Source organism: Sporosarcina trichiuri (assembly GCF_030406775.1).
Taxonomy (GTDB): domain Bacteria; phylum Bacillota; class Bacilli; order Bacillales_A; family Planococcaceae; genus Sporosarcina; species Sporosarcina trichiuri.
This window is the reverse complement of record NZ_CP129119.1, coordinates 1,191,206-1,247,839: the sequence shown is the minus strand read 5'-3', so window position 1 is coordinate 1,247,839 and position 56,634 is coordinate 1,191,206. Positions and strand designations below refer to the sequence as shown.

Genomic DNA, 56,634 nt, shown 5'->3' with positions numbered 1-56,634 from the left:
CCCCCATGATCTCCAGCATGAAAAGGTTGTCCTCTGAAGTACCGAACGAGTCGGGAATCGGGAAATATTCTTCAATGTTCTCGATTGCGGTGATCGGCAGTCCTGCCGTGACCTTTCCCACAAGAGGGACATGTACGACACCTGTCTTGAGTTCGTCGGCATCTTCCTGGCCGAGAACTTCGATCGCACGGGGCTTTGTAGGATCCCGTCGGATAAGACCCTTGCTCTCTAGCCGGGCAAGATGGCCGTGGACGGTCGAACTCGAGGCCAGACCGACCGCTTCACCGATTTCACGGACGGAAGGCGGATAGCCCTTCTTCTGGACTTCGTCTTTAATGAATGACAGGATGTCTTCCTGCCTTTTTGAGATCTTCTTCAAACGTGTTCACCTCTTCGCTGATTTCGCAGTCATTGGCAGCGCTGCGGCCTGTTTCTATAAAAATAGTATAACAGGTGTTCGTACATATAGCAAACACAGGTTCTAATTTCAAGGTTGACTTCCAAACCTCTGTTCGCATATAATAAAAACAACGAAGCGAACGTACATTCTGAAAGGGGTTTTTTTCATGGCTGCCATCTTGAATAGGAATAAAAATATCATCGGGGCTTTTGCGGTTTTGACAGTCCTAACATTCGTCCTTATACTGAAATTCTCAGTTCCCAATGAATTCGTCGAGGTGACGGTCATCCAGGGGGATACATTATCAGCGCTTGCAGAACGGTACTCGGGAGAGATGCCCGCAGACCGGTGGATCAGGGAAGTTGCAGCATTGAATGATCTGGACGGAGCGGCGATCATGGCAGGAGAAGATCTCAAGCTTCCTTTACAATCGTATCAGGGGGCCGATGATGTTCGGCTTGTCTTCGCAGAGGAGGAGTGAACTATGGGCAAGGCAGGGCGCTGCGTCATCTATTGCCGTGTAAGCACAGATAAGGATACTCAGGAAATGTCGCTCTCCCGGCAGCAGGAAGAGCTTGAAAAGCTGGCGGACGAGCTTGGCTTCACCACTGCGGCTAGTTTCGTCGACAGGCACAGCGGCTATGAACTCGATCGTGAAGGTCTGCTCGATCTGCTCGATTTCATACGTGACGATTGTATCGGAGCCGTCCTGGTGCAGGATGAGACGAGGCTCGGGAGAGGGAATGCCCGTGTCGCAGTCCTTCATCTGCTGGCCAAGACAGGTACTTCGGTATTTACGAATCATGACAGCGGACCGCTGGAACTGAATGAGATGGACACGATGCTGCTCGAAATATTGGCGATCGTGGAAGAGTACCAGCGCAAATTACATAATGCAAAGATCAGAAGAGGGATGAGACGGGCTGTGGAAGCGGGATACCGCCCTGAACGCAACTTGAGGAACCAGGGGAACGCGGAAGGCAGGGAACGGATCGATACGCCTGTGCAGGAGATCGTCTCACTGCGGGAAAAGGGACTGACGTTCGAAGAGATCACGTCTGTCCTGAAGGGGCTCGGCCACCAGGTCAGCAAGGCCACTGTGCATCGCCGTTACCAGGAATATACATCTGAGCATGGAGACTGATTGGTTGCACTTCCGCCTGTAATTGTATACGTTAAAATGACGGAAACGAACAGGAGGGATTCAATTGCTGGAAGACAAGAAAATCAAGCGGATCAACGAACTTGCAAAAAAAGCGAAAACGACCGGATTATCGGTCGAAGAGGCGAAGGAGCAGTCACAGCTGCGGAGTGAATATCTGAAGACATTCCGCTCGACGATGAGGGATACGATCGAAAATGTGAAGGTGATCGACCCCGATGGGAACGATGTCACGCCTGACAAGGTGAAAGACGCAAAAAACAGGAAATTCCTGAATTGAGCCGGAAATGCTCATGACCACCGCAGTTTGTATTCCTGCGGTTTTTTCATTACAATGAAAGAGGAAACTAGTTTCATGAAGATAACTTGAAAGGGTGTTCTAATCGATGACCAAACCTGTTGATCAATTGGCGATCAATACGATCCGCACATTGTCGATCGATGCAATCGAAAAAGCAAACTCCGGCCATCCGGGCCTTCCTATGGGAGCTGCACCTATGGCGTATGTACTGTGGACACAGCATATGCATCACAATCCATCGAATCCTTCCTGGTTCAACCGTGACCGTTTCGTCCTGTCAGCCGGACACGGGTCTGCGCTGCTGTACAGCATGCTCCATCTGAGCGGGTACGATCTTCCACTCGATGAGCTGAAGAATTTCCGCCAATGGGGCTCCAAGACACCCGGGCATCCTGAATATGGCCACACAGCCGGTGTGGAAGCGACGACAGGTCCTCTTGGGCAGGGAATCGGCATGGCGGTCGGCATGGCGATGGCAGAAAAGCACTTGGCTGCCACTTATAACAAACCGGGGTACGACATTGTCGATCACTACACATACGCACTTTGCGGTGACGGCGACCTGATGGAAGGTGTTGCCGGGGAAGCGATCTCCCTTGCCGGCCATCTTGAGCTTGATAAGCTGATCGTCCTGTATGACAGCAATGATATTTCACTCGACGGAGAACTGGACATGTCCTTCACTGAAAAGATCCAGAAGCGTTTCGAGTCTTACGGCTGGAATTATATCCGCGTGGAAGACGGCAATGATACGGACAGACTCTCTGACGCGATCGGACAGGCAAAACAGAACACCGGCGGCCCGACGCTCATCGAAGTGAAGACGATCATCGGCTACGGCTCTCCGAACAAATCCGGTAAATCGGATGTCCACGGCGCGCCGCTTGGTGAAGATGAAATGAAATTGACGAAAGAATACTATAAATGGACGTTCGATCAGGATTTCCATGTACCTGAGGAAGTCTATGAAACGTTCAAGACGTCCATCCAGGAAAACGGCATGGACAGTGAATCCGAATGGAACAAATTGTTCGGCGCCTATGAAGCTGAACATGCCGGACTTGCAAAACAGCTGAAGGCTGCAATCGACGGTATTGACACCGAGTCGGTCGGCGCTGCGCTGCCTGTATATGAAACAGGCAAGTCGATTGCGACCCGCTCAGCTTCCGGCGATGCCATCAATGCGATTGCAAAAGCACTCCCTTCGTTCTTCGGCGGAAGTGCGGACCTCGCAGGTTCCAACAAAACGGCAATCAAAGGGGCAGGGGACTTCCTGCCGGGCACTATGGAAGGACGCAATATCTGGTTCGGTGTTCGTGAATTCGCAATGGGCACTGCATTGAATGGAATGGCGCTCCACGGGGGATTGAATGTCTTCGGCGGGACGTTCTTTGTCTTCAGCGACTATGTGCGTCCTGCAGTCCGTCTCTCGGCGCTTATGGGACTTCCTGTCACATACGTATTCACCCACGACAGCATCGCAGTAGGGGAAGACGGTCCGACTCACGAGCCGATCGAACACCTGGCATCCCTTCGTGCAATGCCCGGGTTGTCCGTAATCCGTCCTGCGGATGCCAACGAGACATCGGCGGCTTGGAAGCTTGCTGTCACGTCGGCGGACAAACCGACCGTGCTTGTGCTGTCCCGCCAGAACCTGCCAGTCCTTGAAAAATCGAAGGAATTGGCAGACGAAGGTGTCCGGAAAGGGGCGTACATCGTTTCGCCGAGCGAAGCGGACCAGCCGGAAGCCATCCTGATTGCCACCGGCTCCGAAGTCAGTCTCGCTGTGGACGCACAGAAAGAGCTCCGCAGCAAAGGGATCGACGTTTCCGTTGTCTCCATGCCTTCCTGGGATCGTTTCGAGGAACAGGACGCCGGCTACAAGGAACAAGTACTGCCGAAAGCTGTCACCGCGCGTCTCTCCCTTGAAATGGGATCTTCCCTCGGCTGGCACAAGTACGTCGGCACTGAGGGGGACGTACTGGCGATTGATACATTCGGCGCCAGCGCACCTGGAGATATCGTCATGAAAGAATACGGCTTCCATACAGGGAACGTCATGGAGAAAGTGACCGGACTGCTCGGCAAGTAATTGCCTGTCCGGCGGTTTCCATCCCTCTTATACACTGCCTGCAGAGCCATCTCCGGATGGCGCCTGCAGGCAGTGTTTTTTTTTTTTTGACAGCGCCGACGATGTGATTCGACAGAACTAGTCGACTTCCGTTCCGTGAATTGACAGTCTTTTTGAAATCGTTGTTATACGATGTAGGAAAGGAGTGGTCATCCATGCGAACTTATGGCATCTATAAAATCAAAGAAACTTATCAGGACTTCGTACTTGGCAGAGAACGGCTGCTGTATGATTTACTTAGTGCGGACGGAAGCGACACCCATCTGAATGAAGTAAGATACTTGTGCGATCGTCTGGAAATCGGCGCGATTGAAAATGCGATCATGAAACAGCTTGGCAAGAACTTTCATACAATCGACAGAGGCGATATGAAGTATACACTGACCCATCCGCTGAAAGGAACGATTGACGTCGGCTTCTCGAGCCATGCCCTTCATGCGACCTGCCACGGATCCCGTATGCTCGACCTGGACTTGTTCGTTGCCCTCTCCAGTGCGGAAGACCGATATTTCGCAGTGATGGATGAATCGTGCGAGTGGGGCTGGCTGAAACCGATTCGCACATCTGATCACGTCCTGTCCGCAGGATGCCTTCTGGCCCAGTGAAATCGCTGCAGCGCGTTCGAGTGAATGCCGTAATTCCTGAAAGTCGTGATTGAGACGTTGCGAAGATGGACTGCGATGCTGTATAATCCTACTTGGTGGAAACACTTGGACTATTGCAGCAGGGGAGGTAGTACGTATGACTGTTTGGTGGATTGTTGGAATCATTGTTGCACTTGCAGCCGGGGTGGCTCTTGGCTTCTTCTTGGCTCGTCAATACATGATGAAATATCTGAAAGAAAACCCGCCGATTAATGAAGATATGCTCCGCATGATGATGATGCAGATGGGGCAAAAACCTTCTCAAAAGAAAATCAATCAAATGATGGCTCAAATGAATAAGATGTCTGACAAAGAAGCGAAAAAGAAGAAGTAATTCATTGATATACGAAGTGTTCCTGTACATAGGTGATCACTTGCTGGAATAGGGCGCTTGCGGAAGATCATAACGTGATCTTCCGCAAGCGCCCTTTGCCAATTTAGAACCATTCATGAGTTCAGCAGCCCGTATTTCCTCAGGAAGCGCCGGACGGTCATTTCATATTCTTCCGGGTTCTCATTGAAGGAGCGTGCATGCGCCCCTTTCGGAAACAGTTTGATGGCTTTCGGTCCTTGTTTCCGTTCATACAGATCTTCCGTCATCGCGGGGAGTATGAAATCATCTTCGAGGCTGTGGATGAACAGCATCGGTTTTTTGACTTGATCGACGGCCTCTTTTGGTGAAACGAGCGTTGTTGTGTAGCCATCCCGGATCTTCAAGAAAAGATTGGCAATCCGTATCACTTTCGGACTTCTGAGAGGCGTCGTCGTCCTTAGTATGTGGAACACCTGCTCCGTGAAATCGGAGAACGGGCAGTCCGCCACATAGAAGTCCGCCTCCTCCTCGTACGTTCCGGCCGTCAGGATCATCGTGGCGGCGCCCATCGACTCTCCGTGGATCCCGAGCAGTGCACGCTTGCCGATCCGGCTGCGCACAGCACCGATGATCGCATGCAGATCCATTTTTTCGTAAAACCCGAAACTCGTCGTCTTCCCTCCGGACTCTCCGTGTCGCCGGTGGTCATACACCACCGAATTGAAACCGAGACGCTCGAACATACGGGCGAATTTCATGGAGTTGATCTTATTCTCGGTGACACCATGCGTGATGATGACCGTCCTTGTCGTATCGAGCGGTTTCAAATAGACAGCATGCAGCAGATAGCCGTTCGGCGACTGGATCTTCATGACAGCCTTCGGAACCGTTTCATACCAATGGCCATCGAACCGTCTCGCGATCGTCTCGCGTTTCAGCACCAGCTCGGCATCCTTGACTTTCAAGAACATGAGCCGGTTCGTCGCAATTATGCCGAACGCCGTCACGGTACCCGCTGCCAGTGCTGTCAGTCCGCCCGTGATCGCAAGAAATCGTTTCTTCACATCCTTCCAGCCCCTCTCAGCATGTTCCTTTTTCGAAAAGACGGTACATTCCGGTGTCGATTGGCCGGGAGACGTAAGGGGCGATAGCGGATATCGCTTCGCACATCTTCCCAACGTCGATTCCCGTTTCGATTCCAAGGGAATCGAACATATTGACAACGTCTTCCGTCGCCACATTACCGGTCGCCCCTTCTGCAAACGGACAGCCGCCAAGTCCGCCTGCCGACGTATCGAACCGATCCACACCCGCCTGGAGTGCAGCAAAAATGTTCGCCAATGCCATTTTACGGGTGTCGTGGAAATGAGCAGTCAGCAGGACTGACGGGAACGCCTGGCGGAGACGGGAGAACAGTTCGAAGCTCTCTGCAGGGTTCGCCATACCGATCGTATCGGCGACACTCAGTTCGTCGACTCCGAGAGCGACGAACCGCCGGCATAGTTCGATGACGTCCTCGATATCCGTCTTGCCTTCATATGGACAATAGAATGCAGTGGAGATGCATGCGCGGACAAAGATTCCATCCTCTTTCAATTGTTCGATGACCGGTGTCAGCGCCTCCACACTTTCATCAGTCGACCGGTTGATATTCTTTTGATTGAATGTATCACTTACTCCGACAAAGACGGCAACGGCTTCTGCCCCTGCGTCCCGGGCGAGACTGACTCCTTTTGAATTCGGTGTCAGAACGATGGCGCGCTCGAACGGTACGGCATTCCTGGCAATATCCCCGGCATCCTTCATCTGCGGAACCCATTTGGGCGATACGAATGATGTCAGCTCGATCTCCCGGACGCCCGAGGTTTTCAGAAGGCGGATGAATTCGAGTTTGGCGTCTGTCGGCACCTGGTTCTTCTCATTCTGGAGTCCGTCACGCGGTCCCACCTCGATTATTGTTGCACGATTTGGTAAACTGAACATAGTATCCCTCCTGCAGTCTATTCTACCGGACACTTGCAGATGCAGGCAATCCATATGTGGGAATGTTCAGAGAACCGGACGGGAGGGCATGTTCCATTACATAAGGGGGGAATTGTTCATGACAGAAGAGATCATTATTGCAAGTGCTGTACGTACGCCTATCGGTTCGTTCCTGGGCGCCCTGAAAACAGTCAGCGCGGCGGAGCTTGGCGCAATCGCCATCAAGGAAGCGGTGCAGCGTGCCGGCATCGTGCCGGAAGAAATCGATGAAGTCATCATGGGGAATGTGCTTCAGGCGGGCTCAGGACAGAATCCTGCACGGCAGGCCTCCATTAAAGCCGGTTTGTCCGAACAGGTGCCTGCAACAACTATCAACAAAGTCTGCGGGTCCGGTCTCAAAGCAGTCCAGCTGGCCAGGCAGGCGATCCTCGCAGGGGATGCTGACGTAATTGTCGCAGGCGGAATGGAGAGCATGAGCCAGGCGCCTTATGTGCTGAAAAATGCACGCGAAGGGTTCAAGATGGGGGACCAGCAGCTCGTCGACACGATGATTTCCGATGGGCTCTGGTGTGCATTCAACGATTACCATATGGGTATCACCGCAGAAAATCTGTGTGACCGTTATGAGCTGACCCGCGAAGAGCAGGATGAGTTCGCTGCAGATTCTCAGAAGAAAGCGGCGGCTGCGCGTGCTGCCGGCAGGTTCAAAGAAGAGATTGTTCCGGTGGAGATCCCGGTCCGCAAAGGGGACCCCGTCCTGTTTTCAGAAGACGAATATATCAAAGAAGGCACAACAGCGGAAAAACTGGGGAAACTGCGTCCGGCCTTCAAGAAGGAAGGCAGTGTGACGGCAGGGAACGCATCCGGCTTGAATGACGGTGCTGCAGCACTGGTCATCATGTCGAAGACGAAAGCGGATGCGCTTGGCGTCGAACCGCTCGCGGTGATCCGGGCGAATGCCACCGCAGGCGTCGATCCCGCTGTCATGGGAATCGGACCTGTCCAGGCGGTTGCGAATGTGCTGAAACGTGCTGACCTGACGCTTGACGACATCGACCTGATCGAGGCGAACGAAGCGTTTGCCGCCCAGTCGCTTGCAGTCGGCCGTGAATTGAAATTCGATAACGCTAAGCTGAACGTCAACGGCGGGGCAATCGCACTCGGTCATCCGATCGGCGCAAGCGGTGCCAGGATCCTCGTCACCCTGCTGCATGAGATGAAGCGCAGGGATGCGAAGCGCGGTCTGGCAGCTCTTTGTGTCGGCGGCGGCCAGGGTGTCGCTGCTGTTGTCGAACGCACTGATGTGTAAAAGGAGACGATGGAATGAGTAAGAAACGGACAAGCAGCCAAAAGCCCGCTGGTAAACAAGATGACGGGAATCTGACACTTGCGGACGCCCTCGGAGACAGCGTACTATCCAAGCTGAAACAAGCGAAAACAGAGCTGTCCCAGAAAGCCGCACAAGAAGAGGAAGAAAAGAAACAGCGTGCAATCCGCGAACGGCAGGAACGGGAAGCGAACAAGTCGTTTGCTGAGCTGCTGGACGAATACGATGGACCGGCACGCAAATATTGAACAGGGGACCGCACAGTATTTTGTGCGGTCTTCTTTTGAAGGAGCTGGCAGGCTGGATGAAAATCGAGAGGATCATTATTAGAGAACTGGAAATGATGATGAAGAATCCGTTCACGACAAGTTTCGGCACGATGCAGAAACGGCGGTTCTCTGTCGTCGAAGTGCAGGACGAACTCGGAAACTGCGGGTTCGGGGAAGGAGTCGCATTCACCGAACCATCCTATACGGAAGAAACAGCCGGGACGGCTCTCCATATGATGCAGGACTTCCTCATTCCCCTCCTTGCAGGGAAAACAATCGAACACCCGGACGATGTATCAGTGATCTTCCGGCCGATCCGCAAAAATAATATGGCGAAGGCGGCAATCGAATGCGCTGTCTGGGATTGCTGGGCAAAACGCATTGGAGTTTCTTTGTCCGCTGCACTCGGCGGAACGAAATCCCTCATCGAAACAGGGATCAGCATCGGCCTCCAGCCGTCACCTGCTGCTCTGCAGGACCGCATTCGGCAGAGTCTGTCAGCGGGATACAAACGGATCAAAGTGAAAATTAAACCCGGCAATGATCTCGAGTTGCTCGCAGGCATACGGGAGGTGTTTCCCGATATCCCGCTCATGGCTGACGCCAATTCCGCTTACTCCCTCGCGGATATCAGCCTGCTGAAAAAGCTCGACCGGTTCGATCTCATGATGATCGAGCAGCCGCTTGCGGAAGATGACATCGTGGATCATGCAGCCCTGCAGAAGGAATTGCGGACGCCGGTCTGCCTGGACGAAAGCATCCTGTCGGCGGAAGACGCCCGTAAAGCGCTCCAGCTCGGGAGCTGCAGAATCATTAATATAAAGATTGGCCGTGTCGGGGGACTGACGGAAGCAAAAAAAATCCATGACATCTGTCAGGCAGCAGGTGTTCCGGTCTGGTGCGGAGGAATGCTTGAAGCCGGCATTGGCCGTGCCCATAACATAGCGTTGACGTCGCTGCCTGGATTCAGTCTGCCAGGCGATACGGCAGGCTCCTCGAATTATTGGGAACGTGACATCGTGATGCCTGAAATACAGGCGGAAGACGGACACATCCCCGTACCTGAAGGACCGGGGATCGGATTCGATATCGACTGGGAAGAGCTTGAGCAACACACAGTCAATCGGCTGACATTCGATTTGCTCCGATGAATACATAGTTTCTTTCTCTTCGTCCATACTGTCAGTAAACAGGATGGAGGAGAAATGATTATGAAGAAACTGATGATGCTTCTTGCTGCCTGCCTGCTGATGGCTTCGCTTGCTGCCTGCGGAAAGAAAGACAATGCCAATAATGGGACTGCAGACAACAATACGGATACCACCGGGCAGATGGACAAAACGGACGAAACGGATGACATGGCCGATGATGATACAACTGCAGGTACAGACACGGATGCAGATATGGATACTGAGAACGGTGACAGCGCAGCGGATGATCAGAACAATGTGGAGACGAGTGATGACATTGCAGAAGCGGTTAAATCGATCGACGGCGTCGACCATGCCAATGTCCTGAAGATGAATGATACCCTCTATGTAGGTGCAACACTGAAAGAAGGAACTAATTCCACAACGGAACTCGATGGTCAGATTGCAGACAAAGCGAGAGAAGCCTCCGATGATGCCGACAAAGTGTATGTGTCCACGAATCCTGATTTTGCGAAAGAAATCGACGAGTATAGTGACAAGATCCGGAACGGGGAACCGGTCCAAGGATTGTTCGAAGAAATCGGCGATGCCATGTCCCGAATGTTCCCCGATGCACACTGACTCAAAAAACCCGGCTTCCCAAATGGGGGAGCCGGGTTTTTGTCAGCTGATTTTCTCCAGGGAAGAAGGAACCTCCGTGACCCAGCCGAGAGGATCGCTTTCCTCGCCCGTCTGGATTTGAGTGAGCGTTTCGTAAAGTTTTTTGGAGACGGGTCCGGTTTCACCTTCGTTCACTACCATGACCGTATCATTCCAATTCAGTTCACCGACCGGGGAGATGACCGCGGCAGTACCGGTACCGAACACTTCCTCGAGTTTACCGGCGGCATGGGCATCTGCGACTTCATCGATTGAAATTTTCCTTTCAGTCACCGGAGTTCCCCAGTGGGCTAGCAATTCGATGATCGATTTGCGTGTGATCCCTTCCAGGATGCTTCCATTGATGGCAGGTGTGATGATCTCTCCGTCAATCTTGAAGAAGATATTCATGCTGCCGACTTCTTCCACGTACTTTTTCTCGACACCATCGAGCCACATGACCTGGGAGTACCCTCTCGAGCTGGCGGTCTCCTGCGCTTTCAGGGCAGAAGCATAGTTTCCTGCAGTCTTGGCGCCGCCTGTCCCGCCTTTGACAGCACGGACATATTCGTTCTCCACCAATATCTTGACTGGATGGATCCCCTCTTCGTAATAGGAGCCGACCGGCGACAGGATGATGTAGAATTGATAACTGGCTGCAGGCGCCACGCCGAGGAATGCTTCAGTCGCAATGACGAACGGACGGATGTACAAAGACGTTCCTTCAAGATGAGGGACCCATCCCTCTTCGACACGCAGCAGTTCCAGAAGCCCCGCCAGTGCATCTTCTGTATCAATTTCCGGCATGCAGAGACGGTCCAGTGAACGATTCAGCCGTCTGAAGTTTTCCTCGGGACGGAACAGCCGGATGGAATCGTCTTCGGCCCGGTAGGCTTTCAGGCCCTCGAAAACAGTCTGCCCGTAATGGAATACGATGGCAGCCGGGTCAAGGGAAATTGGTGCATACGGTACAATTCTGTGATTCTGCCAGCCTGAGCCTTTGACATAATCCGCGATGAACATATGGTCTGTGAAGCTTCTGCCGAATACAAGAGTTTTGTCATCCGGCTTTGTTTTCCGGGATTCGGTTAAGTTATAAGTGATCTTAGATGTTGTCATCAGGCATATCCCCTTTGCGGTTCATTACATCGATATATCGAATACAGCCATTATACGCCTTCTGTCAAGAAATGAAAGAATAGTCCGTATTTTATTTTTATTACAATTTTGAAATCGTTTTCAGTAATATCGTTTGTTGAATATCTGTTTAGCATGTACACTTGGGAACTGAAAAGGAGTGGGATGCTATGCTTCGAACAATTGTCATCGGGGGCGGCATTGCGGGCTGCGCCGCTGCCTATGAACTGGCCAAACGGGGATGCCGCGTGACGGTGATCGACAGAGACGACAAAGGAAGGGCTACAGATGCGGCAGCAGGCATCATCTGTCCCTGGCTGTCGCAGCGGCGCAACCAGGATTGGTACCGGCTTGTGCGGGAGGGGGCGAGGCATTACCGCGTTCTGATTCCCGAGCTGGAGCAGCTCGGCGAGACAGAAACAGGTTACCGGCAAGTCGGAGCCCTCAGCCTGTTCACTGACCAGAAGAAGCTGGAAAAAGCATACGAGCGTGCGCTTTCAAGACGGGAAGACGCCCCCGAAATCGGTGAAGTGCATATGCTCGATGAAACGGAAGTGAAAGACGCTTACCCGCCTGCTGCTGAAGGGTACAGGGCACTGTACGTTTCGGGGGCTGCCCGGGTGGATGGCAGACAGCTGCGGCTTGCACTCAAGCGTGCGGCAGAACGGCTCGGAGCGCGGTTCATTGCAGGGAATGCTGTGCTGGACAGTTATGCTGTTGGCTGTCTGTCATTGCGTGCAGGTTCAGAGAGCTTTACTGCCGACCGGCTGATCTTTGCGACGGGGGCATGGCCTCCTGCCCTGGAAGCTGCAGGCATCCAGCTCGATATACGCGGACAGAAAGCGCAGATTGTCCACCTGGATCCGCATGACAGCGGGGCATCGGATTGGCCGGTCGTCATACCGCCCGGCGACCAGTATCTGCTGTCCTTCGATGACGGACGGGTGGCTGCCGGGGCCACCCACGAAGACGAGGATGTGTTCAATACGGCGGCAACGGCCGGCGGTCTGCATGAAGTGCTGGACAAGGCCTTGCGGGTCGCGCCGGGATTGGCGGCATCCGAATGGATCGGGGCGCGTGCGGGTGTTCGTCCCTTCACACCGGGGTTTCTGCCGGTTGCGGGGGAGATACCGACACATCCGGGTCTTTACGTTGTCAACGGACTCGGCGCTTCCGGCCTGACTGCGGGGCCATTCATCGGCAAGCTGATCGCTCAAATGTGCACGGGAGAGAAAACCGACCTTGAGATGGATGTGTATTCACCGGACCAAGCGATCCGCGCCTTGTAGAGGAAACCGTTTACATTCTTAAATCTTTGCGGACCCCTTGTTTTTTCAGTGCGGCATGCTATACTGATATCAAAATCGAATACATTCACTCATATAATAGCGGGGATATGGCCCGCAAGTTTCTACCGGTTTGCCGTAAACGAACCGACTATGAGAGCAGCGGATGTGAAACAACCTGCGGAAAGACTGCAGGTCACTGTTTTGCGTTTCATCTGGTGATTCTGAAGCCGTGATGACCCTTGCTCCACTCATAGATATGATTGGATGCGCGGGTCATGCGGCTTTTTTGTATGCCCGCCATATCATTGAGGAGGAAATCGAATGCAATTGCTGAAAAACAAGATTATGGAAGAGGGCAAAGTGCTGCCGGGCAACGTATTGAAAGTTGATTCATTCCTGAACCACCAGATCGATCCTGCACTCATGCAGGCGATCGGTGATGAATTCGCAGAGAAATTCGGACAGTCAGGACTCACAAAGATATTGACATTGGAATCATCCGGTATAGCCCCCTCGGTGATGGCCGGCCTCAAGCTCGGCATTCCGGTCGTGTTTGCAAGGAAGTGTAAATCGCTCACACAGAACAGTGCGCTGTACAGTGCTTCCGTCTACTCCTATACAAAGCAGGAGTCGAACGAAATCTCCGTTTCCCAGGCACATATCAGCGGTGATGACACACTTCTGATTATCGACGATTTCCTGGCAAATGGACAGGCGGTCCTCGGCCTGCTCGATATCGCGGAACAATCCGGTGCTTCTGTTGCGGGTGTCGGCATCGTCATCGAGAAAGGGTTCCAGCCGGGAGGGGACATGCTCCGTGAAAAGGGCTGCCGTGTCGAGTCGCTGGCCATCATCGAATCACTTGAAAACAGCCGGGTGACGTTCAAGGAGGCTGTCAACCAATGAAAACGGCCCTTCTCGGAATCCAGCACCTCCTCGCGATGTACGCCGGCGCAGTCCTGGTCCCTCTGATTGTCGGCGGGGCGATCGGCCTGTCATCCACGCAGCTGACATACCTTGTGTCGGTTGATATCCTGATGTGCGGTATTGCAACGTTGCTGCAGATCATGACCAATAAATTCTTCGGCATCGGTCTTCCTGTCGTCCTTGGATGCACCTTCACCGCGGTCGGCCCGATGATTGCCATCGGCAGTTCGTTCGGCCTGTCTGCGATTTACGGCGCTGTCATCGCTTCAGGCGTCATTATCGTGCTCATCAGCGGATTCTTCGGGAAACTCGTCAAATTCTTTCCCCCTGTCGTGACAGGTTCAGTCGTGACGATCATCGGGATCACTCTGATACCCGTCGCCATCAATAACATGGGCGGCGGACAGGGGGCCGCTGACTTCGGCTCCCTGCATAATATTCTGCTGTCGTTCGGCACACTTGCATTTATCGTCCTCGTCTACCGGTTTTCCACAGGGTTCCTGCGTGCGATCGCCATCCTGATCGGAATGGCAGCAGGAACTGTAGGAGCGGTATTACTCGGGGTTGTCGATTTCTCGGCTGTCCACGAAGCGTCGTATTTCCACTTGGCAAAGCCATTTTTCATTGCCGTGCCTTCGTTCCATTGGCAGCCGATCCTGACGATGACCATCGTGGCGATGGTATCGCTTGTCGAATCGACAGGTGTCTACTTTGCCCTGGGAGATATTTGCGAGAAGGAAATCGACCATAAAGACTTGGAAAAGGGGTATCGGTCGGAAGGACTCGCTTCCGTCCTCGGCGGTCTGTTCAATGCATTCCCGTATACGACATTTTCACAGAACGTAGGACTCATTCAAATGTCCGGCGTCAAATCGAGGAAGGTGCTGGTCATTACAGCAGGCATGCTGATCGGCCTCGGCTTCCTGCCGAAAGTGGCAGCACTTGCAACAGTGATCCCGAATGCGGTCCTCGGCGGCGCCATGGTGGCGATGTTCGGTATGGTCGTCTCGCAGGGCATCAAGATGCTGAGTACGGTTGTCGTCCTTTCCCAGGACAACGCCATGATCATCGCATGCTCCGTCGGAATCGGCCTCGGCGTCTCCGTTGTGCCGGAACTGTTCGCAAAACTGCCGGCCGGCCTCCAGTTGCTGACGAGCAATGGCATTGTGGCAGGCAGCGTTACAGCCATCTCACTAAATATCATGTTCAATATGCTGCCGAAGCGGAAACGCAAGAAAGCAGTCGTGCTGACAGAACAGGAAGCATGAAAAGAGCAGGGGGACATCCAGTCCTCCTGCTCTTTTTTCAGATTCTGTGCTGGTCATACACGTGCTTCGGAAGGAGGGTGACGAGATTCCCGATTTCCTCATCGGACACTGCGCTCCGATACGCATTCAGTGTGTCTGTCAGCTGTTCCTCAGTGCGTGCGCCTGCCAAAGCGCATGCGACGGTGCTGTCCGACAGGCAGAACCGGATGGCGGCCGCATGCAGATCGGATGATTCTGCCGTCAGACGCCGGACGGTATCCGTCAATTCGGGCTGTCCGAATGCGGCGAACGCCCCCGCCCTCTCCGCCCGTCCCTGTCCTTCGGCAGTCAGCAGACCCTTGGCAAGCGGCCCTCTGGCGATGACGGATGCACCTTGATCGGATACTGCATTGAACCACTCTTCGGGACGCCGGTCGAGCATGCTGTACTGCATCATGACGGATATTGCACTGCTGTGCGATAGGAACCGCTCAATGACATTCGGCCGGATCGAAGAGATTCCATACTGGCGGATCAGGCCTTCCTTCCTCAGCTGCTCGAATGCTTCAATCGTCTCTTCATAGTCATCTTCCATAGTCCCACCGTGCAGCTGATACAAATCGATATAATCCGTGCCTAGGCGTTTCAGACTCGCCTTGGCGCCTTCGAGAATATGCTTCTTCGAAGGATTCCACGTCCAGCCCTTCCCGTCCGGGTCGATCTGGTTGCCGACCTTCGTCGCAAGGATGATATCCTGCCGGCGCCCTTTCAATGCTCTGCCGACAAGTTCCTCATTCGCACCGCCGTCATAGAGATCCGCTGTGTCGATCAGCGTGATCCCCGCGTCGATGGCTGCCGCAACGATACGGTCCGCATCTGATTGCCCGGATGGCAGCGACATGCAGCCGAGCCCGAGTTCCGAGACATACAGACCGCTGTTGCCGAGTTCCCGTTTGTCCATGTAAACACCTCCTGTAACCTCATGGTATACTGGTCGAAACGAGAAAGGAAGCGGGGAAGCTTATGGCCAAATTTGAAGAAAAGACAATTACGAGCGAAACAATCTATGAGGGGAAGATCATCGACCTGCGAGTGGAGGAAGTCGAACTGCCGAATGGCAAGCGGTCTTCCCGCGAACTCATCAAGCATCCCGGCGCGGTCGCTGTCATCGCACTGACGGATCAGGGGAAGATCGTGCTGGTGGAACAGTTCCGCAAAGCGCTTGAGCGGACGATCATCGAGATTCCCGCGGGAAAAATCGATCCGGGTGAGCAGCCCGAACTGACAGCTGCCCGGGAACTGGAAGAAGAGACGGGATATCGTGCAGGCAGTCTCGAGTACCTCCAGTCATTTGCGACATCACCGGGATTCGCGGACGAAATCATCCATCTCTATGTGGCACAGGACCTGGAACGTGTGGACAACCCTGCCGAAGGGGATGAGGATGAATTCCTGAATGTGCTGGAATGCACGCTCAAACAGGCGGAAACGATGGTGGAAGACGGGCGGATCTACGATGCCAAAACCGCTTTTGCAGTTTTGTATGTGAAGCAGCGGTTCCCGGGCTGATCTACTAATTGCCTCCGGACGAGCATAGGATGTACAAACTATGCGGAGGTGTGAGTTACATGATACGTTCACTGTCCTTTATCCAGCTGTTTGTCATCCTGACCGTAGGATATACCGGAGGAGTCCTGCTCTATCGAAGCATTCCCTCTGCGGATTTCACGCTGCTTGTGCAGCTGTATGATCAGCGCGCTGTCTCTGATGGCAGCCCGTCTCTCGTCTACCAGCTGCTCTCTGTCCTGTCTTTCTATATAGTGGCGGCCGCGCTGGCGCTTTCCGGCAGGACGAAGTGGCTGGTCATGATGTCCGGAGCACTGAAGAGCGTCCTGTTCGGGCTGTCATCCGCCTATTTGCTGGCAGACGGCCTGAAGATGACTGTATATGCAGGCTGGTGGTTCCCATTCCAGCTTGCGGCGACACTCCTTGTGTTTTTCTGCTGCTGGACCCTTTCCCCGCCATTCTATCTGAAACAGCCGAAAAAGAAGAAGTTCTCCTGGCGGGTGCCTGTCCTGTTCGCAGCGGCAGGCCTGATCGTCTTTTTTGCCGATAAGATAGTATACAAGTTAACAGGCGGCTGAACGTTCGGCGGGACGGTTTCCTTTCTATTGTCAACACGAATGACGATTTGCTATAATAGAATCATTCTTGAGGGGGGCGTCCTATGGAAAGCCGAATCGAACGCATAAAAAAACAACTGCATGGGGCCAGCTATAAATTGACGCCTCAGCGAGAAGCTACCGTAGCGGTACTCTTGGAAAATGAAGCAGACCATCTGAGTGCAGAAGATGTATTTCTTCTGGTAAAGGAAAAAGCCCCGGAGATCGGTCTTGCGACAGTCTACAGAACACTTGAATTATTAACTGAATTGAAAGTGGTCAACAAAATCAATTTCGGCGACGGCGTAGCGCGATACGATTTACGGCAGGAGGGGGCGGACCGCTTCCACCACCATCTGATCTGTATCGAATGCGGGACGGTCGATGAAATCCAGGAAGACCTTCTCGGTGAGGTGGAGAAAGTCGTTGAAAAGCGGTTTGGATTTACAGTCAAAGATCATTGGCTCACCTTCCATGGTATTTGCAAACGATGCAAATCAGAGGGGGATACAAAGGGAAAGTGAGAGAGGGTGGCTTCGTGCTGCCCTCTTTTACTGTTCCATCCGAAAAAGGAGGGAGGCAGTACGGCGATCCTTCGGGCAACAACTGCCGGACTGCCGTCATGTATGGCTGATTTGAAAGATCCGCTGCAGGATTATCTGCATTTCCTGAAAGTGGAGCGGCAGCTTGCGGAAAATACGATTTCATCCTACAGGCGGGACCTGGCTCCGTACGTCTCGTGGCTGGACAGCCAGCAAGTGGCGACGGATGCCGTCGATCACCAGAAAATACTGGAGTATCTGCATCTGCTGAAAGAACAGGGCAAGTCATCCAGGACGATCTCCAGGCACATTTCGTCCATCCGGTCATTCCATCAGTTCCTGCTTCGTGACCAGGTGCTGCCGACAGATCCGACAGTCCACCTGGAGCTCCCGAAACTCGAGAAGAAGCTCCCCCGTGTACTGTCCGTCAAAGAAGTGGACAGCATCATCCGGGCGGCCGGCGGCGAATCCCCGCAAAACAGGCGGGACACTGCCATATTGGAACTGCTCTACGGAACAGGGATGCGTGTCAGTGAACTGATAGGCATGAATACCGACGATCTGAATGGTATAATGGGCTTTGCAAGGGTGTTCGGCAAAGGCGGGAAAGAGAGGATCATCCCGCTCGGCAGTTCGGCTGTGAAAGCGTGTACAATATACATGGAGACAGTCCGGCCCGAGTTTGCTGCCGCCGCTTCCAAAGATGCACTGTTCCTCAATGCACGCGGCGGCCGGCTGACGCGGCAGAGCATCTGGAGCCTGCTGCAGGATGTCGCTGAAAAGGCCCAGCTGAGCAGAAAACTGACCCCCCACATGCTGCGGCATTCGTTTGCCACCCATCTGGTGGAAAACGGGGCGGATCTGCGCGCTGTCCAGGAAATGCTCGGACATGCCGACATCTCCACCACACAAATCTATACGCACGTAAGCAGGACACGCCTCAAAGATGTGTACAGCCAGTACCATCCGAGAGCATAAGGGAAACTGAAGGAGGAAAAGAATTATGACGAAAAGTTCATTTGAAAGAATCCATCTGATCGTACTCGATTCCGTCGGTATCGGAGAAGCACCGGATGCACACCTGTTCGGAGACGAAGGTGCCGATACACTCGGCCACATAGGGGACCATATGGAAAACGGTCTCCAGCTGCCGCACATGGCACGTATGGGCCTGTCCAACATCAAAAAGATCCCCGGCGTCCCTGAAGAGCAGGAGCCGATCGGGTTCTATGGAAAAATGCAGGAAGCATCCGTCGGCAAAGATACGATGACCGGCCACTGGGAGATCATGGGCCTCAATATCGATAAACCGTTCAAAGTATATCCGAACGGTTTCCCGGAGGAACTCGTCAGCCAGTTGGAAGAACGGACCGGCCGGAAAGTCATCTGCAATGCGCCGGCAAGCGGGACAGCTGTCATCGAGGAATACGGGGAAGAACATATGGAAACCGGTGCGCTCATCGTCTATACGTCGGCAGATCCCGTGCTCCAGATCGCAGCCCATGAAGAGATCATCCCGCTGGAGGAGCAGTACAGAATCTGTGAAATCGCCCGCGAGCTGACACTGCAGCCGGAATTCCTCGTCGGCCGTGTCATTGCCCGCCCGTTTATCGGGGAGCCGGGAAGTTTCACCCGGACGTCCAATCGACATGATTACGCATTGAAACCGTTCTCACCGACAGTCATGAACGCGCTCAAGGACGAAGGTCTGGATGTCGTCGCAGTCGGCAAGATTTCGGACATCTTCAATAACGAAGGTGTGACGAAGGCGGTCCGTACGAAAAGCAACATGGATGGTGTCGATAAGCTGCTGATTGAAATGGAGGAAGACTTCCATGGTCTCAGCTTCACGAATCTGGTGGATTTCGACGCCTTGTTCGGTCACCGGCGGGATCCGCAGGGATATGGGGATGCACTGCAGGAATTCGACGCGCGTCTGCCGGAGATCATGGAGCGCCTGCGTGGGGATGACCTGCTGATCATCACGGCAGATCACGGAAACGATCCGATCCATGCAGGAACGGACCATACACGTGAGTATGTACCGCTTCTCGTATACTCGCCATCGTTCGAGAGCGGAGGATCGCTGCCGCTCCGCAAGACGTTTGCGGATATCGGTGCAACCGTCGCCGAGAACTTCCATGTCACGGCGCCTGAATTCGGAGAGAGCTTCCTGCAAGTACTTATAGAAAAGGTTCGGTGATAGACATGAGGATGGTCGATGTAATTCAGAAGAAGAGAGACGGGGATACGCTGTCGGAAGCGGAGATCCGGTATTTCGTGAACGGTTATACGGATGGATCCATCCAAGATTACCAGGCAAGTGCATTTTTGATGGCAACCTATTTCTCGGGCATGGAGCCTGAAGAGCAGGGAGCATTGACAATGGCGATGGCGGACTCGGGAGACAGGATCGATCTGTCCGCCATCGAAGGCATCAAAGTGGACAAACATTCCACAGGAGGTGTCGGGGACACGACGACGCTCATCCTTGCCCCACTGGTGGCAGCATGCGGTGTGCCCGTTGCCAAGATGAGCGGGAGAGGTCTCGGCCACACAGGAGGCACTCTCGACAAGCTGGAAGCCATCGATGGGTTCCATGTCGAGATTACGGAAAAGGAATTTGTCCGTCAGGTGAATGACCTGAAAATCGCGGTCATCGGTCAAAGCGGGAATTTGACACCTGCCGATAAGAAACTGTATGCGCTGCGCGACGTTACAGCCACAGTGGACAGCATTCCGCTGATTGCGAGTTCGATCATGAGCAAGAAGATCGCTGCTGGAGCGGACGCAATCGTGCTGGATGTCAAAACGGGGGACGGCGCCTTCATGAAAACACCGGAGGATGCAGAGGTTCTGGCCGAGGCGATGGTCGACATCGGCAGCGAGGTCGGCCGCCATACGATTGCCGTCATATCGGATATGAGCCAGCCGCTCGGATATGCGATCGGCAATGCGCTGGAAGTGAAGGAAGCGATCGAAACGCTGAAAGGGCAGGGGCCGGATGATCTGACGGAACTCTGTCTCGTCCTCGGCAGCAAAATGCTCATTGCAGGCGGGAAAGCGAAGGATACGAAGGAGGCGCGTCAGCAGCTGCAGCGTGTCATCGATGATGGCTCCGCGCTTGAACTCTTCGCCAAGTTCCTCGAAGCCCAGGGAGGCAATCCTGAGATCGCCCGCAACCCCGAGCTCCTGCCGAAGGCATCTATCGTCAGAGAGGTCAAGTCGACATCAACAGGGTATATTTCGAAGATGGAAGCAGATGAAATCGGCGTCGCTGCAATGCTCCTTGGAGCGGGACGGGCGACGAAAGAAGACGAAATCGACTTGGCTGTCGGAATCGTCCTCAAGAAAAAGATCGGGGATGCCGTCCAGGCCGGCGAAACGATCGCCGTCATCCATGCCAACTCGGAACAGACCCAGCAGACAGAGAAAATGCTGGTACAGCATATTCACGTTTCACGGCATCCGCAGAAGCGGCCGGAACTGATTTACAAAGTCATCGACCGGATTGCAAAGTGACAATAGGACTTGCCATAGGAAACACCATCCGTATTCATTCCGGATGGTGTTTTTTTGGTTTCATGTCTAATCACGGCCGAATCTGTTCACACTGACCGGAGAAACAATTGTCGGAATAACAGTGCTTTCCACTAGTTTTGACTAGTTTTGTCACCGAGAAGGGTTCCGTCCGACCGCCGCAGAATAGAGGGCGGGAAGGAGGCGGTACACGTGACACAAATGTCAATTACACCTGATGGAATCATTGTCGTGACGCTGCAGGGAGAATTAGGGAATCATGAGGCGAACCGGATCCGGACACAAATCTCTTCGGAGATCTTCAGCGGGACGGCGCATGCGATCATTTGGGATCTTACACACTTGAGTTTCATGGACAGTTCGGGAATCGGGCTTGTTCTCGGGAGGATGCGCGATCTTGCCCCGCAGCAGGGGGAGACGCTGATTCTGAATCCGTCCCCGACTATGGAAAAGATCTTTCAGTTTTCGGGGCTCGGAGATGTATTGAGGCGCGGCACCGTAGAAAATGCGATAGGGGAAATCGGAGGGGTTTTACATGAACAATGAGATGACATTGTCATTTGTCGCACATGAAGAAAACGAAGCACTCGCCAGAATGACGATGACGTGCTTCATCACACCGCTGGACCCGACGCTCGAAGAACTGTCCGAGTTCAAGACGATCGTTTCCGAAGCAGTCACGAATGCGATCATCCATGGCTATGACTGTGACGGCATCCGGGAAGTGACCATCCACGCCAAAATCGAAGACAGCAAAGTGACGATGACAGTGAAGGACGAAGGCAATGGCATCTTCGACGTGGACCAGGCGATGGAGCCGATGTTCACAACAAAGCCGCTTCTCGAACGATCCGGGATGGGCTTTACGATCATGGAAAGCTTTGCGGATTCGCTGTCTGTCGAATCTGCCATCGGGCAGGGGACTGTCGTCCGTTTCGAAAAAACATTTTCTCCGGTCACGGAAAAAAGCAGAATGAGGTGACCGAAGAATATGTCTGTTGAAAAAACTGAAGCACTTCTATCCCAAGAGGAAATGAGAATGCTGATTCAACAGTCCCAAGCAGGCGACAAAGAATCGCGGCGCCGGATGATAGAAGGAAACACACGGCTCGTCTGGTCGATTGTCCAGCGATTCGCATCGCGCGGTGCAGACTTGGAAGATCTCTTTCAGATCGGCTGTATCGGTCTCATGAAATCCGTCGACAAATTCGATTTGTCGTACGATGTAAAATTTTCCACGTATGCAGTCCCCATGATCGTCGGAGAGATCCAGCGCTTCCTGAGGGATGACGGCATGGTGAAAGTGAGCAGATCCATCCGGGAACTGAGCTTTAAAATCCGGCATGCCACTGATAATTATGTGAAGAAATACGGGACGTCGCCTTCCATTTCGGAGCTGTCCGCCGAGCTGGACGTCTCAGTGGACGACATCATCCTGGCGTCGGACGCATTGCGGGATCCGGCTTCCCTCCACGAACAGCTCTATGACAGCGATGGAGACAGCCTGACCCTGATGGATCAGCTGAAAGATGACCGATCTGCAAGGCTGTTCGATCACATTCCGCTCCGCGATGTCGTCTCAAGGCTCAACAAACGGGATCAGACGATCATTTACATGCGCTATTATCTCGACTGCACACAGAGTGATATTGCAGAGCGGATCGGAATTTCGCAAGTGCAGGTATCCCGGCTGGAGAAGAAAATACTGGCACAGCTGAAGACCTGGATGGGCGCAGCAGCAGAGGAACCATTAGAAAAAGCGAGGGCTGATCAGTAGATGAATCCATTATTTGCAACAAAACGTGAAGCGGAAGCCTGGTTTGTCGACAAGTTCGGTACAGGTGAAACATACGACGCCGTCTCCAGGGAGCTGCATCTGTATGATCTGCCTGTCCTGATGCTGTACGTCAATGGCCTGGTAGATGGACAAACCGTCACGACGCTGCTGACGGAAATGCAGGATCAGTCCAAAGAAGTCACAACTTCTCACGATACAGGTGAGAAGTTGCTTTCCTTCTTTCCATATCATGCAGTGGAGCAGCCGAAGAGCCGAGACAATCTGCTGACGTCACTGCTAAGCGGACTTGCGGCTTTCATCACCGAGGATGGTTTCACGATTCTCATCGATGTGCGGAGCTATCCGGGCAGGCAGCCGGAAGAGCCGGACAACGAGAAAGTCATCCGCGGTTCACGGGACGGATTCACGGAAAACATCCTGCAGAACACGACACTGGTCCGCAGAAGGCTCCGGACGGACAATCTGCGTTTCGAGATGCACCAAGTGTCCGCAGTCGGCAAGACGGACGTGGCCATCGCCTATATGAAAGGCGCGGCGAATGAAAAAATGCTCGACGGCATCCGGAAACGGCTTGATGATATCAAGACGGACGGATTGACGATGACCGACAAGTCGCTGGAGGAGTTCCTCTTCAAGCAGCGATTCAATCCGATGCCGTTCGTGCGGTATACGGAGCGGCCGGATATTTGTGCGGCCCATCTCCTGGAAGGCCATATTGCATTGATTGTTGACACATCTCCTTCTGCTATCCTCGTGCCGACTACGATTTTCGACCATCTGCAGCACGCGGAGGAATACCGTCAGGCCCCTTTCATCGGGACATTCGTCCGGTGGGTCAGGCTGACCGGTGCGCTGTTCAGTCTGCTGCTGCTTCCTTTCTGGTATCTGCTCGCCACCAAGACACAGTATATCCCGCAGTTCCTGCATTATATCGGACCCGATGATCCGGGCGCCGTTCCGCTCTTCGTCCAGCTTTTGCTGGCTGATCTTGGGATCGAAGTCCTGAGGATGGCGGCCATCCATACGCCGACCCCGATGACGACCGCCATGGGGCTCGTGGCGGCTATCGTCATCGGCCAGGTGGCGATCGATGTCGGTCTCTTCACGGGCGAAGTCGTCCTATACGTAGCGGTAAGCGCAATTCTGACATTTGCAATCCCTTCTTACGAATTGAGCATCACGACCAAACTATTCAGGATCGCCCTGCTGATTGCGGCAGCCGCAGCCGGAGCTCCCGGGTTCTTCATCATGCTCGCTGTTCTGGTCTATTACCTGAGTTCCATGAAACCGCTCAACACGCCATACTTGTGGCCATTGCTGCCGTTCTTCCCGAAAGCCATGATGCGCATACTTCTGCGCATGCCGATGACTGAAGACATGCCGCGTCCGTTCATCACCCATTCGCCGAAACGGAGCCGGATGCCATAGGCCATTGCCTGCCCTCCTGACTTATGTTAGATTTGTCCATAGATACTGTTTTCCAATCGCCGGAAAACAGGTGACGAACTGCATATTGGAGAGGGAGGGACTGGCGTATGGAATTATACGGAACTCAGACAGTGAACGGACAGGGCCATCTTATGATTGGCGGAGTGGACTCAGTCGATCTTGCTCATATTTACGGAACACCGGTTGTCGTCTACGATACAGCACTTATCCGTGAACGGGCTGCCGGCTTCCAGGCAGCTTTCAGGAAGATGGGTGTGCAGGCACAGGTTGCGTATGCCAGCAAAGCGTTCTCTTCCGTCGCCATCTATCAGCTGGCCGCAGAGGAAGGCCTGTCCCTGGATGTCGTGTCAGGCGGAGAGCTCTTCACCGCCGTCCAGGCGGATTTCCCGCGTGAGCGCATCCATTTCCATGGCAACAACAAGAGTTACATGGAATTGAATTTTGCGTTTGACGAAAAAATAGGATGTATCGTGGCAGATAATTTCCTTGAACTTGGAATGATCAGCGAAATCGCCCAGTCCCGGAAGCAGACGATGAAAATCCTTCTCCGTGTGACACCGGGAATCGAAGCGCATACCCATGAATTCATCACGACGGGACAGGAAGATTCGAAGTTCGGTTTCGATCTGAAGAACGGTCAGGCGGATGAGGCGTTCAGACGGGCAGCGGACATGCCATACGTCGAGGTGCTTGGTCTCCATTGCCATATCGGGTCCCAGATCTTCGAAACGGAAGCGTTCACGCACGCTGCGCATTCCTTGATGGAGAAAATGAAAGCATGGCGTGACGAACATGGTTTCGTATGTTCCGTCCTCAATCTCGGCGGCGGGTTCGGCATCCGGTACACGGACGAAGACAGGCCGCTGGAACCGATGCAGTATGCCGAGGAGATGGCGGAAGTGGTATCCGGCCTGTCAGAGGAATGGGGATACCCGATGCCCGAGATATGGATAGAACCCGGCCGCTCGCTGGTCGGCGACGCCGGGACGACCCTCTACACTGCAGGCAGTGAAAAGCAGGTGCCCGGCATACGGACATACATCGCGGTCGACGGAGGCATGTCGGATAATATCCGTCCGGCATTGTATGATGCCAAATATACGGCGGCAGCTGCTCAGCAGATGCACAGTCCACATGATACGCGTGTGACCATCGCCGGAAAATGCTGCGAATCCGGAGACAAACTGATTACCGATGCCACGCTCCCGCGGCTTCAGGAAGGTGACTTGCTCGCCGTTTTCTGCACAGGTGCTTATACGTACTCAATGGCCGGTAATTATAACCGGCTGCCGCGGCCGGCGGTAGTATTTGCCGAGGAGGGACACCACCAGCTCGTGATCCGCCGTGAAACCTACGAGGATCTCACCCGGCTGGACCTTCCCCTGCAGCAGAAGGTGAGGAAAGGGCAGTAATGAAGAAAAAGAGGAATATCATTTTGTTTGTCAGCATCGCTGTTGTGGCGCTGATTTGGGGTGCGGTCTACTGGTACTATGTCATGCCTGTCATCGACCCCCGCTGAACCATCAGTTGAAAATTGTGCGGGTTTCCTGTAAAATCAACGGATAGGCAATGCTGAAAAAGAAGGGGTATCCATGAAACTTGTTCGCTACAAAAAAATGCACCAGAAAATAGCAATGGGATTTCTTTCTTACATCCCAGGTGAGTATTCTGTGAAGCAATTGCAGGAAATCCTTGCCCGTTATGAAACCGAAGAGGACCTTGAATTATTTCTTGTGAAACAGCAGGAAGATTTCATCGGCATAGTAGGGGCTGAGATTGAAGAGGACACGATGACGGTGCACCACCTGTCACTGAACCCTTCATTCCGCGGGGAAGGAATCGGCAAAGAAGTGATGGCGAAGCTGCAGGAGGAATATCCGGATAAGATCCCGTATGGGAACGATTATACAGATGCTTTCGTCAATAAATGCATGCTGGAAGAAGCAAGAGCGGATCGCTAGCGTCCGCTCTTCTTCTTTTCGTTCCGCAATTCCAGAATATCGGACCGGTCCCTGCGCATATGCTTATGGACAACATCTTCACTGCCGCGGGGCAGCAGCGTCATCGTCCGCCCGGCTTCTTCCGTCTTCTGCAAGAGGGTCTGCGAGAGGACGATGATCGGGAACGGTCTGAACGGCCGGCGCTGCTGCACCAGTCCGCGAGCCGACTCCAGATCCGCGAGCAGCCTGCCGATATCCAGCTCCTCCCTGTACTCGGGATACGAACGAGCGGCAGCTGCGAACCGCTCTGACGATTTGCCGAACGTCCGTGATGCGCCGCTGAAGTTTCCGCGCCGCCAATGGTACATACCAGTCGTCAGCAGGATGAAGGCCGTGAGAGGATGTTCTTTCGAAAAACCGGGCACCGATTTCCAATACTCTTCGAGCACTTCATGACCTTCGAAATAGTCTTGATTCCTATTAAAATAGACGAGAAACTCAACAAAAAGAGGATGATGGTAAGGTTGCATATTATTCTCCTTTACAAGGAATTCCGTCTGCCGAAAGCAGAGAAGGTGAAACCGTGTCATACAAAGTGAAACTGGAAGCATTCGAAGGACCGCTGGATCTTCTGCTCCATCTTATCAACCGGCTGGAGATCGATATCTATGATATCCCGATGGCTCAGCTGACGAACCAATACATAGAACATTTACATGCCATGCGAGTCCTGGAGCTGGATGAACTCAGTGAATATCTCGTACTTGCCGCAACATTGATAGAGATCAAGAGCAAAATGCTGCTGCCGGTCCATGAAGGTGACGTATTCGATGAAGACGGAACAGACTTCCAGATGGAAGATGATCCGCGCGAAGAACTGATCGCACGTCTGCTTGAGTATAAGAGATACAAAGAAGCGGCCGTCCAGCTGAAAGAGTCGGCAGAGGAACGGGCCGTCCACTTCACGAAACAGCCTGCCGACATGGGTGCATACGGAACGCTCCCGCAAAACGATACAGGGGAGGCCCTCAGCGTTTTCGATTTAGTCGGTGCATTCCAGAAGATGCTGCAGAGAAGGCGGCTGAAAGCGCCCCTGACAGCCAGTATAGCAAACAACGAACAGTCTGTCGGAGAAAAGATGGATGAGATCATGGGCAGCATCGTACAAAAAGGCGGCCGCTGTACGTTCGATGAACTTTTCGACGAGGGGGATGTCAGTTCACTGGTCGTCACATTCCTGTCGGTTCTTGAACTGATGAAACGCAGGGATGTCTATGTCGAACAGCAGGGGAACTTCGACCGCCTGTACATCATGCTGCCAACTGGAGGAACGAATGGATGACAAATACGAAACGGCTGGCAGCCTCAATTGAAAGCTTCCTGTTTGTTGCGGGGGAAGAAGGACTGCCATTGAAGCAGCTGGCTGCCCTGACCGTCTGTACGGAAGGGGAAGTGACCGCCGCACTGGAACACCTTCTCGGACAATATGAGGCGAGGGAAGACAGCGGCATCACACTCCGCCAATACAGCGGCGGCTATCAGCTGGTGACGAAAGCGGAATTCGCGGAGGACATCAAACGGCTGTTCGAGAACCCGCCTTCCAAAATGATGACCCAGGCCGCGCTTGAAGTCCTTGCCATCATCGCATATAAACAGCCTGTGACACGGGTGGAAGTCGATGAAATCCGGGGCGTCAAATCCGAACGGGCCATCCAGACACTGCTGTCCAAAGGATTCGTCATGGAAAAAGGCCGGCTCGAAGCGAGCGGGCGGCCTATCCTCTACGCAACGACCCCTTACTTCCTCGACCGGTTCGGGCTGAATACATTGGAAGACCTTCCCGAACTGCTGCAGGAAACGGACGACGAAGAAGATACCGATCTATTTTTGACCAAGTTCCAGGATATGCTTGAAACAGAAGAAGGTTAAGGAGGAAATCATGCTTGAAGAAAGCATTTGTATGCCTGCTGCTTGTGCTGTTCGTCAGTGTTCCATTCCAGCTGCCCGCGTCGGCGGCTGTGCATTCCTCGTGGGCCGTCATCGATGCGGACACAGGAAGGCTGCTGGACGGGTATCACCCCCATGACAGACTGCCGATTGCGAGCCTGACGAAGATGTGGACGGCTCTGACGTTCATCGAATCCGGCGTGACTGAAAAAGAGGTGGAAATCTCTCCGCGGGCCGCTTCGGCGGAAGGATCCTCCATCTATCTGACGCCGGGCGACTCGGTTTCATCGGAAGACCTCCTGTACGGTCTCATGCTGAGATCCGGCAACGATGCGGCTGCAGCTCTCGCTGAGCATGCAGGCGGCTCGCTTGAAGGATTCGTCACGATGATGAATGAGCAGGCGCGGCTCTACGGCCTGGAAAACACCCGTTTCACGAATCCGTCCGGCCTGCATGACGAGGAGCACTTATCCAGTGCATATGATACCGCCATGATGCTGCATTACGGCATGAAGAACAAGGAGTTCCGAAAAATCGCCTCCACCGAGAACTATACGTCCGGTATTGGTCAGGCAGCCGCCTGGCAGAACAAGCACCGGCTCGTGACATCCGATACGGATGCCGTCGCCGGAAAGACGGGATTCACGAAGGCAGCCGGCAGGACGCTCGCTACGTATTTCGAGCATGGCGGCAAACGGGTGATAGTGGTGACGCTGAATAACGGCAACGACTGGAACGTCCATAAGACACTTGCCGCTGAAGCTTTCAAAACCCATGATATCGTAAGGATCGCGAAGAAAGGCACATACTCGGTACTGCCGGGTGTCACAGCTGAACTGGACCATCCGATCGAACTTCTGCTTACCAAGGATGAACGGAAAAAGACAACATCCATCATGCGGCTGCCAAGAAGCAGTTCCAGCGGGGACACCGGCCAGTGGATCGTCACGCTCGGCCAGGAACCTCTGGTGACAGCTGCTGTGAAACTGACAAGGACCGATTGACCGTAAACATGATGAGAGACTGCACAGAACAATGAGGCGGCGTCCCATTGTACCGTGGAGTCTCTTTTTCATGTGAATCGGCTGTTTTGCAAAGTATCGAGGCGGGCGCCCGGCGATTTACAGTCGGTCTCCTTTTCATTTGCTGTGAAATGTGACATAATTTTTTAGACTGAAGAATGAGGTGACGGAATGGAAAGACTGCAAAAAGTATTAGCCCGTGCAGGCGTGGCATCCCGCAGGAAAGCGGAAGGTCTGATCACAGACGGGAAAGTGAAAGTGAACGGCACGGTCGTGACGGAGCTCGGTACGAAAGTGACGGCGTCAGACCGGATCGAAGTGGAAGGCATCCAGATCGTCAAAGAGACATTCGTCTATTATCTGCTCTACAAACCGAGAGGATACATCTCGACGGTCCACGATGAGAAAGGACGGAAAACGGTTCTCGATCTGCTGCCGGGCGTCGAACAGCGTATTTTCCCTGTAGGCCGTCTGGATTATGACACGTCCGGTGTGATCATACTGACGAATGATGGTGATTTCTCCTATACGATGACCCATCCGAAATACGGCATCAAGAAGCAATATATTGCAAAAGTGAAAGGTGTTCCCACGAGGGAAGCACTGAAGAAGCTGGAAAACGGCATCGAGCTTGAAGACGGAATGACAGGCCCGGCCCATGTCAAACTCCGTTCAATGGACAAGAAAGCGCAGACCGCTCTTGTGGAGATTACAATATCAGAAGGCAGGAACCGCCAAGTGCGCCGCATGTTCGATGCAATCGGCTGCCCCGTCGTCAAATTACGCAGGGAATCGTTTGCGAACCTGACCACACACGGTCTCAATGCAGGTGAAGCGAGGGAACTCACAACGCACGAAGTGAAACAGCTGCGGGTCCTTGCCGAAACCGGCACAATTGGCTGAACAATCGCCAAGTGTCACAAAACGCTCACGAAGCGACTCCATTCAAAAACACATCTTTGTTATAATAAAGGTTGCTGTGCAGGAGCTGAACGAATCACGTGAGGGGGGAAAGAAGTGGCGAAAATGGACAAGAAGAGAAAGCGGCTCATCATACGGGGTGTCATTCTCCTCCTTCTTGCAGCTGCCATTGTCTTTGCACTGACTTCTAAGAAGGAGACAAAAACTCTTGCAGCAGGAGACCGTGCACCTAATTTCGAACTCCTTGATATGGATGGCAGCAAAGTGAAGCTGTCCGATTACGAAGGCCAGGGTGTCTTTTTGAATTTCTGGGGAACATGGTGTCCTCCCTGTAAAAAAGAGATGCCATATATCGAAAAGCATTACAAGGAATTCAAAGATAAGGGAGTCCAGGTCCTTTCCGTCAACATCGGTGAGTCCGACTTCAAAGTCAGCACGTTCATCGACCAATATGGACTGACGTTTCCTGTAATGATCGACAAAAATAAGAGTGTCAGCCGCAACAGCTACAATGTTGTTCCTCTGCCGACCACAATGCTCATCGACAAAGACGGCGTCATTCAAAACATTATTACACGGGAAATGAGCGAGACTGAAATCGTCTCACTCATGCAAAGCGTACAGCCCGAGTAAGGAGCAGGGTACCAATGAGCAAAATCAAATGTCAATGCGGTCACGAGAATCCATACGGCACAGTACTCTGTGAAAAGTGCGGCCGGCCGCAAACGGATGAGGCAAAAGACAGTAAAATGGTGGACATGCGCTACGAAGGGTCCGCCAGGCGATCACAGACCTATAAAAAATCGATCATCGACAAAATCTGGAACTTCTTTTCGAGCGTCAAGATCGGAGTCAGCATCATCGTCGCTGTGCTGTCCGTGTCCGCTATCGGCACGATCCTGCCGCAGAAGTTCTATGTCCCTGTAGCCGGGAACGATCCATCCGAGTACTTGGATTACTATGAACGTCTGTATGGAACATTCGGCAAGATCTACTATCAGCTGGGCTTTTATAATATCTATGACAGCTGGTATTTCAAAGTCCTGATCGGCATGCTCGGCACGTCGATCATCATCGCCAGCCTGGACCGTGTCATCCCGCTGTACAAATCGCTGAAAAAGCAGCGGACGAAGCGCCATCTTTCCTTCATGAAACGTCAGCGGATCTACGGGGAAGGTCCTGTAACGGATGCTGACCATTCCATGACGGAAGCGGAAAAAACATTGAAAGAGCTTCACTACAATGTGAAAACCGAAGACGGAGCGATCCTCGCGGAAAAGAACCGCTTTTCGCGCTGGGGTCCATACGTCAATCATACAGGCCTTATCATATTCCTCCTCGGTGTGCTGTTGAGGGGCATCCCGGGCTTCTACGTTGACGAGACGATGTGGATCCGTGAAGGTGAAACAAGAGAGATTCCGGGCGCTCCCGGCTATCTCCTCGAGAACGTCGCATTCACGATGGAGACATATTCAGAGGAAAATGCTGATGCTGTATTCGATGAAGCCATCCAGAAGAACGGCGCCATCGTCAGCAACTATCAGTCCGATGTCAAGCTGTACAAAGAGAAAGAAGGCAGCCTGCCGGGTTCTGCTGATGTCGAATTCATCAAGGAATACCCGATCGTCGTCAACAAACCGCTGACATTCGACGGCTACAGCATCTTCCAGATGGATTTCAAGACCGGGGAATTGAAAAACATGACCTTCTCCCTTCAGAACAAGGAAACCGGTGAATCACTCGGTGATTTTACGGTCGACTTGAACAATCCGGCGAAGAAGTATGATGTAGGAGACGGTTCTGCAGTCGAACTGATGGAATACTATGCAGATTACGACGGCATCAAAGACGGGGAACCGACCTCCAAATCACCGATTCCGAACAATCCGGCCTTCATTTTCAATATGATCACGCCTGAGCATCCGGAAGGTGAAAAGAGTTTTGTCGCCATCCGCCAGACGCTCGAGGTGGAACCGAACGATTACGAAGTGAAGTTCCAGGATGCAGACACCCGCAATGCTTCAGGTCTGACCATCCGGAAAGACAAAACGCTGTACATCCTGCTTCTTGGCGGTATCGTCTTCATGATCGGTGTCATCCAGGGATCCTACTGGCAGCACCGCCGCATCTGGATCCAGAAGGGGGACAGCGCCGATATGGTGCTTGCCGCCCATACGAACAAGAACTGGTATGCGCTGAAAAAGGATCTGGATAAAGTGAAAGAAGCAGCAGCCCTTCCCGAGTATACGGATAAGCAGGACAAGGATGCAGCGGCTGATGCAGTGGAAGGAGAGACAGTTTAATGGATTACGCTTCGTTAAGTGCCAATTTACTGCTGATTTCGTTTGTCGCGTATTTGCTCGGGACATTCTTCTTCGGCGGAGCAGTGAAAAAATCGAAGTCCGAGAAAACGTACAAAGACAGTGTATGGGGGAAAATCGGCATTCTGATCACGATTGTCGGTTTCATCTCCCAGCTCGGCTACTTCATTACACGGTGGATGGCCTCCGGGCATGCACCTGTCAGTAACATGTTTGAATTCACGACAGCGTTCAGCATGATGCTTGTCGGTGCATTCATCCTGATCTTCTTCATCTACAAGACGCCTTCACTCGGATTGTTCGCTCTGCCGATCGCAATCGTGATCATCGCCTATGCGAGCATGTTCCCGCGGGAAATCACACCGCTGATCCCTGCACTGAAGAGTTACTGGCTGACTGTTCACGTCATCACAGCGGCAATCGGGGAATCGATCCTGGCAATCAGTGCGGTTGCCGGTCTGATCTATCTGGCGAAAAATGTGGATCTGACGAAGAAGTCGAAAGAGCGGTTCTGGCTGGAAGCCGTCATGTTCACGCTGGTGCTGGTGCTTGGCTTTGTTGTTTCGTCTTCTGCATTTACGCTTTCAGGCTATGAAGCGAAATTCAATTATGTCGACAAGAACAACCAGCCGGCAGAAATCACGTACAATTATCCGCCGCTCTTCGGCATGCATGACTATGAACAGGTAACGACTGACACGATGAAACCATGGGCGGAAATGCCGGCGATCGTCAATGCGAAGACGCTGACGACATTCGTCTGGTCGCTTGCATCCGGAATCGTGCTGTACGTGCTGCTGCGCCTGATCTTCAGGCGGCCGATCGCAGCCGTGCTGCAGCCGTTCGCGAAGAAAGCGAACTCCCAGCTGATGGATGAAATCGGTTATCGGTCTGTCTTGATCGGGTTCCCGGTGTTCACCCTCGGGGCACTCATCTTCGCGATGATCTGGGCTCACGAAGCCTGGTCGCGTTTCTGGGGCTGGGACCCGAAAGAGGTCTGGGCGCTCATCACATGGCTGTTCTATGCGGCATTCCTCCATCTCCGCCTGTCGCAGGGCTGGGAAGGGAAGAAATCCGCCTGGCTCGCGGTCGTCGGGTTCGTCATCATCATGTTCAACCTGGTGGCTGTCAACCTGATCATTGCAGGTCTCCATTCATACGCATAACCAACAGACCGCACAGCCTATCCGCTGTGCGGTGTTTTTATGGACCCTTGCGATACAGGAAAGAATGGCGGCCGCCATCGTGCAGCTCTGCCGAAGCACACCAGCCGGGCACGGTGCATATTACACAGCAAAGTATTGTAGTTTCTTTTTCGGAAGAGGACAAGTACAATGAAGACAGCAGTTCTGAAAGGGGCAATCGTCAATGGATGAAAACGTCAAATTGCTCGTCGTAGACGACGAAGACCGGATACGCCGCCTTCTAACGATGTATCTTTCACGTGAAGGCTATGAAATGGATGAAGCACAAAACGGAATGGAAGCATTGGAGAAAATCCAGGAAACACAATATGACTGCATCCTGCTGGATGTCATGATGCCTGAGAAAGACGGTATCGAAGTTCTGCATGAACTCCGCGCTGAAGAGGACCAGACGCCGATCATCCTCCTTACGGCTAAAGGAGAAGAATCGGACCGGGTCACCGGTTTCGAGACAGGAGCGGACGACTATATCGTGAAACCGTTCAGTCCGCGGGAGGTCGTCCTGCGCGTGAAAGCGCTTCTGCGCCGTGCCGGTGCTGTCAATGGGACGCAGGCGACTGCATCTTCGAAAGACCTTGTCGTGTTCCCGCAGCTGACGATCGATCATGATGCACACCGGGTCACCGCGGAGGGCAAGGAAGTGAGCCTGACGCCGAAGGAATACGAACTCCTCTATTTCCTGGCAAAAGCACCTGACAAAGTATTCGACCGTGAGCAGCTGCTGAAGGAAGTCTGGCACTATGAATTTTTCGGCGATCTGCGTACTGTTGATACACACGTCAAGCGGCTCCGTGAAAAGCTCAACAGAGTATCCGAACGTGCTGCCAAAATGATCGTTACAGTGTGGGGAGTCGGCTACAAGTTCGAGGTGCCGGCTGAATGAACCGAATATGGAATTCAATCGTCGGGAAGCTATGGGCAACCATATTGCTTCTCGTTTCATTTGTCCTGTTCATCGTAACGGCTCTGCTGCTGGAGTTCTTTGATAATTTCCATACGCGTCAGGCGGAAGAGACGCTTCTGCGTGAAGCCAATACGATTGGAAGCATCATTCAGGACCATGATAACGAACAGGCGATGCAGCTGGTCGTCCATGACATCCTGAATAACGGAACGAGCGCAATCATCGTGGATAATACAGGGGGCATCGCCTATTCGTTCCACGATAAGGATCTGGACGCAAAGCCGATTGAAAGTAAAATCCTGCAGGACGAAGAACTCAGCAGCCGAAGCGGAAAGGACAGCCTTTCCAAGCAGATGATCCTCCCGTCGATGACGGAAAAGGACGTATCCGAACGGTATATCGTGAGTTCCGCACCGGTCCCGAACGACCGGGCGAGCCATGTCATCGTCTATCAAAGCTTCGAAGCCATCCATGATACGACGAAATGGACGACGCATATCGTCCTGCTGTCGGCGTTCATCGCATTCCTGCTGACGACCTTCTTTGCGTTCTTCCTGTCCACGCAGATCACACGGCCGCTCCGGCAGCTGAAAGAAGCGGCATTCCAGCTGTCGAAAGGGAATTTCAATGCAAGGATCCCCGTGAAGCAAAATGATGAAATCGGTCAGCTGTCGACAGCATTCAATCAGATGGGCCGGCAGCTGAAATACAATATGGAACTCATCAAGCAGGACAAGGAACAGCTTTCCAGCATCCTGACGTCCATGACAGATGCCGTCATCACATTCAATCGCGACCACACGATACTGCTGAGCAATCCGCAGGCGGAGAAGCTGCTGCAAAAATGGTCGTTCCTCAACCAGGAAACCGACGAACTTCTCCCCCCGGAGATCAACCACATGCTCGAGCATGCGATCACCTTCGCGGAGGAAGTGGATGCCGAACTTGAAATCGGCGGACTCTACTTCGTCGTAGCGATCAGTCCGCTGTACAGCCGGAACAGCATCCGCGGGGCGGTCGCGGTCCTCCGCGACATGACGGAGCAGCATCAGCTCGACAAGCTGCGGTCGGATTTCATCGCGAATGTATCCCACGAACTGCGCACGCCGATTTCCATGCTGCAAGGGTACAGTGAAGCGATTCTCGACGGAGTCCCGGAGACAATGGAAGAGAATCATGAAATGGTGAAGATCATCCATGACGAATCCCAGCGTATGGGGCGGCTCGTCACCGACCTGCTGGACCTGGCAAGGATGGAGTCGGGCCATATGCGTCTGTATAAGTCGGAAATGGCAGTCGTGCCGTTCCTTCTGCGCGTGCAGAACAAGTTCACACAAGTGGCGAAAGACAGTGAAGTGTCACTGTCGGTACAGCCGAACGGCCAGGAATCCCTTCATATCCAGGCGGACGAAGACAGGATCGAGCAGGTGTTCACGAATCTGATTGACAATGCAATCCGGCATACGCCGAATGGCGGCAGTGTGACGCTGTCGGTCGAGAAGTACCCGAAGAATGTCGCCATTTCCGTGACCGACACTGGCAGCGGGATACCGGAAGAGGATCTGCCGTACGTGTTCGAACGTTTTTACAAAGCGGACAAAGCGCGGACACGCGGGAAAAGCGGTACAGGGCTCGGACTTGCCATTGCAAAGAATATCGTTGAATCCCATGGCGGCACGATCAGTGCGAGACGGGGTGACGGCGCAGGCACAATCTTCACCGCTGTCCTTCCTCTGGAATAATATGTGTAACATTCCGGCCTGAAAGCCGTCAAATCGAGTGAACGAGGGGGATTGCTGTGGACGAAGCCGTATTTCATCATCTCTATGAAACGTATCATCGGGATGTGTTCAACTTTTTGACATACTTGACGAAAGACCGGCAGCTGGCGGAAGACTTGTCGCATGAAGTATATGTGAAGGCGATCCGCGCATACTCCTCGTTCGAGCGCAGAAGCAGTGAGAAGACGTGGCTGTTTTCCATCGCAAAAAACGTGGCGGTCGATCACTTCAGGAAAACAACTGTCCGGAAACGTCATGCCGACCGGTTTTTCGACTGGGACACCATGGAAATCGAGTCCGACAAGAAAACGCCGGAACAATGGGCGGTCGAGAGCGAAGAAATACGGACGGTGCTGCGGTTGCTGGATGACTGCACAACCGATCAGCGTCTGGTGCTCATCATGAGGTATATGAATGATTTGACGATTGCTGAGACGGCAGCATCTCTTGAATGGTCGGAAGGAAAAGTGAAAACGACACAGCACCGGGCCCTGAAAAGGCTGAGAAACCAGATGGCTGCTGCGGACAGGGAGGAGGACCGATGAATGGGGAAAAAACGGGATGATGAGATGCTTGAAAAACTGCTCCGCTCCCTGCCTGAGCAGAAGGATACCCGCTCCCGCGAGGAAATCCTGAAAAGGCTGCAGGACGACGGCAGGTTATCCGGTAAACCGTCGATTCCGTCGCGCAGACGCAAGAAATGGCGGATACCGGCAGCCGCAGCAGCCGCCGCGGTTCTCCTGGCGGCCGCTCTTTTGGTCCCTGCCTTCCTTGACCGGCAGAACGGCAGCAGGGAGTCGGCCGATGCCGTCCTGGAAGACAGGGACGACAAAGCCGCCGATCAGAAACTGGGGAATACGCAGGATGAATCGGAGAAATCCATGCCAGCTGAGTCGCGGATGATGATGGAGACCGATGAATTTGCTTCGAAGCAGGCGGTCTATGCGGATGAATTGGACGGGAGGCGCATCCTCCATATCGGCCTGCAGGACAGCCAGGCCGTAAGTTTGCCGGTCTCACTGACGCTGACGGGAGAGCAGCTCAGCGAAAAAGGTCTCGCCGGTGATTCGACTGACCTTGAAATATACAGGGTGTTTGCAGGTGAGCTGGATGAAGAGGCGCTCGGTTTTGAGGACTACCATCCTTACCAAGCGGAGTTGAAGGAAGAAGGGGCCCGGCTCGATGTGCTCCTCGATGATGACCATGGATATGACCGGTCTGCCGCCGCCATCGAAGTTTTCTTCCACTCTTTGCAGCAGACTTTCCCTTCCTATGAAGAGATCAGGATCCTGGATTCTTCAGGGAACCCTGCAGAATTCGATGAGATGGGAACAGTGCCGCCAATCCATCCGTCCAAATTACCGAAAACACCGTATTTTGTATATACGAAATACGATAAGAGCCAGCTTCTTGCACCGAGCTTCATGCAGAGGGCGGATTCGTTTGCAGAAGCGGTCAGCGCGATGCAGACCGAACCGAATGACCTGTTCACCTCGCCGATCCCCGCAGGGACACATCTGGAAGTCGAACAATCCGGACAGCTGGCGACTGTTACATTTGACCCTGCCCTGTCATTGGGGGAGTTGGGAAAAGAGCAGGCAGACCTGCTCATGGACAGTCTGGCATTGACAGCCGCGAGCTTCGGTCTTGAACTCCAACTGCGTCAAGTGGAGCCGTCCGAGTGGAACGGGATCGATCTCCGGCACGCCCTTCCGGCAGCCGCCGGGGCAAATCCCCGGGCAATGACAATCGGGAATGACTAACCTGTAAACAGACGAGTTTACAGGCTGGTCTTTTTTTTGTATACTGGGAGTGTAATAAAATATTGATTCATCTTCGGGGCAGGGTGCAATTCCCGACCGGCGGAAATGGAAGCGAAAGCTTTTTAGCCCGCGAGCCTAACAGCTGATTCCGGTGTGATTCCGGAGCCGACAGTATAGTCTGGATGGGAGAAGGTGAAGGCGAAGCCGTCTTTTTTGTCTGTTTGACAGCGGCTTATTTAAGTGCGCCTATCCGGGTTTACCGGGTTTGGCGGTGCTTATGTAACCACGTCTGAACTCTCCCTTCAGTGATTCGACTGGAGGGATTTTTTTTGAAGGCGGACAGTGAAAGCGGCAGAACCTTTCCTATTTGTGAAGAGAATCGCAAAAGGAGAGAGTATGATGAACAGCAAGAAACTGCGGGCGATGATCTTGATCGCCATCCTCGGCAGCATCTCAACGGTGCTCATGCAATTCAATTTTCCGCTGCCGGCTTTACCCGGATTCCTGAAGATCGATTTCAGTGAAATTCCGGCAGTCCTGGCAGTGATGACCCTCGGCCCGGTTGGAGGGATTTCTGTTGAACTGCTGAAGGTTGTCCTGTATTGGTTCCTTCAAGGCAGTCCGACCGGCGTACCCGTCGGCGAGATCGCGAACTTCGTGACCGGCGTATTATTCATCATGCCGATCTATTTCATCTTCAACAAGTTCCGCAATTCCCGCGGACTGACAGCGGGACTCGTGACCGGAACGGTTTCCATGGCAGTCGGTATGAGCCTGCTGAACTACCTCGTGTTCCTGCCGGCGTACACATTCTTCCTGAATGCACCGCCAGTCACAGGGGATGGGCTGTATACGATGATCGTGCTCGGAATTCTGCCGTTCAACCTCATCAAGGGAGCCATCCTGATGGTCATCACACTGCTTCTGTTCAGGAGCATGCAGAGCTGGATCAGCCAGCAGCATCGGAAACTATCCGTATAAAGAAGAAAAAACAGGCTTGTCCGCGTAACGCGGCAGCCTGTTTTTAGTCTTCATATTTAAGCGGATCCCCATCAAATGGATCGTCTGCGATTTTGATGGAGTCTGTCGGACAGCCGTCGAAAGCATCTTCCAGGTCCTCCAGCAGTTCTTCTGGAACTTCGGTATTTCCCGTGTTATCATCTAGGATAACGTACGCAATACCCTCATCATCGTAGTCGTATATATCAGGCGCTGCAGCTCCGCATGCTCCGCAGGCGATACATGTGTCCTGATCTACAATAGTGAACTTACGAGTAGACATGATCGTTCTCTCCTCTTTTCTTCGCACTTGCAACTTGTTACTTCATCCATTCTAAAACGGTTTTCAGCAGTTTTCAACCTTTACACTCCAGAAAGTAGGGATTCTTCGTGAAGTTAAGTTCTATTATTCTCAAGATTGCAGAGAAGATGGACGGCCAGCGGACCTTGAATGCCTGCCTGCATATATTGCGCGGTAAGCGGTCGGGACAGACACTTCAGGATGTCGACGCGTTTTCCGTCAAACCCTATTTCGCCATCCTTCCTAAACTTTCGGAGGCGGCGTTTGCCGAATCTGCGGATTTCCTGCAGAAACAGCGCCTGCTTGGCACGGAAGGCGGCCTGATCCGGCTCTCTCCGGAAGGGAAACGGGCGGCAGAGGAACTTCCCGAGTTCCGCTTCGACGGCTGGCATTTCAGAGGACGCGAGAATGTATTCTTCCAGCGGCTGCAGCTGCTTGTACAGACATGCTCGCAGCTGCGGAGCGGAAACACGTCGTTCCTGCCCATCACGAACGACCGCGCTGTCCAGCAATTCGTCAAAGGAGTGGTGCGGAATTCCCGTATGACGGGACGTGATTTGGCAGAACAGCTGGCGCGCGAACTGGCGGAGGCTGTCCGGGCATCCGGGATGTCGGACGTGCAGGCTGTCATCTTCAGTCACAGACTGACCGGGTACGGTGCGGCCGGCTGGACGTGGGACCAGATCGAAGAGGCGGCAGGTGAACCGAGGAACAGTCTGCAGCTCGACTGGCTCGAAGGACTGCACCGCTTCACCACTGCGGCGGCTGCGCCATCCGCCAGGGAGGATTTGCCGCTCCTGCACGGACTGTCCGATGGTATCCGTATGGAAACCCCGCTGACCGACTCGACGTCCATTACCAAAAGGCTGTTCGATCAGGGACTGACAGTCGAAGAGATTGCGCATGCCAGACAGCTGAAGACGAGTACGATAGAAGACCATCTGACAGAGCTTGCAGCGAACACGGCAGCATTCCCGATCAGCCGGTTCGTGAGCGCGGAGGACCAGCACGCCGTGCGTATGGAAGTGAGTCTGAAGAATGTGAAACGGCTGCGGCTGCTGAAGGAAGCATTTCCCCATTTGTCCTATTTCCAGCTGCGCCTTGTGCTGAGTGCAAGAGAAGAGGTGATGCCAAGTGAACCTTCATGATGAGCTGAAGAGACGGTTCGGGTTCGACCGGTTCCGGCCGGGCCAGAAAGAGGTCATCGGGGCGGTGCTGGACGGCAGGGATACACTGGCCATACTTCCGACAGGCATGGGGAAGTCACTTTGTTATCAGCTGCCGGGTGATTTGCTGGACGGTCTTGTGATCATCGTATCGCCGCTTGTCTCGCTGATGGAGGATCAGGCTGCGTCCATCCGTAAGCGCGGTGAGAAAAGGGTCGCTGCCGTCAATTCGATGATGGCGGCCGAACAGAGGAAACAGCTTTTTGCTGAAATCCGGCAAATCAAATTCCTGTTCATCTCCCCCGAGATGATGAACCGTCCGGATATGACAAGGCTGCTGGCGTCGCAGCCAGTTGCCCTTCTGGTCATCGACGAAGCGCATTGCATCTCCCAGTGGGGGTTCGATTTCCGTCCGGATTACCTGAAGATCGGTGAATTCATCCGCAAGGCGGGGAACCCGCGGATCCTGGCGCTGACAGCGACAGCCGACCAGCGGGTTGAACAGGATATACTTACATATTTGAACATGCAGGATGCTTCGGTCATCCGCCAGTCCGTGAACCGGCCGAACATCTATTATTCGTTACGCAGGTTCGACAGCATCCCTGAGAAGAATGACTGGATTGCAGGAAGGCTGAAAGCAACATCAGGTCCGGGCGTCCTGTACGTGGCGTCCAGGAAGCGTTCGGAAGAACTCACCCAGCTGCTGCAGAAGGAAGGCATACAGATCGCCGCCTACCACGCAGGCAAGGAAGCCGGCGACCGCCAGATGATCCAGCAGCAGTTCCTCTCGGGTGAACTTGACTGGATCTGTGCGACCAACGCATTCGGCATGGGCATCCATAAAGATGACATCCGGCAGGTGATCCATGATCAGATGCCTGCTTCCGCTGCTGCTTATGTGCAGGAGGCCGGGCGGGCAGGCAGAGACGGGAAACAGTCAAGTGCAGTGCTGCTCAGCCTGCCGGACGACGGACAGAAGATCCGGTTCATCGTCCAGAATGATCTGCCGGACGACACGGAAGTGACCTATTATGCGCGACTGAGGAAGGCGGGGAATCAGCGGGAACAAGCCGCTGAACTTGCGGGGATTTCCGAAACGGGCGCCCGGCTCATCGATCATTACGCGGAACAGGAGAACGAGGCGGGGATTGCGGATATCTTCACAGGTCTCCGGTTCGGCAAGGAGGAGAAACTCCGGCAGATGATGGATTACACGACCGGAAACACCTGCCTCCGGACGAAGCTGCTGTACTATTTCGGGGAACAGCCGCCGGAACAGCAGGACGTCTGCTGCTCGGCGTGCGGGGACCCGCCGGAAGACTGGCTCGGAAAACAGCATGCTGTGCTGAACGAAAGGCGGCTGCTGCCGTGGGAGGACCGCATTCGTCTGCTGCTATGCTGACAGCTTGATTGGCGTTTACTTTTCCGACAGAATTCGTCATAATGAAGAGACAGCAATAGGGGATAGGAGAATGAGCTATGACAAAAAGTGACTTTCATTCAGACTTCGAGAATAATAGACAAGCGATCGAGATGGATGAGAAGGCCCCTGAGGAAATGCCTTCCCGTGTTGAGGTTCATAAGAGCAGGAAAAAGAGCCCGCAGCGGAAGAAACAGGATAAACGCAAGGGACTTACGCTTATCAATATCATCCTTATCCTGTTCACTCTGATTCCCATCGGAATATTTGTGTATGTTCTATCCGATTTGTATAATCCTAAAGAGGGAAATACAGTAAGTATCGATAAATCCGGAGTCACATTTGAAATGGACTCGAAAGAACCGGGAGGCAGTACAGGCATCGCTGCCGAGAAGGAAGACGGGGACCAGGACCAGGACAGCTCCGCTGACAAAAACGGCAGTGCCGGCGACGACAAGCAGGCAGAGGACAATTCGGGAGACTCCGCAGACCCGGATAAGAGCCGACAGCAGGATAAGGCGGAGGAACAGAAGGCTGGCCAGAAAAAGCCCGTCCAGCCTGAACAGAAACCTGCACCAGAGCCGGAGAAAAGACCGGCTCCAAAACCGAAACCCGAGCAGAAACCGGCTCCGAAACCCGAGCAGAAACCGGCGCCGAAGCCTGAAGCGAAACCGGACCCCCCTGCGCAGACGAAACCTGCAGGGAAAACCCATACTGTGGGCCCCGACGAAACACTCTATCGGATTTCCGTAAACTATTACGGTTCAGGGGAATATGTTGAAAAGATCAAGGCTGCAAACGGGCTGACGTCCAATTCGATCAGTGTCGGACAGACGCTGATCCTCCCGTAAATTAAAATCAGGAAAAGGCAAAGTCCGTATGCTTTGCCTTTTTCATATGGCAGGTGGATGTATGAAGACATGGAAAATCGCATTTGGTGTGCTTTCGGCATGTGCAGCTCTCGTGACTGCGAGTATGCTGTGGAGTGCGAAGCGGGTGACCGTGAAAAAGCATGCAGTGGAGATCGATCCGGATCCCGATTCGGAATTGACGGTCTTCTTCATAAGTGATGTGCACCGGAGACGGGTTCCCGGACGGCTGTCCGAAAAAGTGCAGCAGACCGGAAAGTCACCTGACCTCGTCATCATCGGAGGGGATTTTGCGGAAAAAGGTGTCCCCGTCCGGCGTGTTCAGCAGAATGCCGCCCGGCTTGCTGAAATGGGCCCTGTCTATTATGTGTGGGGCAATAACGACCGTGAGATCGGGGAGGAGACGATGCGGTCCATCATCGCGGACGTCGGCGGGACTATACTGGATAATCGCACTGTACCGGTCGCATCTCATCCTGGCTGGATCATCAGCGGTGCCGATGATCCTTCAAGCGGCAATGCCGACTTGCGGAAGGCAGTTGAATTCGGCGGACAGTATGATTTCCGTATCGTCGTGATGCATAATCCGTCCTCTTTCGGGAATTTGGCGGATATGGCGTCTCCGGCACTTTTGGCAGGAGGCCATACACATGGCGGGCAAATCAGGGTAGGACCCTGGGGGATGCAGCCGAAAGGGACATTCAGGGTGGACCGCAGGCAGGCTGAACTGATCAGCAACGGGTTCGGCACGTCTCTCGTCCCGCTCCGTTTCGGCGCTCCTCCGGAAACACATCTGATCACACTGCGGTATAAAAAAGGAGTGTAAACATAGAGTATGATTAAAACCGACGCTATCATAATCGGAGCTGGTCCATGCGGTCTGTCAGCTGCCATTGAGCTGCAGAATCTGGGGCTGCAGGTGATCCTCATCGAGAAAGGGAGCATCGTCAACTCCATCTACCGGTATCCGACCCACCAGACGTTCTTCAGCTCGAGCATGAAGCTGTCGATCGGCAATATTCCGTTCATCACCGCAAAAGAGAAACCACAGCGCAACGACGCGCTTGTCTACTACCGGGCTGTAGCGGAACTGGAGCAGCTGGATATCCGGAGTGGTGAAACGGTGCTGTCTGTCGAAAAGAATGACGGCGGTTTCACCGTCACGTCGAACAAGGCCGTCTACCAGGCGGATTACACAGTCGTGGCGACAGGATATTATGATCAGCCGAACCGGCTGGATGCTGAAGGTGCTGAATTGCCGCACGTCCATCATTATTTCAAGGAGGCACACCCGTACTTCCGCAAGCATGCAGTTGTCATCGGCGGTAAGAATTCCGCGGTCGACGCTGCCCTGGAACTCGAACGTGCCGGCGCCTATGTCACTGTGGTGTACCGGGGCGGGGAATACTCGAAAAGTGTGAAACCGTGGATCCTGCCGGGATTTGAGAGCCTGGTGAATAACGGGAAAGTCCGGATGATATTCGAGGGCTCCGTAGACGTCATCACAACGGACACCGTCACGGTCAGTACACCGAACCGACAGGAAGAGATCCGCGCAGATGTTGTCTTTGCGATGATCGGCTACCATCCGGACTATGAATTCCTGGGGAATATGGGAATCCGCCTCGATTCCGTCAGCGGCTGTCCTGACTATAATCCCGATACGATGGAGACATCCGTGGACAATCTCTATATTGCAGGGGTCATCGCAGCCGGCAACAATGCAAACTCGATTTTCATTGAAAACGGCAGACATCACGGTGAACTGATTGCAGAGACGATCAAGAAGCGGCTGCAAAATAAAATTGCAGAATAGCCGGGTCTCCATATGAGCAATATGTTATAATCTCCCTGATTGGGGGTGCGGAAGTTGTTCATATTATTCACTGTGGCGATCGCACCGTCACTTGCGCTCTTCAGCTATTTGTATTTACGGAAAGAGATTACACAGGAACCTTCCCGTGCCCTGTTCCAAGCGTTCGTCTATGGTGCTGTCATGACATTCCCGATCCTTTTCATCCAGCACGTCTTCTTGGAGGAACACGTGCTGGCGAACGGATTCCTCCATAACACACTCTTCACAGGAGCCATCGAAGAGTTTTTCAAGTGGCTTGTATTATTGATTTTCCTCTATAACAATTTCGAATTTGACGACGCATATGATGGCATCCTGTTCGGGGCGAGTGTCTCGCTCGGTTTTGCGACTGTCGAGAATATCCTGTTCCTCTTTACGTTCGGCCTGGATACGGCCTTCATCCGTGCACTGCTGCCGGTGTCGAGCCATGCCTTGTTCGGTGTCGTCATGGGGTATTATTATGGACGGTCGAAGTTCGCGCCGGGAGAGCGGAGAAACCGATACTTGGCGCTGGCATTCCTCCTGCCTTTCCTGCTTCACGTAACATATAATGCTATCTTGGAGATACATGATCTCTGGCTCTATCTGATGATCCCGTTCATGCTGTTCTTATGGTGGTTCGGACTGACGAGGGTCAAATATGCCCATGTTTTCGCGTTGAGACAAGCGAGGAGACGCATGCGCTGAGCGAACTGCCCGGAAATGTTGAAAAAACATTTCCGGGCAGTTTTTTTGTTTTACAAAATGCGTCATAAAACAACTGAATACGGGCAGGATAGACACTAGGAACGAAGACTGGAGGAAAACGTGATGAACAAACGGATACGCTCGCTGCTGGCAGGCATATTACTGCTGGCTGTTCTGCAGCTGTCATTCAGCTCCGATACGCAGGCATTCACAGATCGTGGTCTCGCAAAAGGGGCAAAAGGGGATGACGTCATCGAGCTGCAGGCAAGACTGCAGTACATCGGATTCTTCAAAGGGAAGATCGACGGAGTATTCGGCTATCAGACCTATTGGGCACTCAGGGAATTCCAGGAGAAGTACGGACTGCCTGTCGACGGAATTGCCGGCAGCAAGACAAAAAGGAAATTGGTGAATGTCTCATCTTACGACAAACAATTCGTGATGGACAACTTACGGAATGGGAAAGAGTTCACCCACTATGGCGGAAAACCGCTGTCCAGCCAGGCGAAAGGCGGAAGTGCCTCTTCCGGGAATAAAACGACACAGATGCCTGGAAAGTATAGTGAAGACGATTTGAAACTGCTGGCTAATGCAGTCTATGGAGAATCCCGGGGCGAACCGTATGAAGGGCAGGTTGCGGTGGCAGCAGTCATCCTGAACCGGATCGAACACCCCGACTTCCCGAACACTGTGGGGGGCGTCATCTTCCAGCCGGGGGCATTCACGGCCGTCTCTGACGGGCAGATCTGGCTGACTCCGAATGAACGTGCGAAAGAAGCGGTCATCGACGCGATGAACGGGTGGGATCCTTCGGAGAATGCTATCTATTACTTCAACCCTGTCACGGCAACAAGCAAGTGGATCTGGTCACGCCCGCAGATCAAGAAAATCGGCATGCATATCTTCTGTAACTGATCGATTGTATCAACGACATTAGGAAAAGAAAGCAGGTGTACCTACAGATCATGAAACGATTCAGTTTTCTGGCGCTGTTCGCTATTTTTTCTCTGAGCGTATATGCATATACGACGAACATCCAAAAGAAAGATCTCCAAAACGCCCTGTCAGTGCAGTATGCGAAAAACATTGCTGATGCTTCAGCCAAACTGCAGGAGCTCGACACTGCCGTGAAAAAGACGATGCTGTTCAACGAAGGGGAAGGTGATCTGAGGGCGAGGGAAGATATATGGCGGCTGTCGTCCGATATTCAGCAGTCCGTTTCGTCACTTCCGCTCGATCCCCATTTCTCGTCTGTCTGGATGAATTACTTGAGCAGGCTCGGAAAGTTTGCGAAGACCGGACCCGAACAGACGGAGCCGCGTGAGTTCCATGCCGTCATGGATAAGGCCTCCGGAAATATCGAAAACCTGTCGAATGAGTGGGCGGCGGCAACAGCCGATATGGCAAGCGGCAACCTGTCGATGGAGGAATGGCAGCAGCGGATGGACAGTGAGAAAGCGTCATTCGACTGGAAAGGTTTGAGTGCGTCCGTGCAGCAATATACGGAAAGCGTATTCCCGCTCACCGCCAGCGAGTCGGATGCCCTGAAAAAGAAAGAGCTGAAACATATAGAGGACCCTGCAATTTCGAAAGAGCAGGCCCTGGACAAGTTCAAGAAACTGTTCCCCGACACGGCAGACCAGGTGATAGACCTGAAAAAAAGCAAACCTGGATCCCCGTATCCGTTCTATCATATCCGGTTTTCCGATCAGGAATCGGTCGGTTACATCGATATAACCGAAAAAGGCGGCCATGTGCTGTCCTTCTTGACCGAACGGCCGGCAGGGAACGGCAGATTGGATGCAGTGACGGTGCAGAAGCAAGTCGAACAATTCCTGAAGGTAGCGGGCTATACCGATGTCGTATTCGAGGAAGTCAGGGAGAATGACACGGCATTCCACTTCGTCTACACCCGCCAGGAGCCTCTGCATAAGGCGAAAGTTCTCTCCGACACAATCCAGATCAAAGCTTCCAAGGAAGACGGCAGGATAGCAGGGGTCAACGCTGCGGAATACATCCGGAAAGAACAGCTGAAAGACCAGCCGATCGTGAAAATCGACTGGAATACGTTCTTCCATAAGCAAGTGAAAGTGAACCGCGAGGAACTCGTCTATGCGGAAAATGAGCATGGGAGGCAGCGCCTGGCGTACGCACTGACCGTCACAATGGAGGAGAATGGGGAAACCGGGACATATATCGTGCTGGTCGATACCGAGACGAAAGAGGTCATCCGGACAGAACAGCAAAAATAACGGAATCTATTGGAAAAAAACATCTGCCGTGCCATAATAACTATAAGAACTGAGACAGGTGGCGGTAAGATGAGACTTAAAATCGGGACCTCGATTGCAATCGATAAAGATTATACGGAAAACGGCGAGAAATACAAAAGCCGTGTCGTGGATATTGAAAAAGGCTGTATCATGATCGATTATCCGACACAGCTGGATACCGGCCGTACTGCTTTCTTCATTGACGGTACCCAGCTGCTCGTTTCGTTCGTGGACGAATTGAAGATGGCGTATGTCTTTCGGACGGAAGTCATCGGCCGGCTGAACAGGGGCATTCCGATGCTGCAGCTCACATACCCGGGGGACAGCGGACTTATCAAGATCCAGCGCCGGGAGTTTGTCAGGGTGGAATCCCCGCTCGATGTGGCGATCGACAAGGACGGCACTGTGCATCAGCTCGTGGCGGAAGACATCAGTGCCGGCGGGATGGCAGTGAACCTGGCCCGCGCTTCCCTCGAGCAGGATGATATCGTGACTGCAACACTGGTGCTGCCGTTCAAAAACAACTCCATCAACTATGTGCGCGTCAATGCAAGGGTTGTGAGGGTATGGGAGAAGGAAGGGCGACCGATCGCTTCCCTGCAATTCGACGAAATCGATCCCGAATCAAGGCAGCAGGTCATCCGCCTATGTTTTGAGAGGCAGCTGAAGAAACGCAACGAATAGGAAAAGGTCTTGCTGTATAAGACTTTTTCCTTTTCGCTGTGGTACAATGTGTTCGAATCGAGTACGGGGGTAGAGGATATGAACAGAGGAATTCAAATTGCGATCGACGGCCCGGCAGCTGCCGGGAAAAGCACGATTGCGCGGATAACAGCGGAAAAACTGGGCTATACCTATATCGATACAGGAGCCATGTACAGAGCCCTGACATACAGCGCCCTTCAGCAGCATATAGATGTCAATGACGATCAGGCGCTCTCATCATTGCTCGAACGGATGGAAATCGAGCTGCTTCCTTCTCCGGAAGGCCAGCTGGTGAGGGTGGACGGCAAAGATGTCACGGAAGCGATCCGCTCCCAGGAAGTCACGGCCAATGTGTCAGCAGCAGCAGCCCAGCCGACCGTCCGCGGACTGATGGCGGAAAAACAGCGGCTCCTGGCGAATGCCTCAGGCGTCGTCATGGATGGCAGGGATATCGGCACCGCCGTTCTGCCGGATGCTGAGCTGAAGATATTCATGACCGCTTCGGTGGAGGAACGTGCAGCACGGCGGTATGCGGAAAATGTAAGAAGAGGGATAGACTGTACAATGGATGACCTGTGCAGAGACATTGCGGAGCGTGACAAGGCGGATACGGAACGCATCACTTCACCGTTGAAGCAGGCGGCAGATGCGGTGTTCATCGACACGACCGCTCTCACTATCGAACAAGTCGCCGACACTATCATCCGCCATGCAGAAATGAGGATGGACTCATGAACTTATATCCGCTCGGTAAAGCAATCTGCGCAGCTGTGCTAAGGCCGCTCTACCGGATCCAGATCATCGGCCGGGAGAACTTCCCCGAGGAATCGGGTGTCCTGCTCTGCACGAACCATATCGACAACCTCGATCCGCCGGTCGTCGGACTGACAGCTCCAAGACCGGTCCATTTCATGGCGAAGGAAGAGCTGTTCCATCAGCCGGTGTTGAAGTCGGTCCTGCCGAATGTCAATGCGTTCCCGGTAAAGCGGGGACTCAGCGACCGTCAGGCGATCCGGAAGGCACTGGAATTATTACGCTCCGGACAAGTGGTCGGAATGTTTCCTGAAGGAACCAGGAGTAAAAACGGGGAATTGGGGAAAGGATTAACAGGAGCAGGTTTTTTCGCATTGAAAGGAGACGCCGTGGTGATGCCCTGTGCCATCATCGGTCCGTACCGTCCATTCCGGAAGCTGAAAGTCGTGTATGGCCGGCCGATCGATATGACGGAATACCGGGAACGGAAAGCCTCCGCGGAAGAGGCGACGGAAGTCATCATGTCGGCAATCCAGGAACTGCTGGAAAAAAACCGCTGATAAACAAGTTCAATTTTTTGTTTTTATGGGTATATTCCAATAGTATAGAGATATGATTATTATGGAGGAGGACTACATATGACTGAAGAGATGAATGTAGAAGCGATGGATGGATATAACGAAGGAGACCGCGTGACAGGTAAAGTCACTAAAATCGAAGACAAGTCAGTTACCGTGGAAATCCCTGGAGCTCCGTTTGACGGTGTGATCCCGATCAGCGAGCTGTCCAGCCTTCACATTGAAACGGCATCTGACGCTGTGAAAGACGGGGACGAACTCGAACTGTCCATCATCAAGGTCGAAGATGATGCCTATGTGCTGTCCAAGCGGAAAGTGGATGCGGAAGATGCCTGGGATGCACTCGAGGAGAAATTCAATAACAATGAAACGATCACCACAGAAGTGAAGGACGTAGTGAAAGGCGGCCTCGTCGTCGATCTGGGTGTCCGCGGCTTCATCCCCGCTTCCCTGGTGGAAGATCATTTCGTGGAATCATTCGAAGATTACAAAGGACGCACGATGGATTTCAAGATTGTCGAGATGGACAAGGAGAAGAACCGTCTTATCCTTTCCCACCGCGCAGTCATCCAGGAAGAGAAGTCTTCCAAGAAAGACGAAGTGCTTGCTGATCTGGAAGAAGGTCAGGTGCTCGACGGCACTGTTCAGCGGATTGCATCATTCGGTGCGTTCGTCGATCTGGGCGGCGTGGACGGCCTTGTGCACATTTCACAAATCGCACACGGCCACGTCGAGAAAGTGTCCGATGTCCTGAAGGAAGGGGACAAGGTGCAGGTGAAGGTCCTGTCAGTCGACCGTGATGCAGAACGTATCAGCCTGTCCATCAAGGAAACGCTTGCTGGTCCTTGGGAAGGAATCGAAGAAAAGGCTCCTAAAGGTACTGTCCTCGAAGGAACTGTGAAGCGCCTTGTCTCGTACGGGGCATTCGTGGAAGTGTTCCCAGGCGTGGAAGGGCTTGTCCATATCTCCCGCATCTCCCACCAGCACATCGGAACGCCGAACGAAGTGCTGTCTGAAGGGCAGACAGTCGAAGTGAAGGTGCTGGACGTCAATCCAATCGAGAAGCGCCTGTCACTGAGCATCAAAGACCTGACAGACAAGGAAGAGGAGTCTTACGACGATTATGAAATGCCTGAAGAACCATCAGGTTTCTCGATCAGCGACGTCATCGGTGACCAGCTGAAGAAGTTCTCTGAATAACCTTGTTCAGTGTCCTGTAACAATCAATTGAAAGAGATGGCTCTTTTAAGAGCGCCATCTCTTTTTTTTGTGTATAATATGCAGAAGATAGCGTGGAAGGATGTATGATGAATGAGTAAACCAACAGTAGCCATCGTCGGACGGCCGAACGTCGGCAAATCGACGATCTTCAACCGGATTGTCGGTGAGCGGATTTCAATCGTGGAAGACGTTTCGGGCGTCACACGTGACCGGATCTACAGCTCAGCGGAATGGCTGACACATGATTTCAATCTGATTGATACAGGGGGCATCGACATTGGCGATGAACCGTTTTTGGAACAAATACGGGCCCAGGCGGAAATTGCGATCGAAGAAGCCGATGTGATCATCTTCCTGACGAATGGCCGTGAAGGCGTGACGAACGGTGATGAGCAGGTCGCGAAAATTCTATACAAAACAAAAAAGCCGGTCGTCCTGGCCGTCAACAAAGTCGATAACCCTGAAATGCGTGAGATGATCTATGATTTCTATTCACTCGGCTTTGGCGACCCATATCCGATTTCCGGTTCCCACGGTCTCGGTCTCGGAGACCTGCTGGACGGTGTCGCAGCCAGTTTCCCCGAGCCTGCAGCAGAAGAGATCGAGGAAGACGTCATCCGTTTCTCCTTGATCGGCCGGCCGAACGTCGGGAAGTCCTCGCTTGTCAACGCGCTTCTGGGTGAAGACCGTGTGATTGTCAGCGACGTTGCCGGAACGACGACAGACGCCATTGACTCGCTGTACGAGTATGAAGGTCAGAAGTTCAGGATCATCGATACCGCCGGCATGCGGAAAAAAGGCAAGGTGTATGAAAACACGGAGAAGTACAGTGTCCTGCGTGCATTGAAAGCGATCGACCGCTCGGATGTCGTACTCATCGTGCTCAATGGTGAAGAAGGGATCCGTGAACAGGACAAGCGGATTGCCGGCTATGCGGAAGAAGCGGGTAAGGGTGTACTCTTCGTCGTGAATAAATGGGATGCCCTCGAAAAAGATGAGAAGACGATGAACCGTTTCACGGAAGACATCCGCAAGAACTTCCTGTTCCTGGATTATGCGCCGGTCGCCTATGTGTCGGCAAAGACGAAACAGCGGGTGCGGACATTGTTCGACCTGATTACGACAATCAGTGAGAATCACTCCCTCCGTATCCAGTCGAGCGTCCTGAACGAAGTGATCGAAGACGCGGTGGCACGAAATCCGGCGCCTTCCGATAAAGGGAAGCGTCTGCGCATCTATTACACGACCCAGGTGGCTGTCAGACCGCCTGCATTCGTCGTATTCGTGAATGATACGGAACTCATGCACTTTTCGTACGAACGTTTCCTTCAGAACCGTCTGAGGGAGTCGTTCGGTTTCGAAGGGACACCGATCCGTATCATCACCCGCGCACGCAGCTGAGAACCTGGCAGAAAGGATGAACACTTTGAAAAATGTCTCTGTAATCGGGGCAGGGAGCTGGGGAACCGCCCTTGCATTCGTCCTCGCAGAAAATGGACACAACTGTCTGATCTGGAGCAGACGCCAGGAACAGACCGATGAAATAAATGAGCACCATACCAATTCGTCCTACTTGAACGACTGCATTCTTCCGGAATCCCTGCGCGGCACCTCCGATCTGAAAGCGGCAGTCGACCATGCGGATATCCTGATAGTGGCCGTGCCGACCAAAGGGATCCGCGAAATTGGCAGGCAGCTGGACCAACTCATCGAACGGCCTGTGACAATTGTACACGTTTCCAAAGGAATCGAACCGGATACACAGAAACGGATCACTGAAATGCTGGCAGAGGAGATCCGTCCTGCAGTCCGGAAAGCGCTGGTCGTCCTGTCTGGTCCGTCCCATGCGGAGGAAGTGGTCCTGCGCCATCCGACAACGGTCTCTGCGGCCTCGGATGATCTCGCTGCAGCAGAGGAAATCCAAAATTTGTTCATGAATTCCTATTTCCGGGTCTATACGAATCAGGACGTGCTCGGTGTCGAGCTCGGCGGTGCGCTGAAGAATGTCATCGCGCTGGCAGCCGGCATTACGGACGGCCTGGCATACGGGGATAATGCGAAAGCGGCATTGATCACCCGCGGGCTTGCCGAGATCACGCGCCTAGGTGTCAAAATGGGTGCCAATCCATCGACCTTCGCAGGACTGGCGGGCATGGGGGATCTCATCGTGACTGCCAACAGTGTCCATTCCAGGAACTGGAGAGCCGGCAATATGCTCGGCAAAGGGCAGACGCTGGAAGAGGTGACGGCAGGGATGGGCATGGTCATCGAGGGCGTGCGCACGACCAAAGCGGCCCACCAGCTGGCTGCTCATTACGGCGTTTCCATGCCGCTGACGGAAGCCCTCTACTCGGTCTTGTTCGAAGGTCACGAACCGAGGGAAGCAGTCGACTGGCTGATGAACAGGGACAGGAAGAAAGAAACTGACCAGTTCACTGACTGACCGGCAGCTGCCGGGCAGCCTTCAATACTTAACTATATGGCCGTTCGCTAACGGCTGGAAGGAATGACTCGCTTTGTCCTCGCTGGATAAAATGTGGCTATCGTTTTATGCGATGGGTTGCATGGTGATTTCCATGGGACTCATCCATCTGAGCCGAACAAAAATAAAAAACAAGATTGTAAGCATCCTGTTTGCAATCATTGCCTATGCACTGCTGCTCTTTTCGTTTTTCGCAATGGTCTATCTTGTATTCAATGGACCGACAGGAGGCGCATAAGCTGATGAAACGCATGATCATGCTGCCGATGGCTGCTGCTGTGATGCTGCTGCTGTCAGGCTGCCTGTACCCGCAAGACGAGCTGGAAAGCAAGCAGACACCCTACGAAGATCAGATGGAGACTGTCCAGAAGGCCGTCGATACGTACCAGCAGCAGACGGACGGCCTGCTGCCCATCAAGACGAGGGATCAGGAAACCGATCCGTATATCAAATACCCGATCGAGTTTTCGAAAATCGTCCCTTCATTGACTGAGAAGATACCATCGAACGCCTATGAGCAGGGGGGGATCTATCAGTATGTCCTCATGGATGTCGAGGAGGATCCGACTGTGAAACTCGTGGATCTGCGTGTCGCGGAACGGATCCGTGAACTGATTCTGCGCAAGACGGTGAATGGTGTCCTGCCTTTCAAGGATCCGGTGCAGGAAGGTGCGAACGTCTACGAGGTCGATTTCCAAAAGATGGGGCTTAAAGAGCCGCTGACAGTGGAAAGCCCTTATTCGGATGCCCATCTGCCGCTCGTCGTTGGCGGCGACGGCAACTTCTATATCGATTATGCCATCGACCTGGCGCGTATCGTGGAACGGGATAAGCCTGACGTCAAGCCCGGAGAGGATATCCGGTATCTGCTGGCCGACAATTATCCGATCCTGCCGGCATACTCCCTGCCTTATACGGTGAACGGACAGAATGAAGTGGTTTTCCTGAAATCCTCCAACTGAACAAAAAACGTTTCGTGCTTCAGGCATGAAACGTTTTTTTGTTTCATAAACTATTATGCGTAGAAAAGGAGGACGATGGAAATGAAAGAAGAACTATATGAAAACTTGGCCAGACGGACGGATGGGGATATCTATATCGGAGTGGTCGGCCCTGTCCGGGTCGGAAAGTCCACATTTGTCAAACGTGTCATGGAAGAAGTCGTAATCCCGAATATGAGCGAACAGGCAGACCGGACGCGTGCGCAGGATGAACTTCCGCAAAGCTCGCCGGGTCCGGTCATCATGACAGCCGAGCCGAAATTCGTCCCCGCACAAGGTACCGCTGTGTCGGTAGGGGACGGCGAACTGTCCTTCCAGATCCGTCTGGCGGACTGTGTGGGCTACGTCATCGACGGCGTGAAAGGGTATGAAGACGAGGACGGTCCGAAGTATGTGCATACCCCTTGGCACAACGAACCGATCCCGTTCGAGGAAGCCGCACGCATCGGCACTGACAAAGTGATCCGTGACCACTCGACAATCGGCATCCTGCTGACAACTGACGGAACGGTGAACAACATCCCGCGTTCCGCCGCTGAAATTGCGGAAACGGAGATCGTCGGAAAGCTGAAAGAAATCGGGAAGCCATTTGTCATCGTCCTGAATTCCAAGATGCCGGCCCATGAAAAGACGGTCCAGCTCAGACAGCAGCTGCACGAAACCTACGGGGTACCCGTCATCGCCATCAGCGCAGACCAGCTGAATGCCCAGGAGATCCAGCTGATCCTGAAAGAAGCGCTCTATGAATTCCCGATCACCCAGATCGATCTGCAGAAGCCGGATTGGATGGATGTCCTGGGTCCCGAGCATATGCTCAACGCACAGATCGATGACATCATCAATGAAGGATTCCTGGAAGCATCAAAAATCAGGAAAGTGCAACAGCTGGCGGAACGTCTCAATGAAGAAGACTATATCAAGCATGCGGATGTCATCGAGGTGGATGCCGGGAAAGGGAAAGCGACACTGGACCTGAAGATCACGGAAGAGACCTACCTGGCCGTGTGCGAGTCCTACATGGATACGGAGATGAAAACGAAGAAAGACTGGCTGCTGTTCATCCAGGATGCAGTGAAGGCGAAGAAATCATACGATATGTTCGCCGAGGCAATCGACACAGCCAAGAAAGAAGGCTATGGGGTTGCGCTGCCGACGATTGCAGACTTCGAACCGACACAGCCGGAGCTTATCAAGCAAGATTCCTTCTATGGAGTCCGTATGAAGGCGACCGCTCCTGCCCTGCATGTGATCCGGATCGATATGGAAGCCGAATTCGCGCCGCTGATCGGCTCGGAATTCCACAGCCACCACCTGCTCAAGGAGCTGAAGAACGCCTACCTGCATGATCGTGAAGCACTGTGGGAGACACAGCTGTTCGGCACGCCTCTCCATGAAGTGCTGAAAGAAAGCATTCGTTTCAAGACATCGTCAGTCCCGACCAGCGCGAGACGGAGACTGCGTGAAACGATCGAAAAAATGGTTAATGAAGGAAATAAAGGGATGGTGACATTTATCGTCTGACTTGAAAAGATCCGTCTTAAACGGGTCTTTTTTTTCGTTCAAGCTAGCCGTAAGCCTTGCTGCAGCCACAATATTGTTGCACCTCAGAAATGGTTATGTTACTCTTTTTACAGTGTTAATGAGCTTCAGCAGACCTTTCTTTGGAAGGAGGTGAACGGGATGAACAAAACTGAATTGATCAACTCCGTAGCAGAGGCAGCAGGTCTTTCGAAGAAAGATGCGACAAAAGCTGTTGAAACTGTTTTCGAAACAATCCAAGACGCTCTTGCAAAGGGTGAAAAGGTGCAATTGATCGGCTTCGGTAACTTCGAAGTACGCGAGCGCGCTGCTCGTAAAGGCCGTAACCCTCAATCAGGCGAAGAGATTGAAATTGCAGCAAGCAAAGTACCAGCGTTCAAAGCAGGAAAAGCTTTGAAAGATGCGGTAAAGTGAGTTCACTTACATAGAAGCCCGTCAGATGTCCTTTCCGGATACGCTGGCGGGCTTCTTTCCGCTGGCCGCCGCACAGCGGGGCGGGCAGCTGTACTGAATGTGGCGAGTGTGCTACTATTTTGAAGGACTGATATACAGGAGAGGAGGTTTTAG

The 56,634-nt window shown here is 53.1% G+C and carries 62 protein-coding genes and 2 riboswitches (1 of these 64 running past the window's edge); of the genes, 55 read left to right on the top strand and 7 right to left on the bottom strand.

All coding sequences use genetic code 11. From position 1 onward, the window contains the following. Window positions 1-379, bottom strand: the 5' portion of a protein-coding gene (lexA, locus tag QWT68_RS06655) for a transcriptional repressor LexA (RefSeq protein WP_040286790.1). It extends 242 nt beyond the left edge of the window; 379 of the gene's 621 nt are visible here — the first part of the coding sequence; it begins with the start codon at window positions 377-379; its stop codon lies beyond the left edge, outside the window. A gap of 187 nt (window positions 380-566) precedes the next feature. Here lexA and QWT68_RS06650 point away from each other — a divergent pair, with 187 nt between their 5' ends. The 6 genes from QWT68_RS06650 (at window position 567) to QWT68_RS06625 (ending at window position 4,972) form a co-directional block, all read left to right on the top strand. Next, entirely contained in the window at window positions 567-881 is a 315-nt protein-coding gene (locus tag QWT68_RS06650; RefSeq protein ID WP_290150258.1) for a LysM peptidoglycan-binding domain-containing protein, read from the top strand. A gap of 3 nt (window positions 882-884) precedes the next feature. Further along, a complete protein-coding gene (locus QWT68_RS06645; protein WP_040286788.1) occupies window positions 885-1,544 on the top strand; it encodes a YneB family resolvase-like protein in 660 nt (219 codons plus the stop codon). A gap of 64 nt (window positions 1,545-1,608) precedes the next feature. Then, window positions 1,609-1,842 carry a DUF896 domain-containing protein gene (locus QWT68_RS06640; protein ID WP_040286787.1) on the top strand — a complete coding sequence of 78 codons (234 nt, stop codon included), beginning with the start codon at window positions 1,609-1,611 and terminating at the stop codon, window positions 1,840-1,842. A 106-nt stretch (window positions 1,843-1,948) separates the two neighbouring features. After that, window positions 1,949-3,955, top strand: a complete 2,007-nt coding sequence (tkt, locus tag QWT68_RS06635) for a transketolase (RefSeq protein WP_040286786.1) — start codon at window positions 1,949-1,951, stop codon at window positions 3,953-3,955. Window positions 3,956-4,149: 194 nt separating this feature from the next. Further along, a complete protein-coding gene (gene sirA / locus QWT68_RS06630; RefSeq protein ID WP_290150255.1) occupies window positions 4,150-4,599 on the top strand; it encodes a sporulation inhibitor of replication protein SirA in 450 nt (149 codons plus the stop codon). Window positions 4,600-4,735: 136 nt separating this feature from the next. Further along, entirely contained in the window at window positions 4,736-4,972 is a 237-nt protein-coding gene (locus QWT68_RS06625) for a YneF family protein (RefSeq protein WP_040286784.1), read from the top strand. Window positions 4,973-5,085: 113 nt separating this feature from the next. On the opposite strand, the gene QWT68_RS06620 is transcribed toward QWT68_RS06625, so the two are convergent. Beyond that, a complete protein-coding gene (locus tag QWT68_RS06620; RefSeq protein ID WP_040286783.1) occupies window positions 5,086-6,015 on the bottom strand; it encodes an alpha/beta hydrolase in 930 nt (309 codons plus the stop codon). Window positions 6,016-6,031: 16 nt separating this feature from the next. Beyond that, entirely contained in the window at window positions 6,032-6,934 is a 903-nt protein-coding gene (locus tag QWT68_RS06615) for a hydroxymethylglutaryl-CoA lyase (RefSeq protein ID WP_290150254.1), read from the bottom strand. Between the two features lie 118 nt (window positions 6,935-7,052). On the opposite strand from QWT68_RS06615, the gene QWT68_RS06610 reads away from it, so the two are divergent. Genes QWT68_RS06610 through QWT68_RS06595 form a run of 4 tightly spaced genes read left to right on the top strand, consistent with a single transcriptional unit; the run spans window position 7,053 to window position 10,302 of the window. Next, window positions 7,053-8,243, top strand: coding sequence for an acetyl-CoA C-acetyltransferase (locus tag QWT68_RS06610; protein WP_040286781.1), 1,191 nt, complete (start codon window positions 7,053-7,055; stop codon window positions 8,241-8,243). 14 nt (window positions 8,244-8,257) lie between these two features. Beyond that, the gene (locus QWT68_RS06605; RefSeq protein ID WP_290150253.1) at window positions 8,258-8,509 is read left to right on the top strand and encodes a YqkE family protein; all 252 of its coding nucleotides are present in this window, start codon (window positions 8,258-8,260) and stop codon (window positions 8,507-8,509) included. Window positions 8,510-8,565: 56 nt separating this feature from the next. Continuing rightward, window positions 8,566-9,681 (top strand): o-succinylbenzoate synthase, encoded by a 1,116-nt coding sequence (gene menC, locus QWT68_RS06600; RefSeq protein ID WP_040287270.1) that lies wholly within the window; start codon window positions 8,566-8,568, stop codon window positions 9,679-9,681. Window positions 9,682-9,741: 60 nt separating this feature from the next. Beyond that, complete coding sequence (locus QWT68_RS06595) at window positions 9,742-10,302, top strand: YhcN/YlaJ family sporulation lipoprotein (RefSeq protein ID WP_290150251.1); 561 nt, start codon at window positions 9,742-9,744, stop codon at window positions 10,300-10,302. A 42-nt stretch (window positions 10,303-10,344) separates the two neighbouring features. Here the strand turns inward: QWT68_RS06595 and QWT68_RS06590 are convergent, their stop codons facing one another. Next, the gene (locus QWT68_RS06590) at window positions 10,345-11,439 is read right to left on the bottom strand and encodes a branched-chain amino acid aminotransferase (protein ID WP_290150250.1); all 1,095 of its coding nucleotides are present in this window, start codon (window positions 11,437-11,439) and stop codon (window positions 10,345-10,347) included. A gap of 188 nt (window positions 11,440-11,627) precedes the next feature. Here QWT68_RS06590 and QWT68_RS06585 point away from each other — a divergent pair, with 188 nt between their 5' ends. The 3 genes from QWT68_RS06585 (at window position 11,628) to QWT68_RS06575 (ending at window position 14,941) form a co-directional block, all read left to right on the top strand. Further along, window positions 11,628-12,746: an NAD(P)/FAD-dependent oxidoreductase gene (locus QWT68_RS06585; protein ID WP_040286778.1), complete on the top strand. Its 1,119-nt coding sequence runs from the start codon at window positions 11,628-11,630 to the stop codon at window positions 12,744-12,746. Between the two features lie 69 nt (window positions 12,747-12,815). Continuing rightward, window positions 12,816-12,917: riboswitch (purine riboswitch) on the top strand. Between the two features lie 150 nt (window positions 12,918-13,067). Continuing rightward, window positions 13,068-13,652, top strand: coding sequence for a xanthine phosphoribosyltransferase (locus QWT68_RS06580; protein ID WP_290150249.1), 585 nt, complete (start codon window positions 13,068-13,070; stop codon window positions 13,650-13,652). After that, window positions 13,649-14,941 (top strand): nucleobase:cation symporter-2 family protein, encoded by a 1,293-nt coding sequence (locus QWT68_RS06575; protein WP_040286776.1) that lies wholly within the window; start codon window positions 13,649-13,651, stop codon window positions 14,939-14,941. The genes QWT68_RS06580 and QWT68_RS06575 overlap by 4 nt, the downstream gene beginning before the upstream one ends. Before the next feature lie 37 nt (window positions 14,942-14,978). Here the strand turns inward: QWT68_RS06575 and QWT68_RS06570 are convergent, their stop codons facing one another. Further along, a complete protein-coding gene (locus QWT68_RS06570; RefSeq protein WP_040286775.1) occupies window positions 14,979-15,881 on the bottom strand; it encodes an aldo/keto reductase in 903 nt (300 codons plus the stop codon). A 62-nt stretch (window positions 15,882-15,943) separates the two neighbouring features. Here QWT68_RS06570 and QWT68_RS06565 point away from each other — a divergent pair, with 62 nt between their 5' ends. The 12 genes from QWT68_RS06565 (at window position 15,944) to QWT68_RS06510 (ending at window position 26,372) form a co-directional block, all read left to right on the top strand. Then, the gene (locus QWT68_RS06565; RefSeq protein ID WP_040286774.1) at window positions 15,944-16,489 is read left to right on the top strand and encodes an NUDIX hydrolase; all 546 of its coding nucleotides are present in this window, start codon (window positions 15,944-15,946) and stop codon (window positions 16,487-16,489) included. Window positions 16,490-16,548: 59 nt separating this feature from the next. Continuing rightward, window positions 16,549-17,064, top strand: a complete 516-nt coding sequence (locus tag QWT68_RS06560; protein ID WP_290150246.1) for a hypothetical protein — start codon at window positions 16,549-16,551, stop codon at window positions 17,062-17,064. Between the two features lie 83 nt (window positions 17,065-17,147). Then, on the top strand, window positions 17,148-17,606 hold the full coding sequence (gene fur, locus QWT68_RS06555; RefSeq protein WP_040286772.1) for a ferric iron uptake transcriptional regulator: 459 nt from the start codon (window positions 17,148-17,150) through the stop codon (window positions 17,604-17,606). A gap of 102 nt (window positions 17,607-17,708) precedes the next feature. Further along, complete coding sequence (gene xerD / locus QWT68_RS06550) at window positions 17,709-18,602, top strand: site-specific tyrosine recombinase XerD (protein ID WP_040287268.1); 894 nt, start codon at window positions 17,709-17,711, stop codon at window positions 18,600-18,602. Between the two features lie 25 nt (window positions 18,603-18,627). Next, on the top strand, window positions 18,628-19,827 hold the full coding sequence (deoB, locus tag QWT68_RS06545) for a phosphopentomutase (protein ID WP_040286771.1): 1,200 nt from the start codon (window positions 18,628-18,630) through the stop codon (window positions 19,825-19,827). Between the two features lie 5 nt (window positions 19,828-19,832). Further along, complete coding sequence (locus QWT68_RS06540) at window positions 19,833-21,146, top strand: pyrimidine-nucleoside phosphorylase (RefSeq protein WP_290150460.1); 1,314 nt, start codon at window positions 19,833-19,835, stop codon at window positions 21,144-21,146. Window positions 21,147-21,365: 219 nt separating this feature from the next. Next, window positions 21,366-21,710, top strand: a complete 345-nt coding sequence (locus tag QWT68_RS06535; protein ID WP_040287267.1) for an anti-sigma factor antagonist — start codon at window positions 21,366-21,368, stop codon at window positions 21,708-21,710. Beyond that, window positions 21,700-22,146: an anti-sigma F factor gene (spoIIAB, locus tag QWT68_RS06530; protein WP_040286769.1), complete on the top strand. Its 447-nt coding sequence runs from the start codon at window positions 21,700-21,702 to the stop codon at window positions 22,144-22,146. The genes QWT68_RS06535 and spoIIAB overlap by 11 nt, the downstream gene beginning before the upstream one ends. A 9-nt stretch (window positions 22,147-22,155) precedes the next feature. Further along, window positions 22,156-22,941 carry a SigF/SigG family RNA polymerase sporulation sigma factor gene (locus QWT68_RS06525; RefSeq protein WP_040286768.1) on the top strand — a complete coding sequence of 262 codons (786 nt, stop codon included), beginning with the start codon at window positions 22,156-22,158 and terminating at the stop codon, window positions 22,939-22,941. Further along, complete coding sequence (locus tag QWT68_RS06520; RefSeq protein ID WP_290150244.1) at window positions 22,942-24,390, top strand: spore germination protein; 1,449 nt, start codon at window positions 22,942-22,944, stop codon at window positions 24,388-24,390. A gap of 107 nt (window positions 24,391-24,497) precedes the next feature. Further along, complete coding sequence (lysA, locus tag QWT68_RS06515) at window positions 24,498-25,823, top strand: diaminopimelate decarboxylase (protein ID WP_290150243.1); 1,326 nt, start codon at window positions 24,498-24,500, stop codon at window positions 25,821-25,823. Window positions 25,824-26,081: 258 nt separating this feature from the next. Then, window positions 26,082-26,372 (top strand): GNAT family N-acetyltransferase, encoded by a 291-nt coding sequence (locus tag QWT68_RS06510; protein ID WP_244898707.1) that lies wholly within the window; start codon window positions 26,082-26,084, stop codon window positions 26,370-26,372. Here the strand turns inward: QWT68_RS06510 and QWT68_RS06505 are convergent. Continuing rightward, the gene (locus QWT68_RS06505) at window positions 26,369-26,881 is read right to left on the bottom strand and encodes a DUF309 domain-containing protein (RefSeq protein ID WP_290150241.1); all 513 of its coding nucleotides are present in this window, start codon (window positions 26,879-26,881) and stop codon (window positions 26,369-26,371) included. The genes QWT68_RS06510 and QWT68_RS06505 overlap by 4 nt on opposite strands. A 53-nt stretch (window positions 26,882-26,934) precedes the next feature. Between QWT68_RS06505 and QWT68_RS06500 the strand changes: the two genes are divergently transcribed. The 12 genes from QWT68_RS06500 (at window position 26,935) to QWT68_RS06445 (ending at window position 39,196) form a co-directional block, all read left to right on the top strand. Beyond that, window positions 26,935-27,693: a segregation/condensation protein A gene (locus QWT68_RS06500; RefSeq protein ID WP_040286763.1), complete on the top strand. Its 759-nt coding sequence runs from the start codon at window positions 26,935-26,937 to the stop codon at window positions 27,691-27,693. After that, window positions 27,690-28,280 carry an SMC-Scp complex subunit ScpB gene (gene scpB / locus QWT68_RS06495; RefSeq protein ID WP_040286762.1) on the top strand — a complete coding sequence of 197 codons (591 nt, stop codon included), beginning with the start codon at window positions 27,690-27,692 and terminating at the stop codon, window positions 28,278-28,280. Before QWT68_RS06500 ends, scpB begins: the two co-directional genes overlap by 4 nt. A 14-nt stretch (window positions 28,281-28,294) precedes the next feature. Next, window positions 28,295-29,302 (top strand): D-alanyl-D-alanine carboxypeptidase family protein, encoded by a 1,008-nt coding sequence (locus QWT68_RS06490; RefSeq protein WP_040286761.1) that lies wholly within the window; start codon window positions 28,295-28,297, stop codon window positions 29,300-29,302. A 189-nt stretch (window positions 29,303-29,491) separates the two neighbouring features. Continuing rightward, window positions 29,492-30,223, top strand: a complete 732-nt coding sequence (locus QWT68_RS06485) for a pseudouridine synthase (RefSeq protein ID WP_040286760.1) — start codon at window positions 29,492-29,494, stop codon at window positions 30,221-30,223. A gap of 123 nt (window positions 30,224-30,346) precedes the next feature. After that, a complete protein-coding gene (gene resA / locus QWT68_RS06480) occupies window positions 30,347-30,874 on the top strand; it encodes a thiol-disulfide oxidoreductase ResA (RefSeq protein ID WP_040287266.1) in 528 nt (175 codons plus the stop codon). A gap of 14 nt (window positions 30,875-30,888) precedes the next feature. After that, the gene (resB, locus tag QWT68_RS06475; RefSeq protein WP_290150238.1) at window positions 30,889-32,544 is read left to right on the top strand and encodes a cytochrome c biogenesis protein ResB; all 1,656 of its coding nucleotides are present in this window, start codon (window positions 30,889-30,891) and stop codon (window positions 32,542-32,544) included. Next, window positions 32,544-33,728: a c-type cytochrome biogenesis protein CcsB gene (ccsB, locus tag QWT68_RS06470; RefSeq protein ID WP_040286758.1), complete on the top strand. Its 1,185-nt coding sequence runs from the start codon at window positions 32,544-32,546 to the stop codon at window positions 33,726-33,728. The genes resB and ccsB overlap by 1 nt, the downstream gene beginning before the upstream one ends. Before the next feature lie 202 nt (window positions 33,729-33,930). Beyond that, the gene (locus QWT68_RS06465) at window positions 33,931-34,650 is read left to right on the top strand and encodes a response regulator transcription factor (protein WP_040286757.1); all 720 of its coding nucleotides are present in this window, start codon (window positions 33,931-33,933) and stop codon (window positions 34,648-34,650) included. After that, window positions 34,647-36,413, top strand: a complete 1,767-nt coding sequence (locus QWT68_RS06460) for an ATP-binding protein (protein WP_290150235.1) — start codon at window positions 34,647-34,649, stop codon at window positions 36,411-36,413. The genes QWT68_RS06465 and QWT68_RS06460 overlap by 4 nt, the downstream gene beginning before the upstream one ends. A gap of 56 nt (window positions 36,414-36,469) precedes the next feature. Further along, on the top strand, window positions 36,470-36,997 hold the full coding sequence (locus QWT68_RS06455) for a sigma-70 family RNA polymerase sigma factor (protein WP_290150233.1): 528 nt from the start codon (window positions 36,470-36,472) through the stop codon (window positions 36,995-36,997). After that, window positions 36,998-38,215 carry a hypothetical protein gene (locus QWT68_RS06450; RefSeq protein ID WP_290150231.1) on the top strand — a complete coding sequence of 406 codons (1,218 nt, stop codon included), beginning with the start codon at window positions 36,998-37,000 and terminating at the stop codon, window positions 38,213-38,215. It begins immediately after the preceding gene. A 65-nt stretch (window positions 38,216-38,280) separates the two neighbouring features. Then, window positions 38,281-38,413: riboswitch (FMN riboswitch) on the top strand. A 201-nt stretch (window positions 38,414-38,614) separates the two neighbouring features. Further along, a complete protein-coding gene (locus QWT68_RS06445; protein WP_040286753.1) occupies window positions 38,615-39,196 on the top strand; it encodes an ECF transporter S component in 582 nt (193 codons plus the stop codon). Between the two features lie 43 nt (window positions 39,197-39,239). Here QWT68_RS06445 and QWT68_RS06440 read toward each other — a convergent pair whose 3' ends face one another. Beyond that, window positions 39,240-39,497, bottom strand: coding sequence for a ferredoxin (locus QWT68_RS06440; RefSeq protein ID WP_040286752.1), 258 nt, complete (start codon window positions 39,495-39,497; stop codon window positions 39,240-39,242). Between the two features lie 107 nt (window positions 39,498-39,604). Between QWT68_RS06440 and QWT68_RS06435 the strand changes: the two genes are divergently transcribed. From QWT68_RS06435 to QWT68_RS06350, 18 genes are all read left to right on the top strand, one after another. Next, window positions 39,605-40,663 carry a YpbB family protein gene (locus QWT68_RS06435; RefSeq protein ID WP_040286751.1) on the top strand — a complete coding sequence of 353 codons (1,059 nt, stop codon included), beginning with the start codon at window positions 39,605-39,607 and terminating at the stop codon, window positions 40,661-40,663. Next, window positions 40,650-42,086, top strand: coding sequence for a RecQ family ATP-dependent DNA helicase (locus QWT68_RS06430; protein ID WP_040286750.1), 1,437 nt, complete (start codon window positions 40,650-40,652; stop codon window positions 42,084-42,086). The genes QWT68_RS06435 and QWT68_RS06430 overlap by 14 nt, the downstream gene beginning before the upstream one ends. 77 nt (window positions 42,087-42,163) lie before the next feature. After that, window positions 42,164-42,955, top strand: coding sequence for a LysM peptidoglycan-binding domain-containing protein (locus QWT68_RS06425; RefSeq protein WP_290150228.1), 792 nt, complete (start codon window positions 42,164-42,166; stop codon window positions 42,953-42,955). Window positions 42,956-43,016: 61 nt separating this feature from the next. After that, window positions 43,017-43,799: a metallophosphoesterase gene (locus QWT68_RS06420; protein WP_040286749.1), complete on the top strand. Its 783-nt coding sequence runs from the start codon at window positions 43,017-43,019 to the stop codon at window positions 43,797-43,799. Between the two features lie 9 nt (window positions 43,800-43,808). Next, window positions 43,809-44,789 carry a YpdA family putative bacillithiol disulfide reductase gene (locus QWT68_RS06415; RefSeq protein ID WP_290150226.1) on the top strand — a complete coding sequence of 327 codons (981 nt, stop codon included), beginning with the start codon at window positions 43,809-43,811 and terminating at the stop codon, window positions 44,787-44,789. 54 nt (window positions 44,790-44,843) lie between these two features. Then, complete coding sequence (prsW, locus tag QWT68_RS06410) at window positions 44,844-45,515, top strand: glutamic-type intramembrane protease PrsW (RefSeq protein ID WP_040286747.1); 672 nt, start codon at window positions 44,844-44,846, stop codon at window positions 45,513-45,515. 123 nt (window positions 45,516-45,638) lie between these two features. Beyond that, the gene (gene sleB / locus QWT68_RS06405) at window positions 45,639-46,430 is read left to right on the top strand and encodes a spore cortex-lytic enzyme (protein ID WP_290150225.1); all 792 of its coding nucleotides are present in this window, start codon (window positions 45,639-45,641) and stop codon (window positions 46,428-46,430) included. Between the two features lie 50 nt (window positions 46,431-46,480). Beyond that, complete coding sequence (locus QWT68_RS06400) at window positions 46,481-47,767, top strand: PepSY1/2 domain-containing protein (RefSeq protein ID WP_290150224.1); 1,287 nt, start codon at window positions 46,481-46,483, stop codon at window positions 47,765-47,767. 69 nt (window positions 47,768-47,836) lie between these two features. After that, complete coding sequence (locus tag QWT68_RS06395; RefSeq protein WP_290150223.1) at window positions 47,837-48,472, top strand: flagellar brake protein; 636 nt, start codon at window positions 47,837-47,839, stop codon at window positions 48,470-48,472. Window positions 48,473-48,550: 78 nt separating this feature from the next. Then, a complete protein-coding gene (cmk, locus tag QWT68_RS06390; RefSeq protein WP_040286744.1) occupies window positions 48,551-49,228 on the top strand; it encodes a (d)CMP kinase in 678 nt (225 codons plus the stop codon). Further along, entirely contained in the window at window positions 49,225-49,806 is a 582-nt protein-coding gene (locus tag QWT68_RS06385; protein WP_040286743.1) for a lysophospholipid acyltransferase family protein, read from the top strand. Before cmk ends, QWT68_RS06385 begins: the two co-directional genes overlap by 4 nt. 78 nt (window positions 49,807-49,884) lie before the next feature. Beyond that, entirely contained in the window at window positions 49,885-51,024 is a 1,140-nt protein-coding gene (rpsA, locus tag QWT68_RS06380; protein ID WP_290150221.1) for a 30S ribosomal protein S1, read from the top strand. A 111-nt stretch (window positions 51,025-51,135) separates the two neighbouring features. Further along, entirely contained in the window at window positions 51,136-52,446 is a 1,311-nt protein-coding gene (gene der / locus QWT68_RS06375) for a ribosome biogenesis GTPase Der (RefSeq protein ID WP_040286741.1), read from the top strand. 25 nt (window positions 52,447-52,471) lie between these two features. Next, on the top strand, window positions 52,472-53,488 hold the full coding sequence (locus QWT68_RS06370) for an NAD(P)H-dependent glycerol-3-phosphate dehydrogenase (RefSeq protein WP_040286740.1): 1,017 nt from the start codon (window positions 52,472-52,474) through the stop codon (window positions 53,486-53,488). A 91-nt stretch (window positions 53,489-53,579) separates the two neighbouring features. Further along, window positions 53,580-53,765 carry a DUF2768 domain-containing protein gene (locus QWT68_RS06365; protein ID WP_276327497.1) on the top strand — a complete coding sequence of 62 codons (186 nt, stop codon included), beginning with the start codon at window positions 53,580-53,582 and terminating at the stop codon, window positions 53,763-53,765. A gap of 4 nt (window positions 53,766-53,769) precedes the next feature. After that, a complete protein-coding gene (locus QWT68_RS06360; protein ID WP_290150220.1) occupies window positions 53,770-54,489 on the top strand; it encodes a hypothetical protein in 720 nt (239 codons plus the stop codon). Between the two features lie 81 nt (window positions 54,490-54,570). Continuing rightward, window positions 54,571-56,049 (top strand): stage IV sporulation protein A, encoded by a 1,479-nt coding sequence (spoIVA, locus tag QWT68_RS06355; protein WP_052461784.1) that lies wholly within the window; start codon window positions 54,571-54,573, stop codon window positions 56,047-56,049. A gap of 159 nt (window positions 56,050-56,208) precedes the next feature. Beyond that, on the top strand, window positions 56,209-56,481 hold the full coding sequence (locus QWT68_RS06350) for an HU family DNA-binding protein (protein WP_040286736.1): 273 nt from the start codon (window positions 56,209-56,211) through the stop codon (window positions 56,479-56,481). Window positions 56,482-56,634: the final 153 nt, after the last annotated feature.

What these genes read in the sequence shown, in the direction of transcription:
- ccsB (WP_040286758.1), top strand. Translation starts at nt 32,544, where the DNA reads ATGGATTACGCTTCGTTAAGTGCCAATTTACTGCTGATTTCGTTTGTC.
- QWT68_RS06505 (WP_290150241.1), bottom strand. Translation starts at nt 26,881, where the DNA reads ATGCAACCTTACCATCATCCTCTTTTTGTTGAGTTTCTCGTCTATTTT.
- rpsA (WP_290150221.1), top strand. Translation starts at nt 49,885, where the DNA reads ATGACTGAAGAGATGAATGTAGAAGCGATGGATGGATATAACGAAGGA.
- xerD (WP_040287268.1), top strand. Translation starts at nt 17,709, where the DNA reads ATGGCTGATTTGAAAGATCCGCTGCAGGATTATCTGCATTTCCTGAAA.
- QWT68_RS06610 (WP_040286781.1), top strand. Translation starts at nt 7,053, where the DNA reads ATGACAGAAGAGATCATTATTGCAAGTGCTGTACGTACGCCTATCGGT.
- QWT68_RS06540 (WP_290150460.1), top strand. Translation starts at nt 19,833, where the DNA reads ATGAGGATGGTCGATGTAATTCAGAAGAAGAGAGACGGGGATACGCTG.
- resB (WP_290150238.1), top strand. Translation starts at nt 30,889, where the DNA reads ATGAGCAAAATCAAATGTCAATGCGGTCACGAGAATCCATACGGCACA.
- QWT68_RS06650 (WP_290150258.1), top strand. Translation starts at nt 567, where the DNA reads ATGGCTGCCATCTTGAATAGGAATAAAAATATCATCGGGGCTTTTGCG.
- QWT68_RS06560 (WP_290150246.1), top strand. Translation starts at nt 16,549, where the DNA reads ATGATACGTTCACTGTCCTTTATCCAGCTGTTTGTCATCCTGACCGTA.
- QWT68_RS06365 (WP_276327497.1), top strand. Translation starts at nt 53,580, where the DNA reads ATGTGGCTATCGTTTTATGCGATGGGTTGCATGGTGATTTCCATGGGA.
- der (WP_040286741.1), top strand. Translation starts at nt 51,136, where the DNA reads ATGAGTAAACCAACAGTAGCCATCGTCGGACGGCCGAACGTCGGCAAA.
- deoB (WP_040286771.1), top strand. Translation starts at nt 18,628, where the DNA reads ATGACGAAAAGTTCATTTGAAAGAATCCATCTGATCGTACTCGATTCC.
- QWT68_RS06420 (WP_040286749.1), top strand. Translation starts at nt 43,017, where the DNA reads ATGAAGACATGGAAAATCGCATTTGGTGTGCTTTCGGCATGTGCAGCT.
- QWT68_RS06565 (WP_040286774.1), top strand. Translation starts at nt 15,944, where the DNA reads ATGGCCAAATTTGAAGAAAAGACAATTACGAGCGAAACAATCTATGAG.
- QWT68_RS06575 (WP_040286776.1), top strand. Translation starts at nt 13,649, where the DNA reads ATGAAAACGGCCCTTCTCGGAATCCAGCACCTCCTCGCGATGTACGCC.
- QWT68_RS06460 (WP_290150235.1), top strand. Translation starts at nt 34,647, where the DNA reads ATGAACCGAATATGGAATTCAATCGTCGGGAAGCTATGGGCAACCATA.
- QWT68_RS06585 (WP_040286778.1), top strand. Translation starts at nt 11,628, where the DNA reads ATGCTTCGAACAATTGTCATCGGGGGCGGCATTGCGGGCTGCGCCGCT.
- sirA (WP_290150255.1), top strand. Translation starts at nt 4,150, where the DNA reads ATGCGAACTTATGGCATCTATAAAATCAAAGAAACTTATCAGGACTTC.
- QWT68_RS06395 (WP_290150223.1), top strand. Translation starts at nt 47,837, where the DNA reads ATGAGACTTAAAATCGGGACCTCGATTGCAATCGATAAAGATTATACG.
- sleB (WP_290150225.1), top strand. Translation starts at nt 45,639, where the DNA reads ATGAACAAACGGATACGCTCGCTGCTGGCAGGCATATTACTGCTGGCT.
- QWT68_RS06615 (WP_290150254.1), bottom strand. Translation starts at nt 6,934, where the DNA reads ATGTTCAGTTTACCAAATCGTGCAACAATAATCGAGGTGGGACCGCGT.
- QWT68_RS06590 (WP_290150250.1), bottom strand. Translation starts at nt 11,439, where the DNA reads ATGACAACATCTAAGATCACTTATAACTTAACCGAATCCCGGAAAACA.
- QWT68_RS06425 (WP_290150228.1), top strand. Translation starts at nt 42,164, where the DNA reads ATGACAAAAAGTGACTTTCATTCAGACTTCGAGAATAATAGACAAGCG.
- QWT68_RS06440 (WP_040286752.1), bottom strand. Translation starts at nt 39,497, where the DNA reads ATGTCTACTCGTAAGTTCACTATTGTAGATCAGGACACATGTATCGCC.
- cmk (WP_040286744.1), top strand. Translation starts at nt 48,551, where the DNA reads ATGAACAGAGGAATTCAAATTGCGATCGACGGCCCGGCAGCTGCCGGG.
- QWT68_RS06465 (WP_040286757.1), top strand. Translation starts at nt 33,931, where the DNA reads ATGGATGAAAACGTCAAATTGCTCGTCGTAGACGACGAAGACCGGATA.
- QWT68_RS06625 (WP_040286784.1), top strand. Translation starts at nt 4,736, where the DNA reads ATGACTGTTTGGTGGATTGTTGGAATCATTGTTGCACTTGCAGCCGGG.
- QWT68_RS06400 (WP_290150224.1), top strand. Translation starts at nt 46,481, where the DNA reads ATGAAACGATTCAGTTTTCTGGCGCTGTTCGCTATTTTTTCTCTGAGC.
- QWT68_RS06535 (WP_040287267.1), top strand. Translation starts at nt 21,366, where the DNA reads ATGTCAATTACACCTGATGGAATCATTGTCGTGACGCTGCAGGGAGAA.
- spoIIAB (WP_040286769.1), top strand. Translation starts at nt 21,700, where the DNA reads ATGAACAATGAGATGACATTGTCATTTGTCGCACATGAAGAAAACGAA.
- QWT68_RS06350 (WP_040286736.1), top strand. Translation starts at nt 56,209, where the DNA reads ATGAACAAAACTGAATTGATCAACTCCGTAGCAGAGGCAGCAGGTCTT.
- QWT68_RS06360 (WP_290150220.1), top strand. Translation starts at nt 53,770, where the DNA reads ATGAAACGCATGATCATGCTGCCGATGGCTGCTGCTGTGATGCTGCTG.
- spoIVA (WP_052461784.1), top strand. Translation starts at nt 54,571, where the DNA reads ATGAAAGAAGAACTATATGAAAACTTGGCCAGACGGACGGATGGGGAT.
- QWT68_RS06580 (WP_290150249.1), top strand. Translation starts at nt 13,068, where the DNA reads ATGCAATTGCTGAAAAACAAGATTATGGAAGAGGGCAAAGTGCTGCCG.
- QWT68_RS06570 (WP_040286775.1), bottom strand. Translation starts at nt 15,881, where the DNA reads ATGGACAAACGGGAACTCGGCAACAGCGGTCTGTATGTCTCGGAACTC.
- QWT68_RS06385 (WP_040286743.1), top strand. Translation starts at nt 49,225, where the DNA reads ATGAACTTATATCCGCTCGGTAAAGCAATCTGCGCAGCTGTGCTAAGG.
- resA (WP_040287266.1), top strand. Translation starts at nt 30,347, where the DNA reads ATGGACAAGAAGAGAAAGCGGCTCATCATACGGGGTGTCATTCTCCTC.
- tkt (WP_040286786.1), top strand. Translation starts at nt 1,949, where the DNA reads ATGACCAAACCTGTTGATCAATTGGCGATCAATACGATCCGCACATTG.
- QWT68_RS06645 (WP_040286788.1), top strand. Translation starts at nt 885, where the DNA reads ATGGGCAAGGCAGGGCGCTGCGTCATCTATTGCCGTGTAAGCACAGAT.
- QWT68_RS06445 (WP_040286753.1), top strand. Translation starts at nt 38,615, where the DNA reads ATGAACAGCAAGAAACTGCGGGCGATGATCTTGATCGCCATCCTCGGC.
- fur (WP_040286772.1), top strand. Translation starts at nt 17,148, where the DNA reads ATGGAAAGCCGAATCGAACGCATAAAAAAACAACTGCATGGGGCCAGC.
- QWT68_RS06595 (WP_290150251.1), top strand. Translation starts at nt 9,742, where the DNA reads ATGAAGAAACTGATGATGCTTCTTGCTGCCTGCCTGCTGATGGCTTCG.
- QWT68_RS06415 (WP_290150226.1), top strand. Translation starts at nt 43,809, where the DNA reads ATGATTAAAACCGACGCTATCATAATCGGAGCTGGTCCATGCGGTCTG.
- scpB (WP_040286762.1), top strand. Translation starts at nt 27,690, where the DNA reads ATGACAAATACGAAACGGCTGGCAGCCTCAATTGAAAGCTTCCTGTTT.
- QWT68_RS06605 (WP_290150253.1), top strand. Translation starts at nt 8,258, where the DNA reads ATGAGTAAGAAACGGACAAGCAGCCAAAAGCCCGCTGGTAAACAAGAT.
- QWT68_RS06450 (WP_290150231.1), top strand. Translation starts at nt 36,998, where the DNA reads ATGGGGAAAAAACGGGATGATGAGATGCTTGAAAAACTGCTCCGCTCC.
- QWT68_RS06525 (WP_040286768.1), top strand. Translation starts at nt 22,156, where the DNA reads ATGTCTGTTGAAAAAACTGAAGCACTTCTATCCCAAGAGGAAATGAGA.
- QWT68_RS06520 (WP_290150244.1), top strand. Translation starts at nt 22,942, where the DNA reads ATGAATCCATTATTTGCAACAAAACGTGAAGCGGAAGCCTGGTTTGTC.
- lysA (WP_290150243.1), top strand. Translation starts at nt 24,498, where the DNA reads ATGGAATTATACGGAACTCAGACAGTGAACGGACAGGGCCATCTTATG.
- QWT68_RS06485 (WP_040286760.1), top strand. Translation starts at nt 29,492, where the DNA reads ATGGAAAGACTGCAAAAAGTATTAGCCCGTGCAGGCGTGGCATCCCGC.
- menC (WP_040287270.1), top strand. Translation starts at nt 8,566, where the DNA reads ATGAAAATCGAGAGGATCATTATTAGAGAACTGGAAATGATGATGAAG.